This is a genomic window from Leptospira bouyouniensis (assembly GCF_004769525.1).
Taxonomy (GTDB): Bacteria; Spirochaetota; Leptospiria; order Leptospirales; family Leptospiraceae; genus Leptospira_A; species Leptospira_A bouyouniensis.
In genome coordinates, this window is sequence record NZ_RQFT01000003.1 from 402,037 (window position 1) to 459,707 (window position 57,671).

Below are 57,671 nucleotides of genomic sequence, written 5' to 3' on the forward strand. Positions count from 1 at the left end.
ATATTGACAAACCAGAAGATTTATTAATTTTATAAGCACTAATTTGTTCTTTATTATTAAATGCACTGGTACTACTTTGAAATTGATTAACCACTGCATAGGCAGTATCTCCATTGGATATTATATTACCATTTGATGCGATAAAATTGGTTGCCCCTGCATAAGTCGCATCATTAAAATTAGCTCGAACATCAATTAGCTGCCTTGCAAAGATCTGAATGGTTTGAGTTAATTGAATCGCTCCTTCTGCAATACTGGCAACAAGATTGGAAAAACCAACTTTTGCATCGAGTGTGTAAAGTTTGACAACAAGACTTGTTGGTGTATCCCGATCTAAGGTGCCAAGATCTCCGTTGGTAGGAACATTCCAATCTGCATTTAACCAAGGAAAATAAGTTACGATATTTCCATAACCATCTAGTCCTTCGAGAGCAAAATATTTTACATTTCCTTCTTTCATGGAAATGGTTTGTGGTTCATTTGTTTTTGAAAGTAAGGCTATTTTGTTTCCAAAGGAATCGGTTTCATATAAAGAAAGAGATTGTACGTTACCAGGTAGAATTGTAAATTCCTGTGTAACAGAATTGGAAACAGTGGATAACAACTTTAATTCTACCTTTCCTGAGCTAACATAGTCACTTTTAGTGGCTGTAAATAAAGTACCAGAACTTCCAGGTTTTTCAAACTTTCCAACGTTATTAATCACAGTTGTAACTTCTGGAACAATATACTGTCCTGTCAGATAAGAATTGGTTCCTTCGTTTCTGCATGATAGGATTATGTTTCTTTGAAATCCTACATTGATATTCTGTATACCGGTTAAATTTGTTCGAAGTGTGTTCGGCAAACAATTACGATTCACAGTATAACTTGTCACAATAGGAGAGTTTGATTTGAGAGACTTATTGTCCCAAGCTTCAATTTTTATATCCAAAGTCGTTCCCGCAAGTCTATCAGCATTGGTGTAGAATGTTGAAGGAATTAAATAAACATACCTACTCGAGGGTGATGTTGAAGTATTGTTTTCTGGTTGCATTGCAACTTCATTTGTATAGGTCGCAGAAGTAGACTTTTTATAAGATAGTTTCACTGCTATAATTGATCCATCTAAATCAATATCTCTTACATCGGCTCTAATATAAATTGGCGCATCTGCGTGAATTTGAGTCGGAACTGGACTTTGGAGTGTAATTAAAGGAGAATTATTACCAGCCGCAGAAGGTACAGCGAAAAGCGCATAACTAGTGAAATGTTCAACTTGTGCTACAAGTCTACCATTTGCATAATCGATAGATGTTGGTACGGCAACATAAGAATTGCTTACTTCGTCATAATAGAACATTTGCTGAGATCTTAGATTTAAATTTTGTTCAGATATTTTCGAAGAATCGTAATTAACGACTAAAGAAGCTGGTTTATCCATAGCAAATTGAGTTCCGGCCGGAGAAAATTTATACCCTTGACCATAGAACTTAAATTGACTATTTTCATCAGCCTTTCCTGTTTTTTCTATTGTAATTTCAGTATCTTTTTCTAAAGAGTTTGGGGGAATTACAAAACTTAATTCCTTTCCGAGTTGAAGAGTTCCACCTTCATCCGATTTAATCAATAAACTCACAGTTGTTCCTTCAGAGACTAACATCGATGAATTTTGTTCTTGGGAACCGATTAACAATCCTAAAATGGAAAGGTTAGATTTCTCATCGGACTGACTCGTTTTGGTTCCTAAACAAAACAGTAAGAACGACATTGTAAATAGTAGAATTCCCAATGAAAATCTACTTAGAATTTTATTTTCGACTAACTTAATTGACATTTGTTTCACCTCTTAATTGAAACGCCAAAATACTTAAACCAGAATTGGTAATTGCCATTTTCGTAATGTTTAATATGTAACTAACATTAATTGAAAATAAATATTCTAAGTATTATTGACTAATCGTACACAATCGGCTGCTAGGTGGTAAGTAGGCGATTAAAATTTTATAAATAAATTATGTAAATGAAATGAAAATGTAAACTTGTTATAATCTGTTCGTAATCATCAATTTTTTTATGTATCAAGGATTTGATTTCAAGAATCGGATAGAATTTATAAAATTAAAAATATCCAATCAAAAAAATTTATCAAAATATTTAATAAGATAAAATCAATACTTGTAATATGTTATTTGGTTAGGTTACGAAGCATTCCAGAGAATTTGAATTTGATAACTTCAGTTGGGTAAATATGGGAAATATTTCACCCTAAAGAGACTTTATAATGAACTAATCCTCAATTATTTCTTGTTTTTTTAACAAAAATCATGAACCATTTCCCAATGGAAAAATCGATACACCAAATTTGTCTCCTTACGAAGTTTAAGATCCGAAACAAAATTTTATTCTTTTTTACATGTTTGTTAATATCAAAATCTTCCATTGTACATGCTGACTCAAATATCAATTTAGATATCAATCAAATCGCTGAGAACACAGAGCGGATCTTGGTAAAAATTCCTTCGAGCCATACAAACTTAGAAAGTACAACTTTATCATATACCTATCCAATGTCTGATGGTACACCCGCACCTAAATTAGTTTTTATTGAATCAGGAGAGTATTTTCTCGCTTATAATGATGGGGAATCTAATGGTCGAATTATTAGTTTAGATTCAAATTTTAAATTCAAAAAAGAATTATTAAGTCTAAAAAATCTTCGAATGGAAGATATCCATGCTGATTCGAATGGTCTCACTGTATTGTTATCTGCTTTTGAACTAAAAAAAAGGGGAAACTATGAAACAAAAAATTTTCATACTGCCTTCATTAACCAATATAACATAAATGGAAAATTAAATTTTAGTACAAAAATTGTAGGAACAAAAGAATACATCAATGTTGGTGACCAAGGAATTGATACAACATTTGGTTCACTTTCATTAACCAAGACAGCTGACAATTATTATGCGACGTACTTATCGACATACCGTAAATGGGATGATGGTGTCACACATCAAAGTGAATATTTGGCTTTATTTGATGAAACTGGAAAACGGATGATGAAATCGGATGGGAAAACACCTGAAGGTTTTACTTGGAATGTGAGTCATAGTTTTCGGCCAAGATTTTTAAATGATGGAAAACAATTGGTGATGGTGACAGTGGGTGATGCCTACCCAAGGGGATTGGTGATTGATACCTATCCAAATCGAAAGCGAGAACTACCAATCGTTGTTCCGAAAGCTGGAGCAAACGAAACATATCAATATGTTCCACTTTCAACTGGAGATTTATATGCTAAAGACTCCACCACATGGATCACATTTGATACCAATTTGAATCGATCCTCATACGATATTGGTTTTATCATAAAGAATAAAGAAAATCTTTCCAAACCAATATTTATCACAAGTACTACCAAACAAAGAGAGAGGATTCCAAGGATTGTTCCATACGGGGAGGATCACTTGTTTCTTTTGTGGATGACAGATGAGGGGCCTGAAAAGGAAAAATGGTATCCTAAAATTTCCAACATGAAATTGGAAGGTTGTTTAGTTCAAAAAGATGGAACTATTGTTTCTAAACCTCAAAGTTTTGCTTTTGGGAAAGGAATGATGTTTCGATCAGCAGCAAGGTTTTTTATCTTACGCGATGGAAAATTTGGTTGGGTCAATGATGTAACTGGATTTTCAGATCAATTGGAAATTGTATTGGTATCACCATTTCAAAATAAACCTCAAGTTGTCTCATCAACTGAATCGCAAAAACCAGAAACGTCTGAAACGAATCTAAACCCAACACTTAGTAAACCTTTGATTGATGCCATTTACGAAGGAAAGGAAGCAGAGGGAATTTCTTTACTGAACCAAGGTGCTGATCCAAATACAGTCTATGAAGGTTGGTCAGCATTATTGTATGCAGCTTATTTTGGTCGTACGGAAATCGTGAGAGCATTATTATCTCACAATGTGAATGTTGATTTTTCTGTTGATGGTTGGAATGCTTTACAGTTAGCACAAGAAAGAGGTCATTCTCAAATTGTTACACTCCTCCAACCCAACACAAAAACGTTTTCAAGGACTTTCTCAAAATCACCAAATCCAAAAAGTCCATTGAAAACAATTGGAAGGAATCAAAATCATCGATCCATCGTTGAGACTTTCGATACCAACCAATCCTTACAAAATTTAGGAACACCAGTTCAATAACTTTTACTTTTCAAAATGCGGTGACAAATTTTAGCCACTGCATTTAAAATTTCAAATCAATCGATGATTCTATCAAGAATTCATTAGATGATCACAATCACCAAAATTAGATTACAATATAGATTACCATTTGAATCTATATTGTAAGTTGATCTAAATCATTTCCCGTCTGTATTCACAATAATCGGCAATCCATCTTTCCCATTGGGAACGAAAATCAATTTATTATTTGGATTTTCCATTGCTTTGAGTTGGATATATTTTGGCGTTAATGATTCTGATATCATCCTTTGCGCTTTTGCTTGGGCTTCTGCTTCAATTAACACAGCTTTTGCTTTTCCTTCTGCAGCGATTTGTTGGATCTCCGCATCTCGTTTTGCAATGTTAATCTCAAACTTCATTTGTTCTTGTTCTTGTTGTTTGGTTAATTTGCTTTCAATTGCTTTTAAAATTGAAGGACTATACTCTACGTCATCGACAATGACATCATCAATTTCGATGTGTTTGTATTTTAGTTTTTCTGCGAGTGACTTTTTAATTTGAGCTGAAACATTCGGAGTTTCTTTCGATATCGACACCATATTATATGCTGATAATATATTTCGAATTGCCGTTCTAAATTGGGGTTTGACTACCTTTTCATAATAATCTCTACCAATTTCCATCTCCAATTCATATATCTCATTTTGGATTGGTCGGATGATGATGTCAGCAGTGACGGTGATCGTCAAATCATCTCTTGTTAACACTTCTACCTTTTCTTGGAAACTACTCCATTGGACCGAATAGACATAAACACTATTCCATGGCATATAGGTTTGGACTCGAGATTCCAATGGTTTTTGGCTGAGACCAGTACTATAAGGTCTCCACATGAGCCCCACTTCACCAGGACTGATGATGGAAATACAAGAGACGAATACCATCCCAAGGAACAAAACGGGAACGAACTGAAAACTTGTTAGAAAAATGGATCGACGTTTCATAGTTAAACTATTAGACTAAAACAGATGTTCACTTTCTTATCTAGCCGATTTTTCATAAAATTGATCCCTTTTGTCATTATTTTTCTGATCTCTTTGATTGGATTTGGATGTATTGAGGATGAAACAGTCGTTAAAACTCCTCCAAGTTTGGAATTACGTCTCTTCCAAGCGGTCGAAAATGGCAATTTAGAAGAGGTCAAAATCCTTTTGGCACAAGGTGCCTCCATCAATGCAAAAGACTCACTAGGGAATTCCTCACTCATCAAAGCCGTCGATGAAGAAGAAATGGAGCTTACAAAATTCCTGATCCAAAAAGGGGCAAATGTAAACCTTCGTAATACTATGGGTGAGACTGCTCTTTATCGAGCTGTTTACCGTGGCAATTTGGATCTAGTCAAACTTTTAGTGAAGGCTGGTGCAGAAACAAAGGTGAAAACTGTCGGTGGTATCAGTATCTCTGAATTGGCTGAAGAACGTGGCGAAGAAGGAATTTTGAAGTATTTACAAAGTTTAAAATAATCATCGTAAAATCAGAATGAATCAATCGAATGAATCTTTGTTAATTGGATATTTTCATTTCTATTAGTTATCATAAAAAATAATTTTTGTTTTGATGAGTTTAAATAAGATAATATTCGATTTAATCATTCTGATTGTTTTATTTGATTCCATTTCGTTGGGAGCTCAAGAAAACATAAAAGACGATAGAAACGTTTATGTATTCGCAAGTAAAGGTTTAAATCTACGTGCACAACCCGACCAAAATGCAGAGATTCTTAGAACCATTCCCTATGCAAAAAAATTGAGAATCAAGGAAATAGATTCCAAGATAATTTCCATTGATCAAAAAATTGGCCAATGGACACATGTTAGCGATGAAGAAATGGATGGTTGGGTTTTTGGTGGTTACTTACTCGTTACTAATCCAAATGAATTGATTACGAAAGTTTACCAAGAAGTAAAAAGTATCAACCATAAAGTCTATCAATCTTCCTCTTTAAAATTCTCAGAAAAAAATATAACCATTAAATCAACATATGGAAACTATGCAATCGTTACCTATCCTGGTACAGGTTTGGAGCCTGGAATGTCATCAAAAATTGACAGTGTCTGGTTTTATAATGGAACAACTTGGAACTTATACATAAATGATACAAAATCTGGTTACGAAGAAAAAATTTCAGATAGTTATCAAAACAAAAGTATTTCTTTATTATTGATTAATGATGATTTGATACCAGATTTTATCATCAGCGAATATTGTTGCGGGTCGATTTCCAATTCTCAAATTTTTCTTTCAAATTTAAACCTTCATCAAAAATTTAAAAGTTTATCGGATCTATCCTTTTCGAAATTCACTTGGACACATTTATGTGGAAATAATCTGTACCTGTTTGTATCTTCAAAGGATGATAAAACTAAACAGTATCGATACGATTGTAAATCAAACCAATTGAAAATCAATGAATGATGATGCATTCGCTACAGAATTATCTGTCATTGGTTCATTTCCACTAACGTTTCAAATAGAATTTTTGTTCCTAATTCTAAGTTATCGATGGTCATGTTTTCATTTTTGCCATGCATCCCATCAATGTCTTCTGCCTTTAATACCGCCGGGATAAGACCATAGGCTTTGATCCCAATTTTTCTTAAGTATGAATTATCAGTTTTTCCTGGAGACAAAAACGGTGTTACTGTGCTATTGGGAAATTTATTTACAGAAACAGCGGCAAGAGTACTAAAAAATTTGGTTTGGATCGGTGATACATCTGTTGGATTGATATCCGTGAAAGTGATCTCTGCATTGTATTTGGATGCAATGGTTTTTACTTTTTTAGCAAATTCTTCAATGTCCACTCCCGGCAAAGTGCGGATGTCCAATCTTCCCATCGCTTCGCCAGCTATTACATTCTCTCCACCTTCTCCTTCGCTTGTTCGAAAACCCGTAATTGATTTGGTATTTGTTGTCATTGCCGTTAGGTGACGGTTACTCCTAATCGTTGGATGAAGAAGTGGTTTGATTAGCGGATTTCTAGCATTTTTTAAGAAAAAGGATTTTGGAAAGGAACTAATTGTACCCAATTGATAAAAAAATGCATCTGTCTCTTCTGTGATTCGTATGTCAGATTCCAATTCTCTAACTTCATTAAAAAACTGCATTAAAGCTAACGCCGGGTATTGGTTTGGTGGAGATGAACCATGTCCACTAGTACCAGTAATTTTCGCCCTTAACCAAATATTACCCTTTTCCGCATATTGGATGTTAAAGATTGTTGAACCAGGAATGACAATATCTCTTGTTGCGACTCCGCCTTCATTGATGGCATATTCGTAACCTTCAAAGATTTTTTTTTGTTGTGTGGTCATATACTTTCCACCTAACACAGATCCTGATTCTTCATCAGCTAACGCTAGGTACATGATTTTTCGAGTGCGTGGAATTCCAGATCGTTTGAGTTCTAAGAAGGCAACAAGCTCCATGACAGCCATGCCTTTCATATCAATCGCTCCTCTTCCCCAAATTCGGCCATCCTTAACGGTTCCCGATAGAGGGTTCAGTTTCCATTCTTTCGCATCAAATTCAACTGTGTCCAAATGGTTGGCAAGAATGATCCCAGGTTCTGGATTGGGTACAGTTGCTGGAAGTTCTGCGACTAAGTTGGGACGGTTTGGGTATTTGGGATCATATACGAATCGAGAGGAAATGCCTTCTTTGGAAAGGACTGTTTGTATGTACTTTGTGACTTGGATTTCGTTTCCACGCACTGACGGAATTTTCAGAATATCAGTTAGATACTTTACTGCTTCCGCACGTCGATTTTCCCAATTCACATTTGGATAGGATTGTTTTAATTCGGCATATTGAACCTTTTGGCCAAAGGAACATTGAAAGAAAAAAATAAAAAAGAGTCCTATCCAAATTCTATGTTTCATTTTAATTCACCCATTACTTTTGATGAAAAAGAGAATCATGAATTCTAAAACTTAAAAGTAAAAACTATTTAATTTTTTCGAAGAACAAGTCTTACAATACTAGCTGTTCCTTTATGGAACGGACTCTCATTTAGTTCAGTTTCGAGTGCTTCCTCTAATTCTACATTCATTTCTGCGAAGTCCATACGTAAGTCTTTGAGTTGGTACAACATGTCAGGGTCTTTTGGTCCACCAGATGTATACTTTAACTGTTCAGGAGAAAAAGCTTCCAGTAATAAAATCCCACCTGGTTTTAATGTCCGAACACAATTGCGGTGAACAGTTGTTCGTATGGATTTGTGAAAATGGCTATAAATGAGAGCCACCATATCCATTTGGTCAGGTGCATAAGGATAATTTAAAGCATCCGAGATTTCATAATGAAAGGTAACATTCTTTTCTTTTGCCAATTGCAATGCCTTTTGCCTTCCAGACTCTGATTGGTCAAAAGCGAACACGTCCCATCCTAGACTTGCCGCAAAAACTGCATTCCTCCCCTCACCTTCACAAGGAAAGAGGATCCTTCCTTTTTTTAAGTTTGGTAAGCGAGAACGTAAAAACTCATTAGGTTCTTTTCCATAAACATATTCCACATTCGCATAACGATCGTTCCAGAAATTTTTGTCGTACATAATTGCTCAACCATTTGGTAATTGAATTATTCTATACCAAAGAAAAAAGAATCATAACTGTTTTTTTAGTAGAATCGAATTAAATCAGATGCTTCTTCTCTAGGTGTATGAAAACGATTTAACTCCGATTGTGCTTTTGGATAACCAATGCTGATTCCCATTATCACTTTTTCTTCTTTCGGAAGGCCAAGTTCATTTCGTACCACCTCTGGAAAGGCACCGAGTGCTGCTTGTGGGCATGTCCCCAGACCTTCTTCTCTTGCTAACAGTAAAACCGATTGGAGAAAACATCCCAAATCGATCCCCACAAAAAAATTGAGATCAAATTTAGAAGTGATGAAAACAGCCGTTGGAGCGCCAAAAAAACTAAAATTACGAAGCATAAACTGGTCTCTTGCTTCTTTGTCTTTTCGATCGATCCCGGCAACTCCATAGATCTTCATTCCCAAATCAAACATCCGTTTTTTGGCATCACTTGGATAAGACTCAGGCCAATTGGTTTCTGGTGTTGGTTGTGAACCTGTGGCGGCGTTTGTAAGCGCACTAGCGAGTGAATTTCTTTTTTCACCGCTGACAATATGAACCTTCCAAGGTTGTGAATTTTTCCAACTGGGACTACGCAATGCTTTTTCAAAAATACGATTGAGTAGGTCTTCTGGTATGGGTGTGGTTTCATATTCTCGGATGCTATGGCGAGTGTCCATTGCTTCTGAAACAGATTTTGCGACTTCATGGATGGATATAGATTCTAGGTTCATTGTATACCTTTAAGAAAAGCATACATACCGGTCGGTATGTATTTGCAAGAACTTTTTTCCTCATTTTTCTTTCGCCTGGAATATTCTGAAAAAAAAATGGGACATACTGGTTGGTGTATTTCTTGCTTGGATTTCGTTTTTCCGCAATTTAGGATAAAAATGAAGAAGGAACCTACCAAACTGCGTCTGTTATCAGTAAGCCGTAACCTTTTTCTTAGACAAGGATACGCAGAAACGGGTTTGAACCAAATTGTGGGAGAAGCAAAAACCGTAAAAGCCAGTTTGTACCAACATTTTTCATCCAAAGAAGAATTAGGAAAAGAAGTCCTCAAAATTTACTCAGACGAAAATTTAAATCTACTTAAAACTTTGATGAAACGAAATCCAAAACCTTTGGACTTCATCAAAGCCTGGGTTCGGATTCTTATGAGGGAAGCTAGGCAATCACAATTGTTTGGCTGTGGGATGGCAAACTTCCGTGCCCAAATTAATCCTATGGAACACCAAATTCGTTCCGAGATTGAAAGGATTGCAAAAGAAACAATTGATTGTTTGACAGATTTTTTAGAAGAATCAATTCAAAATGGATATACCAAACCAACAGTAGACCCTCATTCACTCGCTAAACAACTGTTCATTGTATATGAAGGTGTTTTGCAAAGTTACCGTCTTTTGGATGATAAAAAATCTTTAGATGAATTGTATAAAATAGCAGAAAACCTAATTCCTATATCCGAATGAAATCAAATCTATTTGGGTTTTCGTTTTCAATTTTCCTAACTACATTTCTGATTTTCATTTTAGGATCTAATGTTATTTATGCTGAGGGAAACATTGAAGTTACGATCCAACTTGTAAAATCGAATTCAGGGAAACCCGTTCAAAATGCTGTAGTTATATCTAAATCTGGAAAAACCAGTGGGATCTCAAACGCAGAAGGGATCGCCAAACTAAAGTTTCCCGAAATTGGCTATTATGAAATCAAAGTTTCTACTGCCGACAAAACCGAATCGTTAGTTCGTGAAGTCCGCTTTAAAGGGCAAGTTATCCTAATCTCGATAGCAGAATCAACTGTCTCTGGAATTTTGGTAAGTGGGGAAAGGGACAAAACCCCTCTCTCTCGTTACGGTCTGGTCCAAGACGAAATCAAACGTTTGCCAGGTGTTTCTGGCGATTCACTGAAAGCATTACAAACCGTTCCAGGTGTTGTGATCGGTGCACCTGTTGGAATTTTACCTTCCGTTTTTACAAATATAGGAACTAATTTGATCACAGGAAATCCTTACTCCAATAGTGAAAGAGGAGATCTTTCATTACGTGGTGGTGGTACAAGGCAAAACCAATATTACTTTGATGGTTTCCCTTTACCTTATCCTTTCCATTTGGGAAATCAATCTTCTGTTCTAAATAATAATCTAATAAAATCTTTTGATGTGTATACAGGTGCATTTCCGGCTAAATATGGTTATGCGACTGGAGGAATCATCGCCATTGAAGGGACTGATCGAGTTGAAGAAAATAAAACCATAATCAATATAAATTTATTTTTATCTGATATTTATAACCAAACAAAAGTTTTGCCAGGACTTGCTATGATAAGTTCTGGTCGCAAAAATTATCCAAATGTGGTACTTTTACAAACTTACCCTCAAGGAATCCCAGAAGATGCCAAATATGCAGAATATCATGACTATCAATGGAAATTGATTTGGGACATCAACCAAGAACACCGAATCACAATCCAAACTTTTGGTACTAGAGACAGGCAAGCATATACAAAAGCCCAAGCAGATTTTGAACGCGGAGGTGAAGACCCACGACCACCGACTGGACTCGATCGAATGTTTCGGACAGATGCAGCTCGTTATATTTGGAAAGGAAAATCCTTTCGTAATACTTTGTCATATTCTCGGACATGGTTTGATGAATTTTTTGAACTTCGTTTTACTAACCCACTCACAGCTGAGAATATTTTTGGATTACAAAATCGAACTTCCGATTCTATCACGTATGTTCAAAATGCTTTTGAATGGGAATTGTGGGAAGAACACTTAAAATTTGAAGTTGGTGTACAAGGTAGATTTCGTGAGACAACCCTTAAAGGAGAAAATATCTCTTCGTATAATCGTTTGTTTTATAATATTTTTAATGATCTATTAAATTCTAATGCAGCATTTCGATCTGTCATCGATGGAGATCGCATTCGATACCGAGAAAAATCCGCATATTCAGAATTCCAATTTAAATATGGTGGAATTCGCCTAACACCAGGAGCGCGAATTGACCATTATTCAGGAAGTAATGAAAGTAATTTGGCACCAAGGATTACTGCTGGGTATGTATTTGAATCTACCAAAACAAGTATTATGGCAGGGCATGGAATCCACTATAATGCACCTGTTTCAGTGGAAGCTTTGTCAAAAAAATCGGGAAATCCTAATTTGTTTATGGAAAGAGCAGAGCATAACTCTCTGGGCGTAAGCCAAGATTTTGGAAATAATTGGCAGATCAAAATCGAAGGGTTCCATAATATCTTTCAAAATATCATTGTCCCTGATTCATATATCGTGGATCCATATGCTCTTAATAATGACACTCGCATATTTGTGAATGAAACAGCAAAAGTTCTAGCAAATCCTATTAAAGCTAAAAATTTAAACTACTCAAATGCCGGTTATGGATATTCTGAAGGTGTAGAAATCTTTCTAAAAAAAACAAAAGACCCAAGGGAACAAGCTGGATTATTTGGTTGGATTTCATATACAAATTCCATCACAAAGCGAATTAATAACCAATCTCGACTTTCAAGTGATGAATCAAGGAATCGAACCTTACAAAATAATACAAGAACTCTACTTGCCCAAACCAAACTTGGAACAAATTACTTAAACTATTATGATGATAACAACTTAGAAGTGATCTATAATAATGACAAAGAAGAGTTGTATGATTTAGACCGAACCCATATTCTCAATTTAGTTTTTGGATATAAATTCAATTCGGAATGGATGGTAGGGGGAAGATTTCGTTACTTTTCAGGTACACCTTACACTCCCATAACAGGCGCTACGCGAGCAAACGAAGCAGCAACTTTTGGTTTGAGTTTATATTTCCCAAATTATTCTGGAAATTATAATAGTGATCGGTTTTTGCCTTTCCACCAGTTTGATTTACGAATTGATCGAATAGAAAACTATTCTTGGGGGTATATCAATACATATATAGAATTTGTAAACTTTTATGGCAGAAGAAACCAAGCTGGTTTTGAATTTGATAATACAAAAAATTACCAAAGGAACTTAAATCCAAGTCCTACGTACGATACAGTTAACTCACCCTTTATCATATCACAAACTCCAAATGGAAAAATGGCAATCATCCCACTCATCAATATTGGAATGGAGGTAAGATTTTGAGACAAAAAATACTTTTGATCATTTGTCTTTTTATATTTACCAGATGTTTTGAGAGTGGTGAAGATTTACAAAAGAAAAAAGAAGAGGAACAAACATGGATCCTATCCACGTTGTACTGGCAAAGGAATTCGGGAAATTGTATCAAATTGGATTCCAATACAAATACTAGGACATGTAGTCGTAGGCCTTCTGGTGTATGTAATGTAAATCAACTCATAGTGACACAAGCAGAGGTGAATTTTAATTTGAATGAAACTCGAAATATTCAAAATCGAATTCCTGATTGCCAAGAATCAATTTTACAATCTGGTATTCTTTCACAAGGTGCAACTTCGAATTCAAATACGGATACAATCAAATCTAGGTATAGTTTTCAAGTGGTCGAAACTTGTGAAAATGTTGGCATCCAGCCAAATTCTGGAACAAGACTTGCTACTTTTTTCGAAATCCAATGGTTAGAATCTCCCAGGGGAAAAATTACAAAAGCGGCTAAATTGATTGCCGCAAATGGATTTTTACCACAATCCTCACGTGATAAGGCTAACAGTTGTTTGCAGTTAGAATTTCTAGAATGGGAAAAAGAATTGGCCCAAGAAAATAATTTAAACAAAATTCTTCTGGAAATCACACTTCCTTAATTTTGAAAATCCGCTTTCCTTTCTTTTCCACTCATACATTTTGACTTTAATCCCAAGGAAATTTTTAATTATGAGTTTGAATCGATATAGCCGTGTTTTAACCCAAGACGAATCTCTCCCTGCTTCCCAAGCAATGATTATAGGTTCTGGAGTTCCTTACGAAGATCTAAACAAACCCTTCGTAGGAATTGGAAGTACAGGTTTTGATGGGAATCCTTGTAATATGCATTTGACAACTCTTGCTGCATTACAGAAAAAAAGTGTCATCGATACAAAACAAATGGTTGGACTATTGTTTAATACCATTGGTGTGAGTGATGGGATCACCAATGGAAATGATGGGATGAGGTATTCACTACCATCCCGAGAGATCATCGCGGACTCGATTGAAACAATTTCAGGCGCTCATTTTTATGACGGAATTATTTTCACCGCTGGTTGTGATAAAAATATGCCAGGTGCTATCATGGCAATGGCAAGGCTTAACCGTCCATCGATCATGGTGTACGGCGGAACGATCAATGGAGGTCACTTCAAAGGAGAAAAGTTAAATATAGTTTCTGCCTTTGAAGCCTATGGTAAAAAAATTAACGGTAAAATTTCAGAAGAAGATTTTAAAGAAGTCATCAAAAATTCCTGCCCTGGTCCTGGAGCTTGCGGTGGTATGTACACAGCCAATACAATGGCAACCGCAATAGAAGTTATGGGAATGAGTTTACCATTTAGTTCCTCATCACCTGCAAGGAGTGAAGAGAAAAAGAAAGAATGCCAGGAGATTGGAAAGTACATGTACAATCTTCTAGAAAAAGATATCAAACCATCTGATATCATCACTCCCAAATCCATTTTGAATGCACTCCGTGTGATTACGATTCTCGGAGGTTCTACAAACGCAGCTCTTCATATGATTGCCATTGCAAGGACAATGGGAATTCATTTAGACCTCGACCAAATTCAAAAAGTAACTGATACAACACCGCTGCTTGCGGATATGAAACCAAGCGGAAAGTATTTAATGGAAGATCTTTATGCTATTGGTGGGACACCTGCCATCATGAAATTTATGTTACGTGAAGGAATGTTAGATGGTTCTTGTATGACTGTAACAGGAAAAACGATTGCGGAAAATTTGGAATCTCTCCCAGACCTTCCCAAGGATCAAGACTTACTTCGACCAGTAAGTAACCCAATCAAAAAGGAAGGCCATATACAAGTGTTATATGGAAACATTGCCAAAAAAGGAGCAGTTGCCAAAATTACTGGGCATGAAGGCGAAATGTTTGAAGGCAAAGCTATCTGTTTTGATTCAGAGGTAGAAGCAAACGAAGGGATTCGTGATGGAAAAGTGAAACCAGGTCACGTTGTTGTGATTCGTTACGTGGGACCAAAAGGTGGACCAGGGATGCCAGAGATGTTAAAGCCAACATCGGCAATCATAGGTGCAGGGCTAGGTGACAATGTTGCACTCATCACAGACGGAAGGTTTTCTGGGGGAAGTCATGGTTTCGTTGTAGGTCACATCACACCTGAAGCGATGGAAGGGGGAGAAATTGCCCTTGTCGAAGATGGAGATGTGATTTCTATCAATGCAAAAACAAATACACTCGATCTCAAAGTGAGTTCAGAGGAAATCGAGAAACGCCGTGCAAAATGGAAAAAACCACCCTACCGCATCACAAGTGGTTACCTATGGAAGTATATCCAAATGGTAAAAGATGCCAGTACAGGATGTTTGACGGATCGGTAAACAACCGATCCCTAACTCAGTCATCCGAAAAAGTTACTTAGATTTTGCTGGATATTCCTCTTTCCCATTTGCATGTTTGGCGAATCGACCTTTGCCTACATGGACGGGATCATAAGAATCCCAAGGCCAACCACCAAATTGGGTCCTTCGGTAATCATCAAATGCTTGTTGGATTTCCTCTTGTTTGTTCATAACAAATGGTCCGTATTGTACCACTGGTTCAGCAATAGGTTTACCTTCTAAAATCAAAATTCTCCCAACTTCCGAACCATTGCGAATCTCAACAGCTTCATCCGATTTTAAATTGTACATATGTTTTCCGGGAACTTGGGTTCCATCCACGACGAGACCTTCACCTCGGAAGTAATACAAATTTCGATTGTATCCTTCGGACGTAGCGGGAATCACAAATTGGACATCCGCATCTAAATCTAAGATATAAATTCCGACTTCGTTTGACGGATCTCCTGCCCAGGAATTTGGAGGAGGGTCTAAAGCTTTGTCACCAAACAAAGATCCTGCGACTGTTTTAATTTTCACTTTTTTCCCGTTTGAATCTGATACCAATTTTACAGGAATATCTTCATTCCAAAACATTTTAAAATGCGGATCAACAAACTTATGTTTAGCGGGTAGGTTCATCCAAATCTGAAACAGTTCTAATGTGTTCTCACTTGATTCGTTGATAAGTGGAAACATTTCGGAATGTTGGATTCCAGCTCCAGCAGTCATCCATTGTACATCCCCGTCACCATAACGACCTGCTGCTCCTTGAGAGTCCGCATGGTCAACCAATCCTCGCTGAACAATAGTTACGGTTTCAAATCCTCTGTGGGGGTGGCCAGGAAATCCTGGGATGGTTTCTCCGTGATACATCCTCCATCCGTCTTTTCCGGCAAAGTCTTGCCCAATTTGTCTACCTTGAAGGGAATCGTTTGGTCCAAACTTTCCATTTCCTTTTGGATAAAAATCTTCGTGGTGGACACAAAATAAAAAAGGATCGGAGGTAGGCCATTGGAAGTCTAGTTTTTGTGCATATAATATTGATTTGTGTTTCATTGTTGTCCTATCTCCAAAGGATTCTCCTTCTACAATTAAGACAAGGAAACTAGGTTAAAAGTTTTTCACAAGAGATACATTCACTCCAAAAGATCCAAATTCTTTCGAACTTTGGGAAGAATTGATATCTGGAACTGAGCTAAGCTCGACAGGTGTTTTCCCTTGCCCTAAATTAAATCCTGTTACCTCCGATACACTGAAGGATGATATTTGGTAAAATCCACCGTATTTAATTCCCAAGGTATCAAACACTTTCCATACAAGACCTAACTCCAAAGATACAGTTGCACCCCCAAGTCCTCGCATCAATCCTTCTTTGGATTGGAAAGCAGTGAGATCTGTTTTGGTTACAGGAGGACTAAAAACTACTTGGTTACTTGCATTTAAAGTTCCAGTAGAAGAGGTTTCAATTCCATAGTTCAAAAGTTTTAATTGTCCGGCAAAGATCGTCAGGTCCCCGATCATATAAAAATTGAGCCAATCCGTTATGGAGGTTGCGAATCCATAGTTCATTCCATAATTTTTTGTTTTAAACTCTACAGTTCCAGTTGAAAGAGCATAACCCTCTGTTAGGTTTTGATCACCGGTTCGTAAAAATGGAAACTTAATTTGAAAGGATTGGAACGGACCTTTGGAGGAAAGTTCTGAATAATTAAAACTCAATTCTGTTGATGTGGAATCAGTTAGATAATTGATAGGTCCCAAACCAATTTTAAAACCAACTTCGTTTGTACCAGACCGGATTCGATCATTTAAATACAAACCATTCGTACTAAAGCTTGTTCTAGTATCATTGTATTGCTCGCCCTTTGCATAAACAAAACCTACAAAAAAATCTTCTGTAAACTGGTGTGAATATTTGATACGGGGAGAAATTGTTGATGTTGGTCTCGATTCTGCACTTTCGGTAATGATCCCTGGCGGATTTAGATTATTGGTCGTGTTACCGCTGTTTACAAAACTTGAAGCAACCCTTGCTGAATTTAGAATACTGGAGACAGATTGAGGTCCCCCTTCGGATGGTGTTTGCACAAATGTACCTGCAAGTTCCAATACTGCCAATCGAGAACCAAAGAATGATTTTTTTGAAGATGGAGATTGTTGTGTAATTGTTCCTTGGTTAGTTTGGTCTACTTGTTGAGCAAACAATGGAATACAAACAAATAAAGTAAGGAAAATGTGTTTTAGTAAATAGCTTCGCATACTTGCAAAAATCCAAAAAATGGTTTTGCTATCGATTAAAAAAAATAAGCAGCGAGAGAAATGGAAAAAAAATGATAATTCTTGTGAATGAAACTTCCTTTATATTGTGATATGTCCTAATTCAAAATAAAAAGTTGTTCCAAGCTGTACTTGGCTCTCGACCCAAATTTTTCCACCGTGTTGTTCTACAAAATCTTTAATTAGGATGAGACCAAGACCTGTACCAGTTTCTTGTGCAGTGCCTGGAGTCGAATACTTTTGATCCAAACGAAACAAAGTATTCATTCGTTCCTTGGACATACCGATCCCTTCATCTTTTACATAAAATCGGTAGAAGATAGGATTTGAATGATCGATTGGATCCTGTTTTATAAATCCTATTTCAATCTTTTGGTTATGATTGCTATATTTAATAGCATTTGATAAAAGGTTACGAAAAATAGTTTCCACCATAAAAACATCAGCAACTAGTTCAAACGTTTCTGGGATCAGATTTAGCACATTGATATGTTTTTTCTGAATGGATAATGATAAGAGATCGATTGTTTTTTGAATTATATCATATAAATTGAATGCAACTGGTTTGAACTTGGTATTACCGTTTTGTGTATTTGCCCAATGGAGTAAATTTTCCATCAATGAATATATTTTTTCAGACGATTCACTGATGATTTGTAAATTGACATCTCTTTCTTCTATTGATAGGTCCGAGATTTTTTCACTTAATAGTTTTGTGAATTCCCTATGAGCTCCCAAAGGCCCTCGTAAATCATGCGCGATGATGGAAAAGAATTTATCCTTTGTCGCATTTAATTCTTCAAGTCGTAAGGCAGCTTGTTTTAATTTTTCTTCATTTGATTTTTGTTCAGTGATATCTCTTACTATTGCACAGTTATATTTTTTACCATCATATTCAACTAAGTTCACTGTCACTTCTATTGGGAAAGGAGTACCATCTTTTCTTTTGTTAATTGTTTCTATAGTGAAAGTTTTTTTTTCTAAAATATCTTTCCAATGTGTATCCCAAATCTCTTTTGTGAACAACGGATCTACTTCGAGCACAGTCATTGATAGAAGTTCTTCTTTTGAATATCCATAATTGATACATGCTGCATTATTTACAAAGACATACTTTCCATTTTCATCTATCCATAGGATAGTATCAGAAATTGAATCGATCGAAAACTGAGTAAATTGTAATAGATGGTTAATCTTTGTTTGTTGATCATCAAACAAATTTTGATTTTGTTTTAGAATATGGTTTTCCTTTTCAAGCCTCTGGATTTCTGCAATTAAGGTTTCGTATGATTCAGGCGAAGTCGGCATAAGGAATAACATATTTTCGTAATTAAAGAAAAAATTGCCAAGAATTAAGTGATTGAAGAAAGAGAAATCCATTGATTGGAATTTGACTTGACCAATACAGAATTTTCGATTTTACTAAACACCTTCTCATTATGGCTTGTTTGTTTTGTCAAAAAGGTTTCAATACTTTTTCTCGATTGGAACCCATCCATGATTTAAATCAAACTCCTGAGTTTACAATCCATGATATTGTTGGAGAATCTCGGAATCCCTACCGAGAAATTTATGAGTGTTCGGATTGCCATCATTTCTGGTGGATCCGAGTCAAAGGGACAGGTGATCCTAGGTCCACTTATCCTGAGTACTATGAACAAACCGCAGAGTTATTCGACGACCAACGTTCAGAATTGATTCAGAACCCAACCGTTGCCCAATTATTGCAACATTCGGAATCAAAATTTCCTTACACATTTTTTCCCGAAATTCTAGAAACAATCTCCAAAAGGGAACCAGAGACTCTCAAAAGAATTTTTTTAGATCGAGTTCCGAATTTACCAAGTTCAGCCAAACAATGGTTACGCAAGTGGTTTCAAAAACAATTTCCAAAGGATTACGATGAGGAGAAGGAAAGAGGTTTCCCGAGCCATGCAAGTTTAGTGATACCTTTAGCTAACAATGAATTGGTATTGGTCACTGAATGGGTTGCGATAAACCAATGTGTCGTATTATCGGAAATAGATGATTTGTATACTTTGACTGCTATAAAATTACCAGAAAATAAGGTCCTTTGGAAACAAACAGTGAATCGACCTTTTTTAGAAGGAATCTCGATTCCATATTTATTTTACCAATCCGGTTATCTTTGTTATTTCCAAGGATTTCAAAATGGTTCAGAGTATTTTTCTCAACTCAATCGACCAAACGAATTACTTGTGTTTGATCTACAAGGAAATCTATTACTCTCGATACCACTTTCCTTTCGTTGTTATGAAATTCTTTCGACAGAGGAGCGTGACGTTTCTGAAAATCGGGTTATTCAAAATTTTCAATTTTCAATTCTATCGGATACCTTATATTTACCCCATACAAATGAAGTCCATGTTTATGATTTAATTACAAAAAAAATCTTACAAAAAATTAAAACACCAAATGGTGAAATTTTTTCAGGTAAAGTTTTCCAAACAGAATCAGGTGTTATTTTGTTTCATACACTTAAAGGTGTGTTTGCTGTGAATGAAAATTGGGAAATTGTATTCCAATACCAATCAAAATATCATCCTGTCATGATTGACTCCAATTTGAATTTTTATTATTATTATTCCATTATCGAAAGTATCCAAACAGGTGAACAAAAACGATTTTACCAAGAGAAGGATTCCGATATAAAATTGTTATTTGAATTGGCATCACCTCCAGTAATGTTCCCTGAAGGAATTTTGATTCCTTTTGTTTGGGATAAATCGTTTCTCTTAAACCAGAACTTAGAGTTGATCAAGGAATTAGATATCACTTCATCAGACACACTTGGTCCACATTCATTCGGAACAAACAAAGTTCCAATCCTTGTGTCCGATGAGAACATTACCATTACCAATGATTTTGATTCCATCGCGATGATCGATTTTTTAGGAAATCAATTATGTATTCTGCCGATCCAATCGGAGGTTCTTAATGTTTTTAGTTTTGATGGAAAACACACTGTCGTGATCCTAACTTGTTTTGATGAATATAGTGAAGAGAACCAAGTGGAATTCATTTTTTTGGATCATAAAGGGAAAATCTTGCTTAAAAAAATCTTACCTGGTCCAGAAGGATTGAGTGTGAGTTTTGATGGGATTCTTATATTTGCTCAAAAAAACCAGATTTATTCCTTAGATTTGTTTGTCGAAAGTGATCTATATCTAAAAAATTTATGAAAAATTGTAAATTCATATTCATTCTATGTTTGGTAACATTGTTTAGGATCGAATTATACTCAGAAAGTACAATCGTCAATCTCAATCAATTAAATGATAAACCAATCCAATTAGTACCTTCTATATATGTTTTGGAAGATCCAACAAATGCATTGGATTATTTGAGTATCAAATCGAATGAAAAAAATCTGCGATTTCAAAAGGTAACGAATGCCAAAGAAGCCTTTAATTTTTCTTATTCAAAATCAACTTATTGGCTTAAAGTAAATTTTACTAATCCTAACGAACTTCCGATGGATACGGCACTTGTAATCTCTTACCCGAGATTAAAAACATTGGATTTGTTTTTAGAAACTCATGATCAAGTAAAAAATATTCCTTCAGGATATTCAATTCCTTCCAACAATCGCCCATACCAATCTCGATTTTTTGTATTCCCTATCCAATTTTCTGCGAAATCGTATGCTACTGTCTATTTAAAAGTAAACTCCCCAAATGCAATTAATCTACCGATTCAAATTTGGAAACAAAAATTCTATGATCGGCATGAAATCGACGATCATGTGATACAAGCTCTTTATTTTGGAATCACATTAGCAATGATAACCTTTAATTTGTTTTTGTATTTTATACTTAGGGATATTAGTTATTTTTTATATGTCTTAGTTGTTTTAAGTTCTGCACTTGCTATTGCAACTCACAATGGAATAGCATCGGAATACCTTTGGAATTACTCTCCATGGTTGGATCAATATTCTATAAATATATTCATCTCTGTAGTATTGATTTTGTTTTTGATCTTTATGCGAAATCTCTTACAGACTAAAAATGTTCTTCCAAAATTAGATCCTTGGAATTGGTTTTTTATCGTAGTACAAATCATACTACCCATTGCTTATATTTTTTCTTTTGATACTTTTATCAAGTGGTTAGTATTAAGCCATACGGTTACTTCGCTTTGGATTTTATTACTTGGGGTCCTTTGTTCACTCAAAAAACAAAGGATTGCTTATTTTTTTCTTCTCGCCTTTTCTTTTTTATTTTTAGCCTTAATTATATCTACTTTGAGAGCACTTGGTTATATTCCAACAAATGTATTTACAATTGAAGGGCCACAATATGGTTCAGCTGCTGAGATGGTATTACTTGCATTTGCCCTTGCTGATCGATACAATAAGATTATCAAAGAGAAAGAAATTGCTGAAAACAAAGTGAAAATTAATTTAGAGAAATCTAATTTTGAATTAGAGGAAAAAGTTAAAGAAAGAACATTTAAACTAAACCAAACATTAAGTGTTCTACGAAGAGACTTGGATGTCGCAAAAAAAATCCAAGAAAATTCTATCTCCATCGATCCTAATTTAAGAAAAAATTTATATTTCGATTATCGATACTTACCCGTCTCTGAAGTTGGTGGAGATTTTTTTGATATCACACATTTAAAAGATTCAAGTTACAGAATTCTTGTCGCTGATGCAACTGGACACGGAGTTCATGCTGCAATGATAACGATGGCAATCAAAGGATTGTATGATCCTATAAAGGAATTTGAACTCCCACCTAATAAAGTGATCGAAATTTTTAATGAAGAATTTATGGATAATTTTGTATCATTGAATAGTTTGTTAACAGCTATCATTATCGATATTCATTTTGAAAATCATACAATAGAATTTGCGTCGGCAGGCCATCCAGCTGCTGTATTGATACAAAAAGAGAGAACGACTCTTTTACCAAAAACAGGTAGAATGATTGGTTTGAAAAAACAAACTCAATATGAAAATAAAAGACTCAATTTTGGGACTGGTGATCGTTTGTTTGTCTTTACCGATGGTGTTTATGAAGTCGTTAATCAAAAAGAGGAAGAATTTGGTGAAGAACAATTGCATCATCATCTTTTGGAGACGAGGGAGTTGCCCCTCTTTGACGTACTTGATCGCCTGCTAAAAACGCTACAAAATTTTCAAAAAACCGAAGAACGCCAGGACGATTTAACGATTCTGGGATTCGATTTGTGACTAAAATTCTATTTTTGATATAAAATACTTTGATATTAAATTATTTTATATCAAAGTAGGTGACCGGCCTGTCTATTTGATAAGAGGTTTTTCTTTAAGAATTAAAATGAATCCATTGTATCAAAAAACAAAATTAGGCAATTTAGAACTCAAAAATCGAGTCGTCATGGCTCCAATGACAAGGTCAAGATCCATCAATAATATTCCAGGAGATATTGTAGCAACTTATTATGAACAAAGAGCTGAGGCAGGACTTATCATCACAGAAGGTACTTCACCATCTCCGAATGGTTTAGGTTATGCGAGAATTCCAGGAATTTTTTCTTCAGAACAAACCAATGCTTGGAAAAAAGTTACTGAAAAAGTACACAACAAAGGTAGTAGAATATTTGTTCAATTAATGCATACTGGTCGAATTGGGCATGAAAAGAATTTACCTAAATCGGCAAAAGTTTTAGGACCTTCTGCTATTATGGCAAAAGGAACAATGTGGACTGACAGTGATGGAATGTTAGACCATCCAACTCCGAAAGAAATGTCTAAAGAGGAGTTACAATCCACCATCGCAGAATTTGTAACTGCTTCAAAAAATGCCATTGATGCAGGATTTGATGGAGTTGAATTACACGCAGCAAACGGATATTTGTTGGAACAATTTTTACATCCATCATCCAACCAAAGGACTGATGAATATGGCGGTTCAATCGAGAATCGTTTGCGATTTGTTTTAGAAGTTGCAGTCGCTGTAAGTAATGCAATCGGAAAAGAAAAAACAGGAATCCGTTTGTCTCCATATGGCGCATTTAACGATTTATTCCCATTTCCTGAAACACATGACGAATATTCATTGTTAGCTGAAAAATTAAATGAAATTGGAATACTATATGTGCATTTAGTTGATCACTCGTCAATGGGTGCCCCGGTTGTGGAACCAAAAACAGTCAAAGCAATTCGAGAGAATTTTAAGGGAGCTCTCATACTAAGTGGTGGTTATGATTCGATTCGGGCAAATAAAGACATCGAGGCAGGTAACGCAGATTTGGTGGCATTCGGGAAACCATTTTTAGCAAATCCTGATCTCGTAACAAGATTTCAAAAAAATATACCACTTGTAAATTTTGATGAAACTACTTTATATACCCCAGGCGAAAAAGGATACACTGATTATCCATTTTCATCCTAACTAAAATTATGCGAGCGCCCAAAAATCTTTGGGCGCCTCCCAATTTATCTATAACATTGATTGATTTATAAAGGGAACGGGCTCTTTCGGGGTCCGCTTTCGCTCCCGTCCTGCGGAGTTGCTCCACACCTCCTTGGACCTAGCCCTCCAGATCCCTGGCGCAAGAGAGATATCATTTGGATGATTGGTTGGTAGAAACATTCGAGAAGACGAAAATACGAACTAATTTGAAAGAAAAATTTTGAGATTCACAAAGCAGTTTCGTTTTTGCGTGGAATATGATAAGGAGAAAACATTGGGTGGCGGGTCTAGTTCCCCACCCTGAATCGGGTGGGGATTCGCATATCCATTTAGTATCACGCACCTCCCAGAAATACTTGGATTCTTTTCCCTAAATCCTTGACAAAAAAAGCGAATCTAGCTCATTTAACCAAAAGGTTAATTAACTAAATGGTTAAATTTCAACATTCGGAAGAAACATTAGATTCTACATTCCAAGCACTAGCGGATCCTACGCGAAGGAAGATCTTGATGCAATTGGTTTCTGGTGAAGCGACTGTTATGGAATTAGCTGAACCATTTCAGATGAGTTTACCTGGTATTTCAAAACACATCAAAGTATTAGAAAAGGCAGGATTGATTGAACGTGGTAAATCTGCTCAATACCGTCCTTGCCGCATAAAAGTAGAAGCATTGGAAGAAGCAAACCAATGGTTACAACAGTATAAACAATTATGGGAAGAAAGATTAGATCGACTTGATCAGTATTTGATGGAGTTACAACAATCGAAAGGAAAGAAAAAGAATGTTTAAACAAGACATGACCGTTTCGTTAGAAGAAAAAATTGTTAGAATGGAAAGAATTTTCCAAGCACCACTAAAACTTGTTTGGGAGGTTTGGACAAATCCTTTACACATTGAAAAATGGTGGGGACCCAAAGGATTCACTAATCCGACCGTAGAATTTGATTTTAAAGTCGGTGGATCGTATCGTATTGTTATGCGATCACCTGATGGAGTAGATTATCCAGTAGTTGGAAAATTTTTAGAAATTACACCTTATGAAAGTTTTGTTATGACCGATTTAGTTGATGAACATCCAGATGAGTGGGTCAAAGAAGTTCAAAAAATGGCAGGGGTCACTGGTGATCGGTCCATGCTAAATTCAAAATTAAGAGTATTGTTCGAAGAAACGAACGGTAAAACAAAAGTGATTTTGCTAACTGAATTTATGAACAACCAAATTCGTGATGGTTTTGCAAATTCTGGCATGAAGGAAGGTTGGTCACAAAGTTTCGAAAAGTTAGAATCTGAAGCTTTGCCGAAAACAAATGAACTAATTATCGAAAAAAAATTATCACATCCGATCGACTTAGTTTTCTCTGCTTTTGCTGATCAATTAAATATAAATAGTTGGTGGGGTCCAAATGGTTTTACTACGACGACAGAATCCAGAGATTTTAGAGTTGGTGGAAAATGGATTTATACCATGAAAGGACCAGATGGTAAAATCTATCCAAATTTGGTAGAATATAAAGTCATAAAAGATTTCGAATATATTGAATATCTTCATGGTTCTGGAGATTCAACAAAAGATGATAATTTTTTAGTAAAGATTTGGTTTACATCAATAAACAAAAATCAAACAATCATAAAAATGAATATGATATTTCCTAATGCAGAAATTAGAGATACAGTTGTTTCATTTGGAGCTATTGAAGGTGCTCACCAAACAATCAGTAGGTTAAATCAATATTTGAATTAATAATTCAAATTTAGTAGGAAAAATTATGACACGAAAAAGTTTATGGAATGATTTAAAAAAAGCCCTAGCTGGATCTGAAGAAGATTATACTGAAGTTAGTATGCAAAAGGCAGTTTTTCTCCTCTCAGTTCCAATGATTTTGGAGTTAGTTTTAGAATCAGTTTTTGCAGTTGTAGATATCTATTTTGTTGGTAAAATTGGTCCTTCCGCAGTTGCCACAGTTGGACTTACTGAAACATATCTCTTTCTACTTTATGCAGTAGCAATGGGTTTATCATTTTCTGTAACAGCCATTGTCGCTCGAAGGATTGGTGAAAAAGAAAAAGATAAGGCTGGAGTAGCGGCGATTCAATCCATCTGGATAGCTATCATCTCTTCTATTCCCTTCTCAATCGCAGGTATCTTTTATTCACAAGAGCTCTTGGCACTTATGGGTGCAGACGAATGGGTACTTAGTGAAGGTTATCACTATATGCAATGGATGTTAGGTGGTAATTTAATCATTGTCTTGTTATTTCTAATTAATGCCGTTTTCCGTGGAGCAGGTGATGCAGCAATCTCAATGCGTGTACTTTGGATTGCTAATGGTTTCAATATCATTTTGGATCCTATTTTTATATTTGGATGGGGTCCAATACCAGCCTTTGGAATCACAGGTGCTGCAATTGCGACTAACATTGGAAGAGGAATCGGTGTATTATTTCAACTTTGGTTATTATTCAAAGGTGGAAAACACATTAAAATAGTAACCAGTCATTTAAAAATTGAATGGGATACAATTTCGGGCATTCTAAAAACATCACTTGGTGGAATTGGACAGATGATTGTTGGTATGACATCATGGATTTTTATCATGAGAATCTTATCAGAGTTTGGAAGCCAGACTGTTGCCGGAGCAACCATTGCACTTAGGACGATGATGTTTACATTGATGCCATCTTGGGGAATGTCAAACGCAGTCGCAACATTAGTAGGTCAAAATTTAGGGGCAGGAAAACCGGATCGAGCAGAACAATCTGTATGGTTTACCGGGTTCTGTAATATGGGTTATCTAATTCTTGTATCTATCATTTATTTTTTTTATAGCGAGAATATAATTTCAATTTTTAGTACAGACCCTTCAGTGATCATGATTGGATCGGAATGGTTAAGAATTGTTTCTTATTCTTATTTTATCTACGCATGGTGGATGGCAGCTAGCCAAGCTTTTAATGGAGCAGGTGATACGATGACTCCAACCAAAATCAATGTAATCTTTTTTTGGATCATTCAGATCCCTTTGGCGTATACACTCGGGAAATATTTTAATTTCGGTTATAGTGGTGTGTTTTGGGCAATGATGTTGTCTGAAACTTCTGTTGGTGTATATACTTTATGGTTATTCACCAAAGGGAAATGGAAAGAAACAAAAGTCTAATGAAATTTCGGTGAACGTATATGAATCAAAAATTGCCTGCAAATATCGATGAATATATCAATTCTTTTCCAAAGGATGTACAATTGATTCTTTCTAATATCAGAAAGGTCATTCGAAAAGTGGCACCAAATGCGACTGAAGCAATGAGGTATGCAATTCCAACATTCATAGAGAACGGAAATCTTGTTCATTTTGCTGCATTTAAAAAACATATTGGTTTTTATGCTCTTCCTTCTGGGAATCTCGCTTTCCAGAAGGAAATTTCAAAATATAAAAATGGGAAAGGATCGATTCAATTCCCTCTGGATGAACCTATACCATATACCTTAATCAAAAAAATAGTCCAATTTAGACTAAAAGAAAACTTAGGGAAAATAAAGAAAAAAGTTCAAAAAAAAAAGGCTATAAAATTAAAACATCCAATCACAAAGAAGTAATCAATTCAGATTCGTTTTTATTTCGGTATTATTATTTCCTATTTTAGTTTCTCAAAATCATAAAATCTTATTTGAATTTACAAAATTTAGATTTTGTTTTCTAAGTTAACCCTTTAGTGTTCATAACGAGGTACATAAGTGGAGTTTGAGAATCGAAGTATTTTGTATTTATGGAACAGTCGTGTTATGTTTGCAACGAACAATATGCAGACAGATTTTCATTCACATTATGCAGCCACATTAGCAATTTCATTAGATAACAATATTACAATCGAAACTGAATTAGGAAAGGAAGAATATCGTGTTGCTTTAGTTGGACCAAATACTTATCATAGAACCGTTTCACCGGGTGTACAGATGATTGCATTATTGATTGATCCAGAAACATACGAATTTGGATCTATCTCTAAATCTATTTCTTCAGGCGAAGTAAAACGATTAGACATTCGAAAATTTTTACATCTAATCGAATCTTTAAAGTTATTGTATTATGGTGAGTTAAATAATTTAGAAGCAACACAACTTCAGCTTAAATTACTTAGGACTGTTTATCCTTTTGAAGAACTAAATATTTCAATCGACCCAAGAATACAAAAAATCGCTAAAAAAATTCGATTAGAAATTCCGAACAAAATTTTAATGAAAGAGCTTGGAAAAGATTTTTCAATTTCAGAAGACAGATTGATTCGATTGTTCAAAGAGAATCTTGGGATTCCACTCCGAAGGTATTTATTGTGGGTTCGCATTTTACGTGCTGTGAAAGAAATAAAAGAAGGAAACAATTTAACAGACGCTGCACATGCTGCCGGTTTTTCTGATTCAGCACATTTTTCGAGAACATTTAAGGAGAATTTCGGATTTATACCTTCACAATTTTTTGGTCATCTCAAAACCGCAGAAGTTAGATTTTGCGATTCGTTTGGTAACGAAGAATAAATTTAATAAATACCGGAATCATTCAAGCAAAGAAATCCAATGTTTGTTATTCTCTTTTCCTAATAAGGAAAAATAACAAATGCCCTTACTCCATGAAAAAGGATTCTTATCAAAAATATCCTCAAAACTTTCGAAGTTAAAATCAGAATCGATTCATATTCCTTCTCTCGAGGAAAAAAACGGTTTTTTAAAAGCACAAAAATTAGCATACGACTGTGTCACAACCATTGAAAAAGAAATGTTACCTGGTTGGACTGAAAAACAAACCACAAAACGTATGGATGAATATTTACGAGATCATGGAGTCAAAGTATTTTTACATAGACCGTTTGCTTGGTTTGGTGAACACGCAAGATTTGATGGATATAAACGATTCACACAATTTCATCCTAGTAACAAACGATTGTTAGAAGAAGAACCTTTTATCTTAGATGTGTCACCTGTTGTCGATGGGTATATTGGTGATATAGGTTATTCAACTTGTTTAGTTAAAAATCAAGAATTAGATTCTGGTATGAAATATCTTTTGAAACTTCGAGAGGAAATTCCAAAATATTTTTCATCTTCGATGTCTCCTTCAGAAATCTGGTGGAAAATCGATTCAGATGCTAAAAATTCAGGTTTCGATAATATACATTCTTTGTATCCATTTGCTGTTCTTGGCCATAGGGTTTATAAGGTAAACCTACCCAATATTTCTTTTCCATTATTACCTGTTAGTTTCGCAAGTTGGTTTAGTTTACAAGCTTCATATGAATTTTTATCTCATAAGGTTTTGCCCGAACTACTCACTCCTGATCACGAAGGTGAAAAAGTTGGTTTATGGGCAATTGAACCACATTTAGGTAAAGGCAAAACCGGATTTAAATTTGAAGAGATATTGGTCGTAGAAAAAGACAAATCCTACTGGTTAGATGATGAAGTACCACATGTTAAAAAATACCAATCTTTAAAGGAAACTATATGAAATATTTATTATGTACCAATTCAATTCTTTTGTTCTACTTTCTTTCATTTTTTGGATGTAATACAAACAACATTAAAATTGGGAAACCTTATCAACTGGGAAACGTTCCTATCTCAATCAAAAATGTAACAAAACCAGATCCGTTCATTGAACACTTAAATATTAGTTTTCCAGAGTTACCTGGGCATGATGATCTTATCTTTGATCAAAAAAATCAAGTTGCCTATGCCTCAGGAATGGATGGATGGATTTGGAAATTGGATTTCAAAACAAAATCTGCTGAAGCCTGGGTAAAACCTCCTGTGAATCCAGCAGGATTACAATTTTCAAACAATAAACAAGAATCTATCCTGACTTGTGCCTCACGGTTAGGTGGAATGGATTATGCAGATAAGAGTGGTGTTGGACTATATGAGATCAATATCAAAACAAAAACTGTACATCCTTTGATACTAAACTTACCAAAAATAGAAAAAGATGAATTTGAAATTGTTTATCAAGAATCAAAACGACCAATTTTTTCTCTAAATAAATTAAACGAATCAATTTCTAGAGCATTTTCATTATGTAACGATCTGGCTGTATCTAAAGATGGGAACAGAATTTACATATCAGAACCCTTTGAACGGCCTAACGCAGCCATGGGAAGTGGGGCAGTACCAGAAGCTATTGGATTATATCCACATGGTAAATTATGGATGTATGATCGAAAACATAATACAATTTCACTGATCATGAATGGATTTACCTTTGTCGATGGGATAGTCATTGCGTCTCATTCCAGTACGAAAGAGGAGTCTGTCATCATAACAGAAACAACAAAATTTAGAATCATCAAAGCAAATATAAGTGGCAAAAAAGAAGGAACTTTTGAAGTTCTGTTTGAAAATCTTCCTGGATTAGCTGATGGATTAGAACGAGATGCCAAAGGAAGGATCTGGGTTGGAATCATAAAACCTCGATCTGGTCTAATTAATTTTATTCACAACAATCCTTGGATAAAATCATTTTTGTTATCACTTCCACAAAAACTTTTACCGATTGCGAAAAAAACAGGAATACTCGTTTTGGACCCTTCAGGAAGCAATGCTTTGTACTACACATTACATGATGGATCAAAAATTAAGGATATCTCCGTTGCTGTCCCACATGAAGACATTATTTACCTCCCTTCGTTTGACAACTCTTCACATGGATTGTATTCCATTTCGATCAATAAATTTGAATTAGGCGAATCGAAATGAAAGTTTTAATAAAGTTTCTTATTCTAACTCGAATTAAAATTTTCTCATATTTTTTGATTATTCTATGTATCAATTTTTTAAATTGTAAAACACCAGAAGATTATTTTAAAAATCAAATCAAAGAGCCAATAGATCTTACTTATAATTCAAGTATTATTTCAATCAAATCAGAAGGAGATCCAATCAAACAAAATGTAACGATTAGTGGAAATCAATTACCAGCCCAAGATGAAATTTTACTACAGGAAGATTTAAATAGAGCATTTGTTGCATCTATCGATGGTTGGATTTGGAAAGTTGATTTAGTAACTAATATAGCAGAACCATATGTGAAAACTCCTCTTCTTCCAGGCGGGATGGTCTTCCACCCCAAGGACCAAGATATTATTTATATGTGTTTGTCTCGGGGCAAAGATCATTTAGATACGGTAAAAGATATCCCAGGAATTTATGAATTAAAAATATCCACAAAAAAAATTCGTAAAATTGGAACGCGAGTCCCATTAGCAAACAAATCAATTGAACCCAAGAAAGGACAAATAGGAACATTTTATCCATGGAACCAAGAGAAAAAATTTCGATTCTCTGATTTAAATGAAATCAATAGTCGGAATATTGAAAAAGCCGATGACATTGCCATTAGTAGAGATGGAGAACGAATTTATTTTACAGAGCCTTATGATCATCCAAATTCAATTTTAGGTGTAAGTTCTCAATCGAAACATGAAGTACTTACACTTGGTAGAAATGGCCATTTATGGAAATATGATTTAAAAGATAATACGGCAAGTTTGATCGCTCATCAATACACTTACCTCGATGGAATTTTGTTGGAATATTCTGATCAGAAATCCGAGTCATCCATTTTATTGAATGAACTTTCTATGTCTAGACTCATTCGACTTCACCTAACAGGAAATAAAATGGGAGAGGATGAGATTGTGATTGATGGCCTTCCAGGATTTCCTGATGGAATGGATCGCGATCCACATGGTAGAATTTGGATTGCCCTCCCCGTTGAAAGATCAAAATTAATTAATTGGCTACATAAACATCCATTTTGGAAACACCTTGTATTATACATTCCTGAAACATTATTACCTGTTTCTAAAAAGACAGGTATCCTTTCACTGTCGCCTAACGGAAATAAGCCTAATTATTTTGCAATACATGATGGAAGTTTATTTTCCCATATAATAGTTGTCGTTCCTGGAAAGAAAAAATTGTATCTGGCCGTTTATCAAGAGGGATTTAAAGGATTTGTTAGTATGCCGTACCCTAACAATATTTAAATGATAATATTGGGCGCCTCGCAAATGGATTGTATATATTTCTAACTTTATAAAGGCGATCCCGCTCTTCGTTCCAATCTTTCCCGTCGGGAAAGGATTTCCACTTCGATCGGTGGCGCTAAGATTTCATTCTCAGGGTACCTTTCATTACATATATGAATCAAATATGAACTTTTTGGATGAATTTTTTTTCGAATAACAAATTGGCTTTTTTATTTTGAGAAGTTGTGGTAAGTGGAAATCATTGGGTGGCGGGTCTAGTTCCCCTCCCTAAATCGGGCGGGGATACCTATACTCAATTGTGTACTCCCCCATACAAGTTTCATGGTTAGATCCTGTCCTCACAACGCTTCGAGGCACGGCGTCGCTAAGGCGAAAGCCATCGTGGCTTTCTTACTGTAACATTCGTTCCCTATGGGTCACTCATGTTCCAGCTCGCACCACTGTTCGAGTCACTCGGTTTGCTTAGAATGATTGGATTGTTGAAAGACTGTCATGCGGGCGAAGGGACTCGCCCTCTCCGCTGTTCGGACATCCTGTCCTCACAACGCTTCGAGGCACGGCGTCGCTCGATGAAAGCCATCGTGGCTTTCTTACTGTAACATTCGTTCCCTATGGGTCACTCATGTTCCAGCTCGCACCACTGTTCGAGTCACTCGGTTTGCTTAGAATGATTGGATTGTTGAAAGACTGTCATGCGGGCGAAGGGACTCGAACCCTCGCCAGAAGCTTGGAAGGCTGCTGTGCTACCGTTACACCACACCCGCGACGTATATACATAGTTTTGGTTGAGGGTTAAGGGTCAATGATTTTTGGTTCCAGAATGTGAGGGTGGAGGAAAATGAGTCTATGGCCCTCCCACAAGCACTCGAAAATTACCGAAAACAATATCGAAAAATTAAAATTTTCCAAGACATTTCATCCGTTCTCCATTGGGACTCGGAAGTGATGATGCCTGTCGAGGGTCGTGAATATAGGTCCAGCCAAATCGCCGCAGTTGCGGAACTCACCCATGAATGGATGACGGACAAATCATTTTTGGAACAAATCCAAAGTGCAAAACTATCTGTCAAAGACCTCCCTGAATCAGAAAGGCCAATGTGGAATCGTGAATTGGAAATTTTAATGGAGGAGAAAGAAAAAGCTGATAAGTTACCTTCAGAGTTTGTCGCCGATTTTGCAAAGTTAACAAATTTAGCTCATGCTGAATGGGCAGAAGCAAAAAAGGAAAAAAACTTCAAATTGTTTTCAAAACGATTAGAAGAACTTGTAAATTTATCAAAAAAACAAGCGGATTATTTTGGTTATACGACTGAACCGTATGATGCATTGTTAGATTCATATGAAAAAGGTGCCAAAGCAAATCAAATTCAATCCTTGTTTTCGGATCTAAAAAATTCGCTAATACCAATTGTAAGTAAAGCTCCTCATTTTGAAAGTCCCTTCAAAAATCCCATTTCTATCGCAAAACAAACCAAATTCTGCAATCGTCTTCCGGCAATCCTTGGACTTACAACAAAAGAATCTCGATTAGATATTAGCAATCATCCATTTTCGACAAGTTTAGGAAAAGGTGATAAAAGAATCACAACTCGTTATTCAGAATCAGATCCATTATCGTCCATCTTTGGTGTGTTACATGAAACCGGACATTCATTATATGAATCAGGTCTGTCAAAAATGCCTGACTGGCCAAATCCATTGACGGAATACTTAAGTTTGGGAATACATGAATCACAGAGCCGACTATGGGAAAACCAAGTTGGCCGCTCCTTACCATTTTGGGAATTCATGTATCCAATTTTATTGAATGATTTCGAAATGTCTGAAAAAGAACTCCCTTTTCAACAATTATACCAATACATCAATAGTACAGAAAAATCAAAAATTAGAGTAGAAGCTGACCAAGTAACATATAACCTTCATATCATTTTACGATTTGAAATTGAAAGAGATTTGATTAATGGTAAAATCCAAGTAAATGAATTACCTGAAATTTGGAATTCAAAAATGAAAGAAAGTTTCGGTATGACCATTGAAAATGATGCAGAAGGAGTTTTGCAAGACATTCATTGGTCGATGGGAGCATTTGGTTACTTTCCAACATATACATTAGGAAATATTTTTAGTGCTCAATTTTACAAAAAATTCACAGAAGAATATCCAAATTCGCATAACAAGTTTTCTGCGAATGGTGATTTTTCAGATTTATTAAATTGGTTAAGGAAAAACATCCACTCCAAAGGGAAAATTTTAAAAATAGAAAATTTGGTGCAGGAAGCAACTGGAGAATCTGCCAATGCAAAATATCTCATTTCATATTTAGAAGAAAAGGTAAAAGAAGTTTCAATTTCTAATTAATTGAAACGATAAAGGAAACAAAATGTCAGGATCAGAACAAGTATTAGAAAAACTAAGCCAACTTTCATATTTCGATAATTTAGCACTGTACTATTTGTGTAATGAAACACCACCTCAAACGTTAGCTTTGGCTTTTTTACAAATGGATGAAAAAATCGCAGGATCTATGTTAGGTGTATTGGATTTACAACGAAGAAAGTATGTCCATGAATTAATGGCTTTACAAAAAGATTCTTCGGAAGAGTCAAAAAAAGCCGCCGCAGAAGGATTACTACTGATTGCTGACGGACTCATTTCTCGAAATTTGATAAGCAAACAAGGTCAGTATTTTTTCGGAACCAAAAAATAATACATTCCCAAACTTAAGAAAATCCAACCCAATAAAAAACTCACTCCTCCAAAAGGAGTGATTGCTCCTAGGATTTTAATCCCTGTTATGGCAAGCGTATACAAGCTAAATGAAAAAACAAAAATCCCAGCTAAAAACAGCCAGGCAGAGATTTTAAAATACTTTTGGCTTTTTGTGGAAGCTTCATTCATTTCTGCCATTAACATAATCATAAATGTTAATATGGCAACGATAGTATGGTAAAAATGATAACGATTCCCTGTTTCAAAGGTTACCATAAGTTCAGGTGAGATGATTTTTTTTAATCCATGCGCTCCAAATGCGCCTATAGCAACTGCTAAAAATCCAGAGAAACAAATTAGTAAGATCAGTACTAAGTTGGATTGCTTCTTGACAAGTTTCATATTGAATACTTCCTATTGCCTATGACATCAGATCCATCCGGAAAGAATACTAAATTTGTACGAGTTTGGCGACAACTCAGCGTAGACGATGTGAAAAAACAATTACTTTATATTGATGATCTTTACGGAACCTGTGGGAATTGTAAAAAACTCGGACTCAATTATCTAAAGGACAAAAAATGCCCAGATTGTGGAATCACATTTAAATACTTAGCAACAAAGTTAAGTAAGGTGGGAGATATAGCTAAAATTCTTAGTAGAATTGAAAAAGAAGGATTAGATCTAACTTTGATAGAAAGAGAAGATTTTGAAAGATCCAGTGCCTCTGATGCAGCTCGAGATCTTTTTAAATCATAAAACAACTTTAAACCTCAGAATTTAAAAGACCAACCAAATTGTGCTGTTTTGTTATGTGCCGCAGTGTCTTCCCATGCATCAAATGCACGGACAGCACGTGTGACAGCCAATGCAGCAAAAATACCAACCGCATTAGGTGAATCCCAAACATTACCTGGCCCTTTTACATTTAACATGTTGTCATAAATATTCTTTTTTGGCAAATTTTCTTGGGCATATAAATATGCTCCACCTACCAAAACCAAATCACATAAAAAATAGATACTCATACTTACAAAAGTATCTCGGTTTGTGAATAAAGGCGAATTCCAAGAATTGTATCCTACTGAAGCCATAGGTGTGATTAAGTTCAAACCTTGAGAGACAATATGGTATTTTTCTGATAAGGGAACAGCTGATTCATGTGGAGGTTTTTGTAGAAGCTCTTGTTCCATAATTTGTTTCCACATTTTTTCTTGTCCCCTTCTTGGAGACTCAATTCGAATAATTGAATCAGGAGATGTTTTTCCAACTTTCCCAACATAAATATTAAAATCATAAGGATTACTCCAACGATTTTTGTAACGATAAACAAACCCTTGTGTTTTTTCGTCAGCGTAAAAATCCGGATCCAGTTTGTTCAAAAGAGCTAGTAATCGAATGTTCACATCTTCTGGGCCACCCAAGATTTCCACTGTTTCTCCAGCATAAATAGAAATAGGAAGAAACAAAACAAAGACAAAAAAAAGTATAATTCTCGTTATGCGAATTTTAAATCCATTAATTAAAAATTTCATGATTGGACCACTGGTAATTGAAGATATGCGTTGATTAAACCTAAGGAATTGTATGTAGCATGACAAGCCATGGCAATCCAGAGGTTCCCTGTTTTGATATATAAATAACCGAAAAACATCCCAACACCACAAATGATAAAAGGTATGGCGACGGAAGTTCCTTCCCCATAATGTAACCAACCAAACAATAAGGATACGATCAATAATCCTTCTTGCGTTAATCCTTTGTCGATAAAGGCTTTCAGTAAAAATCCTCTAAAAAAGATTTCCTCTAAAATTCCAGTGATGATCCCTACCACATAAATTCCCCATGCGAGTAAATAACCATTTCCGTGGATGGATTCGTATAATTTTTTTGCAAAAACACCTGACTCTAGAGGAACCGATAATTTTTCAAGGATCACACCGAAAACCACAACTACAAAAAAACAAATGAAACCATTGGTGATTCCACGCAGTAATATCGGTATCGATAATTCGTCTTGTAAGTTGGTAACAGGGATTTGTAAAACTTTCTTATATAATAAATACCCAAGTCCCACATAACATAAAAACCATGGAATCGAATGTCCTAAGAGATAGTGTGGTTTTTCAGAAAATACAATTTCGTAAAATTGGCTGAGTAAAAGATTTGGGTTTTCTAAAATTTCTTTTTGGAATTGGTCTTTGATTGGAGTGACGATTTTTTGATATTCCGCCAATAGACCTGAAAAATCGAGCTTACCCTCTGAATATTCTTCATACAGAGGTAAAATCTGCTCTTCAGGGATTCTGTGGTTTAAAACCGAATGGTTTACAAACGCTAAAAAGAAAACGGAATAAAAAAAAGAACAAACATAAACGAGACCCAAAGAATAGGCTGTGAGCCGAAAGATCTCAAATAATCGATTCTGCATCTGCCTTACAGTTCCTCAATTTCGGCAAGAATCGTCATCGTTTTTTTGAGAAAAGGTCGATAATCATTTTAGAAGATTATGTCTAAAAGCGTCGTTTTTCTCAAATGGGCTGTGATTTGGGTCTGCTTTGGTGCCGTTTCCCACTTGTTTGCAGGTCCACTGACTTTGGCTAATTTGGAATATTCCAATCCATCGTTAAAAAATCTTCGATCTGAAATCAAAGAAAACTTACGAATCTCCAAATCGGGTACCAAAAAAGAAATCTTAATCCCACTAAAATACTATGAATATAAAGTTCAAAAGGAAGATAATTTTTTTAAAATAATGGCTCGTACCGGTATGGATTTAGAAACTCTTTCATCAGTAAACGAGTTGAGTTCTCCGCATGATTTATCGAGTGGCATGGTATTAGAAATACCAAATATGCGAGGAACATTCCATCCAGAAGAAACCAATGGCGATGAAAAAACAAAACTCTCACTTGCAGAAAAATACCAAATCGATGCGAACAAATTACAATATGATTCTGAACGGGGAAAATGGTTTTTGCCTGGAATTTCTATGGGCAAATCAGAAAAATCATTTTTTTATGGATTCGGGTTTCAGCTTCCACTAACAACCGCTATCATCTCATCAAACTTTGGAAAACGTTTGGATCCTTTTACAAAAAAAGAAACATTCCATGGTGGTTTAGATATGGCCGCCAAACAAGGATCAGATGTTTTTTCTTCAATGGAAGGAGAAGTAAGTTTTGTTGGATCACAAGGTGGATATGGTAATTTAGTTATTATCAAACATAATTTGGGATATGAAACAAGGTATGGGCATTTATTAAACTTTTCTGTGAAATTAGGACAAAAAGTAAAAAAAGGCGAAAAAATTGGAGAAGTTGGTCAAACAGGTAGAGCGACCGGTCCACATTTGCATTTTGAAATTAGAAGAAATTCAAAAAGACAAAGACCTATTTTTCATTCACATTAAAAAAAGATTTTACGACCCAACTTGATTGTGTTACTTCTTGGAATCAATGGACTTTGAAATTCCCCAAGAAGTAGAAACACTTCGAAAAAACATCCAATCTTTTATCGCAGAAGAAATCATTCCTCTGGAAAAACATTATGATTATGAAAAAGGTCGAATGCCAGAAGGTATCAACCAACAAGCGCGTGCTAAAGTAAAGGCTGCTGGTTTTTGGACACCACACCTTCCGAAAGCAGAAGGTGGATTGGGATTAGATTTAATAGGAACATGTATTATTTTTAGTGAACTTGGTCGTTCTCCGATAGCACCTTATATATTCAATTGTGATGCTCCAGATGAAGGAAATATGCACTTACTCTCGTTAGCTGCATCTGAAAAACAAAAAGAGTTGATATTACATCCACTGATCAAAGGAGAACTTCGAACTGGTTTTGCAATGACAGAACCATCTCCTGGCGCTGGTTCAGATCCCACATCCTTACAAACCAATGCAGAAAAACAAGGTGATAAATACATTTTAAATGGACGTAAGTGGTACTGCACTGGAGCCAACGGAGCCAAATATTTAATCGTGATGGCAAAAGTGAATGGAAGTTTCCGTAAAACCACCATGTTCCTTGTACCAACTGATGCCAAAGGTTACACGATGGTTCGGGAGATTGAACTTATGGGATCTCATGGTCCTGGTGGGCATTGTGAACTAAATTTTGAAAATGTAGAAGTTCCTGAAGATATGGTTCTGGGAAGAGTCGGAGAAGGATTTAGATTATCTCAAGAAAGGTTAGGTCCAGCTCGTCTTACACATTGTATGCGATGGACGGGTATGGCAAGGCGCGCACTTTCAATTGCTAGAAGTTATGCGAAGGAAAGAGAAGTGTTTAGCGCAAGGATTGCCGACCACCAAGGAATTCAATGGATGTTTGCGGAGCGTGCAACAGAAATCGAAATGGCTTTTTTATTAACACTCAAAGCAGCTTGGCTCTTAAAAACAGGGAAAGATGCAAGGCAAGAAACTTCGATGGCAAAATGGAAAGTGAGTGAGTCTTTATGTAATACCATTGATATGGCGATCCAAATCTGTGGTGGAAAAGGATATTCACGAGACCTACCACTCGAATTGTTTTACCGAGATGCAAGAGCTGCAAGAATTGCTGATGGTCCATCTGAAGTGCATAAAATGGTCATTGGTCGTAACTATGTTTCCGAAAAATGGGATTTTTAAGCTTAAATGGATCTTAAGGAACTACAAGAGAAAGTAGAAGTTCACCTATCTTCGGTTTGGCAGTCTCCAGTGAAAGTCAAAGAGATCTTTCATTTGAGTGGGGGAGCATGCCAAGATAATTATGCTTTAGAACTTTTATTAAATTCATCGAAACAATCGGTTGTCCTTCGAACTGACAAAGGTGGAAGTTTACTTTCTTCTTTGTCTAAACGAGATGAATATAAAGTCGCTGAACTTGTTTTCAAAGCAGGTGTCAAAACACCAACACCTGTTTATTTAGAAGAAAATTCATCCATCATCGGTGCTCCTTTTTTTTTAATGGAAAAAATTGCAGGAAAAGCAACTGGACGTTACATCACAAAAGATAAGGAACTCGATTCTTATCGCAAAACTAAAATGGTTTCGGATTTAGCAACTAATTTGGCAAAACTCCATACTGTCGTTCCTGAATCTCTCAATGACGAAGAGTTAAAACAAAAACTTAAGTTAGTAACAATTCAAAATTATATGACTCTGGCAATTGCTGATTTACGCCAATCATTAGATGAACTACCAGAAGCACATCCAGCTATAGAATTGTGTTTAAATTGGATGGAATCACATGCACCAAACATTGATAAAATTGTTTTGGTACATGGTGACTTTCGCACAGGCAACTTTATGATGAATTCAGAAGGTCTACAAGGGATTTTAGATTTTGAATTTGCTCACTGGGGTGATCGTCATGAAGACATTGCTTGGTTGTGTATGCGTGATTGGAGATTCGGCCGCTTAAATAAAGAAGTTGGTGGATTTGGGGACAGAAAAGATTTTTATAAAGAATATGAATCCACTTCAGGCATCTCAATCGATCCATTTAAAGTAACGTACTGGGAAATTATGGGAAATCTTCGTTGGGCCATTGGAAGTGCGCAACAAGCCGAAAGGCATTTGTCAGGCAAAGATAAAGGAATTGAACTCGCTTCCATTGGAAGAAGAACAGCAGAGATGGAATGGGAAGCAATGCGTCTCATTGAGGAAATTGAAAATGCAATATAGACCAGAAACAAAAGAATTACTTTCCGCCATCCAAGATTTTATGATGAAGGAATTGCTTCCTAAATTGGAAGATGATGATTTATTATCCTATAAAACACTAGTTTCATGGAATATGTTAGGAGTAATCGCAAGAGAATTCGAAAATTCAGAATATACAAACTCTTGGAATGAAATCTTAGAATCTAATCTTTCTGTTTCAGAGATAGAAAAACAATATCCTTTAGATTCTTTTCGTAGACTAACGAAAAAAGAAAAATACCAAGTATTATTTGAATGGAATCGAAATTTAGCAGAAATGATTCGTAATCAATCAATACATTCTAAATTGAAAAATCAAAAAACTGTTTTGGATACAAAACCAAAAGGTAAAGTATGGAATATCGTTAAATCTCAATTGAAAGAGAACCTTTCTGTTTCAAATCCGAGGTTTCAAACATAAATGTCTTATTTGTATTTAGTTAGGCATGGGCAAGCAGACCGACTTGGAAAAAACTACGACCAATTAACAGAGATTGGATGGAAACAAGCTAAGTTACTAGGTGAATATTTTAAAAACCAACGTATTGAATTTGATTCAGTTTTTACTGGTACTTTAAACCGACAAAAACAAACTGCAGAAGGGATCATTAAAAGTTTTACATCGGATTTATTTTGTATTCCTGAACCATTACAAAATTCGGCATGGGATGAATTTGATTCTAGGATGTGGCTTGGCATCGCTGCCAAAATTCGAAATTCAAATCAACATTTTGCAAATCTTTATGAATCATATAAAAATGCTTGGGAAGAAGGAAAAGAGGAAACAAGACAATATTTCCAAGAACTAATACAACTCGTGTTAGCGGATTGGGTGAATGGAGTTTGGGATCCGGTGGAACCGTATACTTTTGAAGAATATGTAGAAAAAGTTTCATTTGGTCCAAAAGAAATTCCAAACGATGTGAAAAGTACTTTGGTTGTTTCGTCGAGTACTCCGATTGCCATTATGATGGGACTCTCATGTAAAATGGATCGAAAAGAATATCCCATTTTTATGAAATCGATTTTGAACTCTTCTCTCAGTGTATTTCATCGTGATTCAAACGGTTGGGAACCAGTAAGTTGGAATGGTACTCCTCACTTACAAGATCCAAATTTAATTACTATTGTTTGAATCTGTTTTGTAGAACCACTTCACTGGGCAAAGGAAGAAAGTAACTTAACTCGGCTTTTTGCTTTCTGCCCCCAACCAGATCTTGGAAAATTTTTATGTAGATGGTCCATAGCAGCCAATTCTTCTTCATTCGTTTTGCTAAACCGAACTTTAATTTTTGGTTCTTCTTGGAATTTAAAATCTACAGTGACATGAAAACTTCCCATAAATACGACTGTGCCAGGTTGTAAATCTACTCTTGATTTACGAATGTCTTCTAAGTCAAAGTCGATATCAATTTTATTCGGTTGTTTAGTGCTACTAAAGGCAAAATCAGAAGCACCACGATTAAGTAAATGAATGGCATCATAAATTTCGTATTGGCCTTCTTTTAAATTTTGAAAGTAATAATAATGTTCTGAACTTTCACTGTATTCTATTGATTTATCCCCTTTTCGTAAGGAAACTTTTTGGAATCTGGGGTCAATAAGTTCGTCAAGAATCATTTCATCTTTAACTATTGTCATGTGAACTATGATCAAACTACTTTGCGAATTTTTAGGACCAAAACTTGAACACTCAGGGAATAAATAGGTTACAAGAAACAGGATTAAAAGTTTCCGAAAGATTCCTGAGGTCATAGACTCCCATTTGGATATTTTTTTTGTATTTGATTGCATTGCTGATTCAGATACTTGATTCGGTTGGATTGGATTTTCCGAATTCGTGCTCATATTTCACAAAGTCCTTAACCCATTGGGTATTGAATTTTTTTGGATACAGCATTGATCTCAGTTAAAATTTCATCAGAAAGGATCACATCTGTAGCTTTTAATGATTCTTCTAATTGTTCCACAGTATTTGCCCCAATGATGGTGGACGCGACAAAATCATGTTGTTTACTCCAAGCAACGGACATGACAGTGGAACTCATGCCATACTTTGTTGCAATCTCCATAAGTTCTTTTGTGGAAGCTAATGTTTGTTCATTCAAAAACCGATTTGACATTCTTTTTTGTCGTTCCCCTTCAGCCATATAACGTACAAACCTTGCACCTTCCGGTTTGGTAGTACCATTGTATTTTCCAGTCAATACTCCTCCCGCAAGTGGAGAATATGGTAGTAAAGAGACTCCTTCTTTTCGACATACTTGCGCTAACTCGTCTTCAAATCGTCGATTGAGAATCGAAAAATTATTTTGAATGGAATCGTATCGAATTAAATTGTATTTATCTGAAGTCCAAAGACTTTTCATAAGTCCAAAGGAGGTTTCATTGGAACATCCGGCATAACGGATTTTTCCTTCTTCTTTTAATTCGGTGAGTGCTTCCATAGTTTCATTATAGGAAACATCATGGTCAGGCCAATGAGTTTGGTACAAATCAATTGTTTCGACACCTAATCTTTGTAAGGAGCCTTCAATTGCCCTTCGAATATGGTATTTGTCAAGAGCGGTTTTCCCTTCGCGAAGTGGTGGACTAAACCATCCATGGCCGGGACCTGCAACTTTCGTTGCTATGATGATTCCATCTCTTGGTTTTGTTTTGATCCATTTGCCAAAAATTTCTTCTGTTCGATGCACCCAAGATTTTTGAGGAGGGACAGGATAAATTTCTGCTGTATCATAAAAATCAATTCCAGCATCATAAGCACGATCTAAAATTTTGAAAGCTTCATCTTCATTGCATGAAGATCCAAATGTCATAGTTCCCATACAAATTTCGGAAACTACCATTCCTGTTTTGCCAAGTCTTCGTTTTTTCATGTTATTTTTTGATTAAAAAAGTTTTAAATTGGTTTTTGGGATCACTCCACTCAATGACATGATCTTTCACTTTTGCTTTCGTGGGACCTCTTTGCATGGCTCGGTATAAATCTTCGATAAAAAGTTTATCACCTTCGACAACTGCTTCTACTTCCCCGTTTGGTAAGTTTTGAGTGTATCCTTTGAGTCTCATTTCTTGGGCTTTTTGTAAGATATAATACCGAAAACCCACACCTTGTACGGTTCCCCGTATTAAAATTCTTGCTCTTGCTTCTTCTGATTTTCCCAAAGATTATCTCCTTCTTTTACCCTACTTGGTTTTTATATTCTGTGCAATGTAATTTTGAATTGCTGCTTTAAAAATAGGAACAAACTTTTCATAAACGGGTCGTTTGAAATCAACTACCGCTTGTATAGTATCCTCAATTTCCATATGTTGGATGGTCAAAAACTCTTGCTCATGGTGAACCAAATCACAATCATCTAATCCTCCGTCCCAAAAAAACAATATCCATCTTTGCAATTGACCACGAAACTTTTGTAAATGGGAATTGAGTCCCAAAGAATTAGGAAAGTCATAAGGAATCCAATCTGGATACTCAGTCACATAAGTTGCCTTTTTGATCCCCAGTTCTTCGTATAATTCACGTTTAGCGGCTTCTAAATAATCCTCTTCTTCATCGATCCCCCCTTGTGGGAATTGCCAGGAGCCGGGGAATTGAATTCGTTCTCCAACGATGACTTTTCCTAAAGAGTTAAATACTACCATTCCTACATTTTTGCGGTAGGGTTTGTTTGTCATAATCGTTAGAATGCCTCTCTCATCCATTTTCGCAAGAAATTCCTTAATTTTTTGTTTCTTGGGAAATCCGAGGTTTCAATCTTGGGTTTAGGAGATAGTATGAAGATCATTTTGGTTCGTCACGGTGAGGCAGAAAACTCCACCCCTACCATTTCCGATACACAAAGGGAACTCACTGACAAAGGAAAGAGCGATATTCATAAAATCGGAAAGTTCATTAAAAATTCCTCTTTATCAGTCAAACAAGTTTATTATAGTCCATATACAAGAACCAAACACACAGCAGAGATTCTTTCCGAAGAATTGAAATACAAGGGAGAGATGGTTGCTTCAGATGACTTGGCTGCGGGAAGAGGTTGTACCGATATTATTTCCTGTTTGGTCAATTTCACAAATTCCGATACTGTTTTGTTAGTTGGTCATAATCCTGATATCACTTATTTTGCAGCCAAACTACTTGGGAATTCCAGCGTTGCAGAAAATTTAGTATTCCAACCTGGTTCTACTATTGCCATCAACGTTGCACGAGAAAAATTTGACCACGGCCAAATCATTTGGGCCATTTCACCTGATAATCTTGGAATATAATTTGAATTTAAGTTCAAAAACAGTAAGACTTGACCAACATTGTGACACCAGGTTTTTGGATTTCATAACACGGGGTGTAGCGCAGCGGTAGCGCACTTGTCTGGGGGGCAAGGGGTCGCCGGTTCAAATCCGGTCACTCCGATTGTTTGGCATTTTTTAAAAAACCCAGCAGGTTTGAGCACAAACCTGCCGGTAGAAAATTCAGGATGGTGAGATGAAAAAATAAAACTTAAGAAGGTTTATTGTCTTTGCCTTCTTTCACTTGGTCGAGATACTTCACAACATTATCTTTGAGTTCCTCAAAACGCACGATCCCCCAAGCAACACCCATTTTCACTTTTAGGGCTTTATCACTTGTGTCGCTTTCGCCTTGTTCTTTCAGCTTTTGAAAGTTCGTTTCAAATTGGCTTTTTTTCTCGTTTAAGTCCACAACGAGTTTCTCCCAAACCTCTTTCGAAGTTTTGACAGCACCAATTCCAGCGTTCACGATATCTTGTAGTTTGTTTTCCACGTTGCTCATCGGAGGGAACTCCTTCTTAGTTCCATTATTTTGCAGTGCACAATAATGTCTAGAAAGAAATTGATAGTGGAAACTGAATTCTTACGGTAAAATGTGCAGATGCGTATCCCTCAATTTTGGACAATTTTATCCATTTTCACCCTTTTTACCTCCTTTGTGGCTTGTGGAGGCCAAATCCAAGAAAAACCCATCGCCGGTTGTGAACGAATTTCAGGAACTCCTGGCCCGGAAGACTTCGACCTCATCCGAGACGCATCGATTGTTGTTGTTTCTTCCCATGAAAGGCGGAATGGATTAAAAGACATCGGAGCATTGTATGAAATCTCCTTTGCCAATCCAAACCAAAAGTTAGAAGCCAAAAAAATCGAAACTAATTATCCAGATAATTTCCGACCACATGGAATCAGTTATGCGAAAGTAAACGGAGTGGATACATTAGCTGCGATTTCTCACACTCTCGTCGATGAAAATCCACACACACTCGAAATTTTCGAAAGATCCAAACCTGGAAAATGGACTCATATAAAAACTTTAAGTGATCCATCCCTCACAAGTCCCAATGATATCTTTATGAATGAGTTAGGCGAAATATTTACTTCAAATGACAATGGGACAAGTAATTCCTTTCGAAAGTATTGGGATATGATCATTCGGAGTGGGAGAGCAGATGTATCTTATTATGATGGAAAAACATTCCAAACCTTGGGTGTTCCGGTCATGCTTGGAAATGGAATTTACATTCGCAAAAATGGAAAACAAGAACTCTTGTATCGATCTGTGTTTTCCGAAAAAGCAATTCGTGTTTATGAAGTGAATCGATTGGATGGTAAACTCCAATTGAAATATTTAGAATCGATTCAAATTGGCGCAGGTCCTGATAATATTTTGGAAGATGATACTGGAATGTTATGGCTTGCAGCCCATGATTCAACTTACAAATTCATTCGTCATGTGATGAATCGAACCAATTTAGCACCAACTCGTGTATTCAAAATCAATCCCAATACGAAAGAAGTAACGGAAGTATATGCAAATGAAGGTGCGGAAATTTCAGCAGGAAGCACAGGTTTGGTCTATAAAGATAAACTACTTATCTCCCAAGTTTTCGAAAACTATTTATTGGTTTGTCCAAAGCCTTGATATAGCAATATAACAAACGCAATACGATAATAATGCAGATGTTGTCGTATTGCGGTGAAAAAGATTCACCAACTTACCCCAATGGAAATTCTATGGCTTTAATAAAAGAGACTGTCATTCAATCTTTTTCTTCCCCAAAAGAATGGAATACGTGGCTTTCAGACAATTTTGATTCAAATCATGATGGTGTTTGGCTTCGCATATACAAGAAAAACTCCGGGGTCAAAACAATCACTTATGATGAAGCCTTAGAGGAAGCACTTTGTTTTGGTTGGATCGATAGCCTGAAAAAAACGTACGATGAATCTTCATGGATTCAAAAATTCACTCCCCGCAGGTCAAAAAGCATTTGGTCGAAGCGGAATCGAGAGAAGGTTGAAAAACTAATCAAAGAAAAACGTTTGAAACCAAGTGGACTCAAGGAAGTAGAGGCTGCTAAAAAAGATGGGAGGTGGGAGAAGGCCTATGATTCACAAAGTAATATGGAAATTCCGAAGGATTTTTTAGTTCAATTAAAAAAGAACAAAAAAGCCCATGAATTTTTTAAATCTCTCAATAAATCAAACCATTATGCAATCGCTTGGCGATTACAAACTGCGAAAAAACCAGAAACAAGAGAAAAACGAATGAACCAACTATTGGAAATGATGGAAAACAAACAGAAATTACATTGAAATGATTTGGATTCATTGCAAATACACATCATAAAAGTTATGTAAAGAATCTTAATACTTAATACAATATGAAAAAAACCTATTCCCTTTTCATTCTCATGATTTTGTTTCCTTACGTATTCCTATGCTCGGATCAAAAACTCTCTCAAAAAACAAAAATTGCTGATCATCAAGAATGTGTTGTATTGATTCATGGGTTCCTCCGGTCTTCCAATCACTTAAAGAATTTGAGTAATTTTCTGATTGAGAAGGGTTATTATGTTGTGTCTATTGATTATGAATCAACATCGATGTCCATTCCGGAAATTGCTGATTCCAATCTCTCAAATCTAGAAGACTTTTGCAAAAATCAAAAAATTCATTTTGTAACCCATTCTCTTGGCGGAATTATACTTAGATCATATTTAAAAAGGAATCAAATCAAACATCTAGGAAAAATTGTCATGTTATCACCACCTAACAAGGGCAGTGAAGTGTCTGATTTCCTTTCTAAATTTAAATTTATTAATTTAATTCTTGGACCTGTCTTGTCACAACTGAAAACAGATCAAGATAGTTATGTGAATTCATTAGGACTACCAAATTTTCAATTTGGAGTTATCATGGGAAACTTAACGATAGATCCAATTTCCTCCTATTTGATTCCTGGAGATGATGATGGTAAAGTTTCTATTGAAAACTCAAAATTAGAGAATATGAATGATTTTCTTTTAGTGGAAAGAACTCACAATTTTATCGTGGATGCACCAGAAGTCAAAGAAGCAATTTTAAATTATTTCAAATTTGGCAAATTTAAAAATGAATGAATGTTTCACCTAACTTCATTTAAGTATTCAGACTTGTAGCCAATGACCTACCCACAAACGCACAAGCGATGGCGTCCCAAGAGTCGTCATGGCCTTTTAAGTCTTTAAAACCTAATATCATTTGGATCGCCGCCCGAACTTCTTTTTTGGTGGCATTTCCTTTGGCGGAAATTCCTTTTTTGATTTGAGTGGCTGTGAGTGACACCATCGGAATTTGGTTTTCACCTAAGGTGAGTAAAATTACACCGCGGGATTCGGAAACCTTCATTCCAGTGGTTGTGTTTTGTACGAAAAAGAGTTCTTCGACTGCCGCACATTCCGGTTGGAATTCGGAGAGAATCGATTGGAGTTCGGATCGAATTTGTAATAAATTGTCGGGAGAAGGGGTCTTTGGAGCCACTTCAATCGTGCCATAAGACAAAAGTTCTGGGTTTCGGCGCATTCCTTCGGGAAAGGATAAAATGGCATACCCAACTCGGTGGGACCCTGGATCAATTCCGATGATTTTCAATCATTTATTTCCTAATTCGAATCTTAAGGACATTTTTGGCAAACCCAACCCAAAACCTAGTCTAAAAATGAAAATGACAGGGTACTTTCCTTCCGTATAGTGGAAGAAAACCACCCGCAGGAACGTTAAACACATGACCGCAACGGCAGTGAAACTCGAAAAATCCCAGGCGGAGAAGGCATTGAACGCCCAAGCCGCCCTCCTCAATGAAGTTACGAAACGACTCGCACAGAAAAATTCCGACAACGGTAAAGTTTCCATTAGCAAAATGGACAAAACGCAACATGTGTTTTACCAACTTGCTTGGATGACAGCACAACAACGTGTAGCTGAAAACTTCATCGTATATGCTTGGGATGCTTCCAAAGGAACTGGTGAATTGGAACAGAAAATGGCACTCACATTTGTTGCTGAAACTGTTTCCAACATTCGTTCCGAACTTGCAGCGCGACCTGCTGAATACGAACTTACCTATCAGGAATTATTCTCCAAATTGTTTTCCGACGAAATCAATGGTTTTGTGGAAGCAGCTTCCAAAATGGAAAACTATGAAGCGATCGTAGACAAGATCGTTGACCTTGGACACTTCGGTGCATACGGACTTTCTGAAGACCACGAAAATTTCCGTGGAATTTTCAAAGATTTCGCTGAGAACGTAGTGGTTCCACATGCAGAACATGTCCATAGACATGATGACCTCATTCCACAAGAAATCATCAATGGATTAAAAGACATGGGTTGTTTCGGTCTATGTATTCCGGAACAATTTGGAGGAATCCAACCAGATGATCGTCCAGACAACATTTCGATGTTAGTTGTGACGGAAGAACTCTCTCGAGGTTCACTCGGAGCTGCAGGTTCCCTGATCACACGCCCTGAAATTATGTCCAAAGCTCTCCTCAAAGGGGGAACGGAAGAACAAAAAAATAAATGGTTACCACTCCTTGCATCTGGTGAAAAATTCGCAGGGATTATGGTGACAGAACCTAATTATGGTTCCGACGTAGCGGGAGTTTCTGTCACTGCAAAAGAAGTGGAAGGTGGATTTGTCATCAATGGTGTGAAAACTTGGTGTACATTTGCAGGGTATGCAAACCTACTTCTCATCCTTTGCCGCACAGAAGCAGATCCTAGTTTGAAACATAGAGGTCTTTCCATCCTACTTGCTGAAAAACCATCTTTTGATGGCCACGAATTCAGTTACAAACAAGAAGGTGGTGGGTCCATCCAAGGAAAAGCAATCGGAACGATTGGTTACCGTGGAATGCACTCCTACGAAGTATCTTTTGAAGACTATTTTGTTCCAAAAGAAAACCTTCTCGGTGGTGATGCTGGCCGTGGAAAGGGTTTTTACTTCCAAATGGAAGGATTTGCTGGGGGAAGGATCCAAACAGCTGCTCGTGCCAATGGTGTGATGCAAGCGGCTCTTGAAGCAGCACTTCGTTATTCACAAGAACGTAAAGTATTCGCAAAACCAATTTACGATTATACGTTAACAAAGTTCAAAATCGCAAAGATGGCAATGATTGTCCAAGCAACTCGCCAATACACAAACTATGTAGCAACACTACTCGATGAACACAAAGGCCAAATGGAAGCAACACTTGTTAAATTGTATGCATCCAAAATTGCTGAGTGGGTGACTCGGGAAGCAATGCAAATTCATGGTGGTATGGGTTATGCTGAAGAGTATCCAGTATCACGTTACTTTGTTGATGCTCGTGTATTCTCTATCTTTGAAGGCGCGGAAGAAGTAATGGCACTTCGCGTAGTTGCGAAAGACCTTCTTGACCAAGCACTTGCTTCGTAAAACTCGATAGTTTTTTGTCGAAGGAGTTTCCTTTTTCGACAAAGAAGCAAATAAAAATTTGTCAGTATGTCATGAAGCAGATGACAAATTTCACTAACAAGCCCGAGAAATCGGGCTTTTTTTGTACCTAAATCTAGAATCGATTTGGATAAAGTTCTTTCCACCAAAAAAGCAATAGTCTAATCTAATGTCTGAGATCTTATCTCTGTTATATGAAGTTACAATTTGTATATTATTCTTTGATCTTAGTAATCTTGAACTTTTCTTGCAAAACTCCAATGCCAGAACTCAGTTCGGAAGCAAAACTTTCCAAAAACAAAACTATTTCCATTCGATGGACAACAACCGATCCAATCCTTGCCAAAGTATTTCCTGAAGTATTTCCGGTTCCACCTGCAGTTTTAATTGAAGACCAAGAAAATATTGCGGATCTATCTTCGGTTCCTTTGCCACCTCCAGACCCAAACCAATCTCCAAAAATCTCAAAACCTACTCCTTTGAATCCGAACGAACTTCCGAGATGGGATCGTGGGTTTGAGTTGACCAACATAGATAACTTAACACTTGTTATAAGAAATGAAAGCCAAAGGCCATTCAAAAGTATTGGAATCAGTTTATTAGCACTGACGATGGTATATTACGGGACAATGGAAACAGAGGCAGAACTTGTTTGGACATCTGGGGAAACAAATTTACATCGTATCTCTTTTTTATCTACATATGAAACGATTTGGGCACCAATGCCATTTTATATTGGCACTGGATCGAGTCTTGTGGCTCCAATCTTCAATGTGAATCGGTATCCATCTAATTTACAGAAGTTTTGTATCCAAGAAAAACCTTCCAAACTTCGTGAGTCTTTAGAACAGTCCCAAAATGAAAATTGTAAAGAATATGAAACATTTTTAAAACGATTGTTTTTACAAAATTATGAAACCATTCATTTGCAACTCACACAATGGGAAAAAAGAAATCAGGATTGGTTTCAACCATAATTAATCCCGAGAATTTGGATCATGCACATATCAAAATCATTTCAGAATTCTATCAAAAAAATCTCACGTAACAAATGTAATATAAAATATGTGTATTGAGTTATCACATGAACCAAAATTTATTACTGAATAATTTCGAATAAATTCCAATGCCAAAAAAATCCTTTGTTCCATTCCCAATGAATTCTAAAATTCTTCCTGCATTCATTCTACTACTTTGCATTATGTTTTCTCCTACGAAAAGCCTTCGTTCAGTTACCATTCCAAAAGAAAATTGGAGTGTTGTATTATATGGAGGGATTTTTACAACAACTGATTTGATTCCTATTGTTTTTCGTCAAAAAACAGATTATAAAGAATCATATATTGGAACAGTAGGAGTCACTCGGCCACTTGACTATCGAATTCGATGGTTTGATTTTTTATGGGAAGCTAATGTTACAAAACATTTTGGAGAAATGAAACATTGGGAAACAAATGCATTTTATATCGTAAAAATTAATCGTATCTTTGATTCTCCTGTCAGTTTATCACTTGGTGAAGGTATGTCTTTGGCTTCGGAGAATCCTAGATTGGAAAACAAAGCGAAAGGTTATTATTTAGAAAGTGGTTTGCAAAAGGATGCGATTGAATCCAGAGCTCTTTTGAATTATATGATGGTAGAAGTGAGTACATATCTTCCATTTGAACGCAAAACAGAAATTTTTTTACGTGTTCACCATCGGTCGGGAATCTTTGGATTGTATTGCCCACCTGATCCCAATTGTGGTTCCAATTTTATTTCTTATGGTTTAAGGACTGCCTTTTAAAACTTATAGATTATATCCTACGAATTCAAAGTTGACAATTGAATTCATAGGATACATTTTCTTACCGATTTTTAAATCTATTTATCTGCGTTGGTAGTGACTGGTTCTTTAATCCAGTCATACTTCGCATCTTTGTGTTTTCCTTGTTCAACTAAGGATTTTAAATTTAATAATGTTTCGTATGGTGTATCTGTCAGTACCAAGTTAATCACTGATTGAGGGACAGATCCGCCAGGTTCAAAATGTGCTTGGTATTCGATTTTGGTTTTACCGTTCGCAAGAGGAATGAGTTTCCAATACCCTTCAAATTCTGGCATACGAGTCACTCCAGAAGGTGAACCCTTCGCACTAGAATCCAAACGTTTCATCTTCATCGTTGTTGTGAGTGTTTTTTGATTTTGTTCAAAACTTCGGTCCATAATCACATCACGATCGTTCACTGGCCAAGGCGCACCATTTCGTAAATAAACCGAAGATTTTTTTTCGTTACCAGAAAGGACTGTGAGTTCTTTGCATTGATGGTATAAGTTTTTACACGCTTGGGGATCAACGAGTAATGCGATGACTTGAGAGATACTTGCATCAACTTCAGTTTTGCCTAAAAATTCTTCAATGTTGGAACCAGGAACAGGTCTTGTCAAAACTTGAATTCCCTTTTTCCGTTTGGATTCTGACCACTCTGGGGTTTGGGCGAAGAGTGGAATGATATTTGTAAGTAAAAAACATCCTACGATGAATTTTAAGACTGTATGTTTTTGGATCATGGTTACCTGCCTATTTGCGAATGAATGAGTGGTCTTACAGTTTCTGCAAAGAATAATGAGGTTGACGAAGCTGGTAACAAACTCAATCCATTTTTTCTTCCGCTATTATTAACTGCAAGGATTGCCATATAGTTCCGATTTTTATCGAGCCAAGGATAAAACCCATTGATCCCAATACTATGAGAAATCAAGTCCTTGTCACATTCTGAAGGAACATCCGTAACGGTACAGAACCTCCAGTTTCCGAGTCCATATTGCCAACGGTACCCAAATGCAGAAAATTGTGAGTATCCAATTTTTGCTCCATTGTATTGGTCGGCTAGTATTTCAGAAACAGATGTAGTGGAGAGAAAGTTAGCTATATTTCCACCAGATGCATTTTTAGCAGTCCCATTGGTCAAAAGAGCATTCAACATCCTTGCATAATGCTCTGGAGAAATGGAAAGTCCATAAGCTCCCGATAAACTTCCATCGGTATCGGTTCCCCCTCTAGAATTTCCTCGCCAAATTGCCTGGCTTGCATCCCAACCCAGTGGAGTTAAAATGAGTTGAGTGAACAATGTATCCCAAGTTTGACCACATGCAACTTCCAACATTCGTTGTGCAACTGCCATGTGATTAGAATTGTATTGGTAAAGTGCACCAGGAGTACCAGTAGATTGGTCACGAATTTCATTCACACAATTGTTCTTTTGTGTTGCAGTTGCGCCAACTGGAAGGGTAGAGATACAACTTGCTTGCCCAGCTCCATTACTCCCACCAGCATTCAGACCAGATGTAAAAGATAATAACTGACGTAAGGTGACATTTGCATAAGTTCCAGTCCAACCCAAAACTTGTGCCGTGGTTCGTGAAAGTGATATCGCACCACCAACTGCACCATTATTACAAGTATTGGTGGTAATGGTTCCACATTGTGCAAACGTTCCACTATTTGTATTACAATCAATAACTCTCATGGCAGTGATTGCAGTTACCCATTTGGATCCTGAAGCAATAGGTTTATACGTACTATAGTCAAGTATAGACTGTCTTGCATAAATCCGAGAGCCATTTTGGTCAAATACTTGGAAACTTGCCCCTTCATCTGTGGATTTTGCATATTGGTCAAAACAAGAATCCAAACTAAAACAAGAGCCAAAAATACCTGCGATCAAGGTAGCTTGTGTGTCCTTATCGGTTTGAACTGTTTTTTCACATTGAAACAGTAATAGGGTTAAACTTGTAAAAACGAATAATTTGAGTGATTTATTTTTCATATCAATTTCCTTTTTAAAATCGAATGGGTTCGATTGTGATGATTTTTCCCGTTTTATCCAAATCACAGGAAGCGAATTCTGGTAGAAGTAGAGCATCTCTTGCTACTCCCCCAACAGTTGTTAGACTATCATAAATACTTCCTAAAACCAAAGCACCTTTCGTCCTTATATCGGATTCACATTGAAGAACTGATGATTCCATAAATGATTCGTTATCATCGATTTCTGATAAAAAACCATACATAATCTTTGCCAAATATCCATTGACTAGGAGTAGAGGGGAAATGGGACCTTGCCCTCCTTTCATCCCTGATTGTGCCAGCCAAAACGAAGTTGCTGTAGCTTCGGCTTCCAAAATAGCATCTGAAATTCTTTCTTTAGCTTCAGAACCTTTGACTGCGCCGTAAGTCGGAATTCCAATGCCTTCTGTCAGCATACAATTTGTAAGTAACACAAAGAAAAGAATGGAAAGAATGAATTGTTTCATAAAAAACTGAACCTCATAACCAAATGAAAAAATGGGATCAAACAAATCTTACGTATCTGCCTCGAATTCCTGAACCTGAATTGATGAATGACAGTCATCAGGTCGAATCTTATGCGAATGCCAATTTTGACTCGGCACATTCCTTGATCATAAAACAATTTCAAAGCAGACTTCCTCTTAATTTTTCGCCACGTTCGGTGTTAGATTTAGGATGTGGACCTGGAGATATGTCATCTCGTTTGCTCCCATTTTTTCCTAAGGCTAACTTTACCTACTTAGATGGTTCCAAATTAATGTTAAAATTTTGTCAGAAGCGTCTTTTTGCGTTAATTGGTGAAAAAAGAAACAATAAAATCATTTTTAAAAACGAACTCGTCCAGGAGTTTGTTCCCGAATCCAGTTTTGAACTCGTGTTCTCAAATTCACTTTTACATCGCATCCATAATCCATTTGAGTTTTGGTCTGCGATCCAGAGGTCCATAGATGATGATAGTTTTATATTTGTTTGTGATTTATTACGACCAAACACTTTAACAGAATTGTATCACCTTGTTGATCGTTATGCGAAAGACGAACCTGAAGTACTAAAGACGGATTTTTTGAATAGTTTACTCGCGGCCTTTCGATTTGAAGAAGTTTCAGATATGATTGCAACAATACGTTTGAGTCATAAACTTAATTTGGAAATTATATCTGATAGACATTGGATTTGTTATACAAAACCAAAATAATGGTTCTACAATGAAATTATTTGAATCGATTCAAATAACCAATCAGAAATTTTTCCAGGAATCACTTTTTGGCAATAACCACAAGCAGACGAATCTACCTCTGGTAAAGGAGCACCACAATTCTCACAAGAAATTTCCGAAAAGCCCAGTGATTTGGGACGTTCCGATGGTAATACTAGTGTTATGCGAGAACGCCGATGTTCAGGTAACAATCCTTTTTTCCTCGCAACACTCCATCTAATTTCACAACTCATCCTTTGTGGTTTAGATTCCTTTTCAAAATTAACTAAATGACAAGAACCTACAACTGGCGAAAACATCGGTTCGTTACCAGGTTTCCCTAATTTAAGGTAGGATTGGTCTGACGACTCTCTGAATAAAATTTGGCTATTGGGGATTGATTGGTAGTGAATGTACTTCCAAAATACAGTTGAAGCTCTGTCTTCTAGTAGTTGTTTTGTGACTTCATTTGGTAAAGATTTCAAATTTGAAACATTAGTTGTATCCCATTCAACAGTTTGTGTGATTTCTGTTAGGACCCAATCTGCTTGCCCTGAATTAAATATCACACCACAATATTCACAACGATTTGTTGGATGAGCAAACTTTGGAGAAGCACCACAACTTGGACATAAATGATGTATCAAATCAACGTTTGGTTTTGTTTGTGTCTCAATTTTTCGTGTATACGAATGAATTTCTTCGTAAGTTACGTATGGTTCTTTCTCTAAAGTATTTTGAATTTCCAATTCAGAAGTGTGTTTAAGAAAGGTTTTATCTTTGGTTTTACATTTTAATTTTAAGTGAAGTGTTACATATTCTGCTTCGATTGTGAAATTGATAATTTGTATCGTTAAAACTTTGAAACCTTTCATTCGATTGACTTCACCATCTATCACTTTCATCAAGTTAAGTTGAATTGAAAACCTTTGGAAAACAGCAGCGGATATAAAATTTCGAGATGGTTCCATATCTCCTTTATCCCAGGATGTTACGGTTTTTTCAGTGATGGTTATGACCTTTTCTTTGAATTGATTGAAATCAAATGTTGGGTCAAATTCTTGTATTTGAGAAATGATTGATTGGTGAAGCTTTTTTTGGAATCTTCCCTTCTGATTTTTGTTAAAAAAGAAAAATCCGAAAATCAAAAGGCAAATAGATAAAATTCCGAGAGCTGTCAGATGCCCTAAGTGGTTACCAGAACCTGGAGAATGCAGGAATGCATTGAATACAGCATAAAAGATAAGAATTGGATTATATATAATCTTTTTGTCTTTTTCTTTTATTTTTAAGAATAATAAATAGTTAGAAGGAATGGGATGGTCCCACTGCAAAGAAAATCCATTTACTTCCCAATTTGGTTGCACTGGTATGATGATAGAATTTTGATCAAGAGTATCTGAACAATATTCGCATTGTCTCGCGATAATTTCTATATTAGTCAATGTGGGATCTATTTGTGATTCGCATAACACATTTAAAGAAAATTTTTCTAATACAAGTTGGTCATTTTTTTCCAAACTTGTAATCCGAACCCAACGTTCGATCCCTTGGTCCCATAGGTTTGTGGTTTCACCGATCGTTTTAAATGCAAACGTAAATAATTTTTTGTCATTTGGTTCGTCTTGACTCTCCGATAATGTAACGGAAAATAAATGCCAGAAATAAGTAGATAGTCCTTCAAATGCATAGGATATCTGGAAGGCAGGTGTCCAAAATTGGTTCCAAATGGATTCGCCAAATTCTCGAAAACGATTTAGACCCAGTTGTAATTGTAAGGAATCGATATTAGAATTATTTTTTGAAATTTGAATCTTCGATCGGTAATCATGAATTCCATTGTCATGGATTGTAACTGTTTCCTCAAGTGTGTATCGTTTCTGTGAATCCTCCAATTCTCTTTGAAGTGTATTAGAATTGCTTAAATTTCCAAAATTTGCCACATCAATGATGACCAATGAATTATTTTCAGAATTGGATGGTTGCTTGTAATGAAATTGGAGATCGTTTTTTGAAATTTGTAAATTCTTCCGTTCATAATCTGAAGTTGAGGAATTAAATATTTCTTCTTGGATTCTGAATTGTTGGGAAAATGTTTCTTCTTCCCATTTTAAATCCAAAACAAATGGGTTAGAAGAAAAACTTGTTTTTGAAAAACGCCAATAGATTAGTGATACATTTCCGATGGGTAAATATGCCTGTTTAATTCTATATTTGAGGCTGATTTCCATTTCTGGATTTGATTGATTGTTCGGCCAAAAAATTGTTATTATACCTGCGTTATGCGAAGAATAAAGTTGTTCTGGTAAAACTACTAATTCTTCGATTTCCGCTTCATTTTGGATTAAAAAAGTCGGCCTTCTGATACCTATTTTGGATTGGTCTTTTTTGATGCGAAACGTTTCATTT

Annotated in this window: 55 protein-coding genes and 2 tRNA genes (2 of these 57 only partly in view); 35 read left to right on the forward strand and 22 right to left on the reverse strand. The window is 36.1% G+C overall.

The annotated features are described in order from the left end of the window. Nucleotides 1-1,750, reverse strand: the 5' portion of a protein-coding gene (locus EHQ43_RS03510; protein ID WP_167481747.1) for a hypothetical protein. It extends 926 nt beyond the left edge of the window; 1,750 of the gene's 2,676 nt are visible here — the first part of the coding sequence; the start codon lies at nt 1,748-1,750; its stop codon lies off the left edge, out of view. Between the two features lie 556 nt (nt 1,751-2,306). Between EHQ43_RS03510 and EHQ43_RS03515 the strand changes: the two genes are divergently transcribed. Next, nucleotides 2,307-4,190, forward strand: a complete 1,884-nt coding sequence (locus tag EHQ43_RS03515) for an ankyrin repeat domain-containing protein (RefSeq protein ID WP_135770151.1) — start codon at nt 2,307-2,309, stop codon at nt 4,188-4,190. A 158-nt stretch (nt 4,191-4,348) separates the two neighbouring features. Here EHQ43_RS03515 and EHQ43_RS03520 read toward each other — a convergent pair whose 3' ends face one another. Continuing rightward, nucleotides 4,349-5,176, reverse strand: a complete 828-nt coding sequence (locus tag EHQ43_RS03520; protein ID WP_208730879.1) for a prohibitin family protein — start codon at nt 5,174-5,176, stop codon at nt 4,349-4,351. Nucleotides 5,177-5,200: 24 nt separating this feature from the next. Between EHQ43_RS03520 and EHQ43_RS03525 the strand changes: the two genes are divergently transcribed. After that, nucleotides 5,201-5,695, forward strand: coding sequence for an ankyrin repeat domain-containing protein (locus EHQ43_RS03525; RefSeq protein ID WP_208730882.1), 495 nt, complete (start codon nt 5,201-5,203; stop codon nt 5,693-5,695). A gap of 94 nt (nt 5,696-5,789) precedes the next feature. Beyond that, complete coding sequence (locus EHQ43_RS03530) at nt 5,790-6,647, forward strand: SH3 domain-containing protein (RefSeq protein ID WP_135770152.1); 858 nt, start codon at nt 5,790-5,792, stop codon at nt 6,645-6,647. A gap of 26 nt (nt 6,648-6,673) precedes the next feature. Here the strand turns inward: EHQ43_RS03530 and EHQ43_RS03535 are convergent, their stop codons facing one another. The 3 genes from EHQ43_RS03535 to EHQ43_RS03545 form a co-directional block, all read right to left on the reverse strand. Further along, nucleotides 6,674-8,113: a M20/M25/M40 family metallo-hydrolase gene (locus tag EHQ43_RS03535; RefSeq protein ID WP_135753521.1), complete on the reverse strand. Its 1,440-nt coding sequence runs from the start codon at nt 8,111-8,113 to the stop codon at nt 6,674-6,676. A gap of 68 nt (nt 8,114-8,181) precedes the next feature. After that, on the reverse strand, nt 8,182-8,784 hold the full coding sequence (locus EHQ43_RS03540) for a class I SAM-dependent methyltransferase (RefSeq protein ID WP_135770153.1): 603 nt from the start codon (nt 8,782-8,784) through the stop codon (nt 8,182-8,184). A gap of 65 nt (nt 8,785-8,849) precedes the next feature. Next, entirely contained in the window at nt 8,850-9,542 is a 693-nt protein-coding gene (locus EHQ43_RS03545; protein ID WP_135740105.1) for a nitroreductase, read from the reverse strand. 159 nt (nt 9,543-9,701) lie between these two features. Between EHQ43_RS03545 and EHQ43_RS03550 the strand changes: the two genes are divergently transcribed. From EHQ43_RS03550 to ilvD, 4 genes are all read left to right on the forward strand, one after another. Further along, the gene (locus tag EHQ43_RS03550; RefSeq protein WP_135740104.1) at nt 9,702-10,283 is read left to right on the forward strand and encodes a TetR/AcrR family transcriptional regulator; all 582 of its coding nucleotides are present in this window, start codon (nt 9,702-9,704) and stop codon (nt 10,281-10,283) included. Then, nucleotides 10,280-12,958, forward strand: a complete 2,679-nt coding sequence (locus tag EHQ43_RS03555; RefSeq protein ID WP_135770154.1) for a TonB-dependent receptor plug domain-containing protein — start codon at nt 10,280-10,282, stop codon at nt 12,956-12,958. Before EHQ43_RS03550 ends, EHQ43_RS03555 begins: the two co-directional genes overlap by 4 nt. After that, nucleotides 12,955-13,596 (forward strand): hypothetical protein, encoded by a 642-nt coding sequence (locus EHQ43_RS03560; RefSeq protein ID WP_135770155.1) that lies wholly within the window; start codon nt 12,955-12,957, stop codon nt 13,594-13,596. The genes EHQ43_RS03555 and EHQ43_RS03560 overlap by 4 nt, the downstream gene beginning before the upstream one ends. A gap of 70 nt (nt 13,597-13,666) precedes the next feature. Continuing rightward, nucleotides 13,667-15,343, forward strand: coding sequence for a dihydroxy-acid dehydratase (gene ilvD, locus EHQ43_RS03565; RefSeq protein WP_135770156.1), 1,677 nt, complete (start codon nt 13,667-13,669; stop codon nt 15,341-15,343). 33 nt (nt 15,344-15,376) lie between these two features. Here ilvD and EHQ43_RS03570 read toward each other — a convergent pair whose 3' ends face one another. The 3 genes from EHQ43_RS03570 to EHQ43_RS03580 all read right to left on the reverse strand — a co-directional run bounded on the left by EHQ43_RS03570 (nt 15,377) and on the right by EHQ43_RS03580 (nt 18,931). Continuing rightward, on the reverse strand, nt 15,377-16,402 hold the full coding sequence (locus tag EHQ43_RS03570) for a pirin family protein (protein ID WP_135770157.1): 1,026 nt from the start codon (nt 16,400-16,402) through the stop codon (nt 15,377-15,379). Nucleotides 16,403-16,456: 54 nt separating this feature from the next. Continuing rightward, a complete protein-coding gene (locus tag EHQ43_RS03575; RefSeq protein WP_135770158.1) occupies nt 16,457-17,605 on the reverse strand; it encodes a hypothetical protein in 1,149 nt (382 codons plus the stop codon). A 99-nt stretch (nt 17,606-17,704) separates the two neighbouring features. Continuing rightward, the gene (locus tag EHQ43_RS03580; RefSeq protein WP_244242626.1) at nt 17,705-18,931 is read right to left on the reverse strand and encodes a PAS domain-containing sensor histidine kinase; all 1,227 of its coding nucleotides are present in this window, start codon (nt 18,929-18,931) and stop codon (nt 17,705-17,707) included. A 131-nt stretch (nt 18,932-19,062) separates the two neighbouring features. On the opposite strand from EHQ43_RS03580, the gene EHQ43_RS03585 reads away from it, so the two are divergent. From EHQ43_RS03585 to EHQ43_RS03635, 11 genes are all read left to right on the forward strand, one after another. Then, nucleotides 19,063-20,826, forward strand: a complete 1,764-nt coding sequence (locus EHQ43_RS03585; RefSeq protein WP_135770160.1) for a hypothetical protein — start codon at nt 19,063-19,065, stop codon at nt 20,824-20,826. Next, the gene (locus EHQ43_RS03590; RefSeq protein ID WP_135770161.1) at nt 20,823-22,844 is read left to right on the forward strand and encodes a 7TM diverse intracellular signaling domain-containing protein; all 2,022 of its coding nucleotides are present in this window, start codon (nt 20,823-20,825) and stop codon (nt 22,842-22,844) included. The genes EHQ43_RS03585 and EHQ43_RS03590 overlap by 4 nt, the downstream gene beginning before the upstream one ends. 106 nt (nt 22,845-22,950) lie before the next feature. Beyond that, nucleotides 22,951-24,027, forward strand: a complete 1,077-nt coding sequence (locus EHQ43_RS03595; protein WP_135740096.1) for an alkene reductase — start codon at nt 22,951-22,953, stop codon at nt 24,025-24,027. A gap of 450 nt (nt 24,028-24,477) precedes the next feature. Beyond that, nucleotides 24,478-24,840 carry an ArsR/SmtB family transcription factor gene (locus EHQ43_RS03600; RefSeq protein WP_135740095.1) on the forward strand — a complete coding sequence of 121 codons (363 nt, stop codon included), beginning with the start codon at nt 24,478-24,480 and terminating at the stop codon, nt 24,838-24,840. Then, nucleotides 24,833-25,792, forward strand: a complete 960-nt coding sequence (locus EHQ43_RS03605) for an SRPBCC family protein (RefSeq protein WP_135770162.1) — start codon at nt 24,833-24,835, stop codon at nt 25,790-25,792. Before EHQ43_RS03600 ends, EHQ43_RS03605 begins: the two co-directional genes overlap by 8 nt. Nucleotides 25,793-25,817: 25 nt before the next feature. Beyond that, a complete protein-coding gene (locus tag EHQ43_RS03610; protein ID WP_135740093.1) occupies nt 25,818-27,209 on the forward strand; it encodes an MATE family efflux transporter in 1,392 nt (463 codons plus the stop codon). Nucleotides 27,210-27,229: 20 nt separating this feature from the next. After that, nucleotides 27,230-27,646 carry an iron chaperone gene (locus EHQ43_RS03615; protein ID WP_135740092.1) on the forward strand — a complete coding sequence of 139 codons (417 nt, stop codon included), beginning with the start codon at nt 27,230-27,232 and terminating at the stop codon, nt 27,644-27,646. Nucleotides 27,647-27,832: 186 nt separating this feature from the next. Next, nucleotides 27,833-28,582 (forward strand): helix-turn-helix transcriptional regulator, encoded by a 750-nt coding sequence (locus tag EHQ43_RS03620; RefSeq protein WP_135740091.1) that lies wholly within the window; start codon nt 27,833-27,835, stop codon nt 28,580-28,582. 79 nt (nt 28,583-28,661) lie between these two features. Then, entirely contained in the window at nt 28,662-29,549 is an 888-nt protein-coding gene (locus EHQ43_RS03625) for a M24 family metallopeptidase (RefSeq protein WP_135740090.1), read from the forward strand. After that, on the forward strand, nt 29,546-30,793 hold the full coding sequence (locus EHQ43_RS03630; protein WP_135770163.1) for an SMP-30/gluconolactonase/LRE family protein: 1,248 nt from the start codon (nt 29,546-29,548) through the stop codon (nt 30,791-30,793). The genes EHQ43_RS03625 and EHQ43_RS03630 overlap by 4 nt, the downstream gene beginning before the upstream one ends. Next, nucleotides 30,790-32,085, forward strand: a complete 1,296-nt coding sequence (locus EHQ43_RS03635; protein WP_135770164.1) for an SMP-30/gluconolactonase/LRE family protein — start codon at nt 30,790-30,792, stop codon at nt 32,083-32,085. The genes EHQ43_RS03630 and EHQ43_RS03635 overlap by 4 nt, the downstream gene beginning before the upstream one ends. Before the next feature lie 696 nt (nt 32,086-32,781). Here the strand turns inward: EHQ43_RS03635 and EHQ43_RS03640 are convergent. Continuing rightward, nucleotides 32,782-32,852 (reverse strand) — tRNA-Gly (locus tag EHQ43_RS03640). A gap of 82 nt (nt 32,853-32,934) precedes the next feature. Between EHQ43_RS03640 and EHQ43_RS03645 the strand changes: the two genes are divergently transcribed. Together EHQ43_RS03645 and EHQ43_RS03650 are read left to right on the forward strand one after the other, a co-directional pair. Beyond that, nucleotides 32,935-34,446 (forward strand): carboxypeptidase M32, encoded by a 1,512-nt coding sequence (locus EHQ43_RS03645; protein WP_135770165.1) that lies wholly within the window; start codon nt 32,935-32,937, stop codon nt 34,444-34,446. Between the two features lie 22 nt (nt 34,447-34,468). Continuing rightward, the gene (locus EHQ43_RS03650; RefSeq protein WP_135740086.1) at nt 34,469-34,795 is read left to right on the forward strand and encodes a hypothetical protein; all 327 of its coding nucleotides are present in this window, start codon (nt 34,469-34,471) and stop codon (nt 34,793-34,795) included. Here EHQ43_RS03650 and EHQ43_RS03655 read toward each other — a convergent pair. After that, a complete protein-coding gene (locus tag EHQ43_RS03655) occupies nt 34,768-35,199 on the reverse strand; it encodes a DUF423 domain-containing protein (RefSeq protein WP_135770166.1) in 432 nt (143 codons plus the stop codon). The two genes, EHQ43_RS03650 and EHQ43_RS03655, sit on opposite strands and share 28 nt — an antisense overlap. 21 nt (nt 35,200-35,220) lie before the next feature. Between EHQ43_RS03655 and EHQ43_RS03660 the strand changes: the two genes are divergently transcribed. Beyond that, nucleotides 35,221-35,556, forward strand: coding sequence for a hypothetical protein (locus tag EHQ43_RS03660; protein ID WP_135740084.1), 336 nt, complete (start codon nt 35,221-35,223; stop codon nt 35,554-35,556). A 14-nt stretch (nt 35,557-35,570) separates the two neighbouring features. Here EHQ43_RS03660 and EHQ43_RS03665 read toward each other — a convergent pair whose 3' ends face one another. Together EHQ43_RS03665 and EHQ43_RS03670 are read right to left on the reverse strand one after the other, a co-directional pair. After that, nucleotides 35,571-36,332 (reverse strand): hypothetical protein, encoded by a 762-nt coding sequence (locus EHQ43_RS03665; RefSeq protein ID WP_135740083.1) that lies wholly within the window; start codon nt 36,330-36,332, stop codon nt 35,571-35,573. Continuing rightward, nucleotides 36,329-37,228, reverse strand: coding sequence for a CPBP family intramembrane glutamic endopeptidase (locus EHQ43_RS03670; protein ID WP_135740082.1), 900 nt, complete (start codon nt 37,226-37,228; stop codon nt 36,329-36,331). Before EHQ43_RS03670 ends, EHQ43_RS03665 begins: the two co-directional genes overlap by 4 nt. Nucleotides 37,229-37,306: 78 nt before the next feature. Here EHQ43_RS03670 and EHQ43_RS03675 point away from each other — a divergent pair, with 78 nt between their 5' ends. The 5 genes from EHQ43_RS03675 to EHQ43_RS03695 are packed head-to-tail and all read left to right on the forward strand — an operon-like array spanning nt 37,307 to nt 41,622. After that, the gene (locus EHQ43_RS03675; protein WP_135740081.1) at nt 37,307-38,209 is read left to right on the forward strand and encodes a LysM peptidoglycan-binding domain-containing M23 family metallopeptidase; all 903 of its coding nucleotides are present in this window, start codon (nt 37,307-37,309) and stop codon (nt 38,207-38,209) included. A 46-nt stretch (nt 38,210-38,255) separates the two neighbouring features. Then, a complete protein-coding gene (locus EHQ43_RS03680; RefSeq protein ID WP_135753480.1) occupies nt 38,256-39,431 on the forward strand; it encodes an acyl-CoA dehydrogenase family protein in 1,176 nt (391 codons plus the stop codon). A 6-nt stretch (nt 39,432-39,437) separates the two neighbouring features. After that, a complete protein-coding gene (locus EHQ43_RS03685) occupies nt 39,438-40,469 on the forward strand; it encodes a phosphotransferase family protein (RefSeq protein ID WP_135740079.1) in 1,032 nt (343 codons plus the stop codon). Then, on the forward strand, nt 40,459-40,908 hold the full coding sequence (locus EHQ43_RS03690; protein ID WP_135740078.1) for a hypothetical protein: 450 nt from the start codon (nt 40,459-40,461) through the stop codon (nt 40,906-40,908). Before EHQ43_RS03685 ends, EHQ43_RS03690 begins: the two co-directional genes overlap by 11 nt. Next, on the forward strand, nt 40,909-41,622 hold the full coding sequence (locus tag EHQ43_RS03695; protein WP_135740077.1) for a histidine phosphatase family protein: 714 nt from the start codon (nt 40,909-40,911) through the stop codon (nt 41,620-41,622). It abuts the gene before it with no gap. Nucleotides 41,623-41,642: 20 nt separating this feature from the next. Here EHQ43_RS03695 and EHQ43_RS03700 read toward each other — a convergent pair whose 3' ends face one another. The 4 genes from EHQ43_RS03700 to EHQ43_RS03715 all read right to left on the reverse strand — a co-directional run bounded on the left by EHQ43_RS03700 (nt 41,643) and on the right by EHQ43_RS03715 (nt 44,195). Beyond that, nucleotides 41,643-42,281, reverse strand: coding sequence for a hypothetical protein (locus EHQ43_RS03700; RefSeq protein WP_345702365.1), 639 nt, complete (start codon nt 42,279-42,281; stop codon nt 41,643-41,645). Between the two features lie 68 nt (nt 42,282-42,349). After that, the gene (locus EHQ43_RS03705; protein WP_135770168.1) at nt 42,350-43,366 is read right to left on the reverse strand and encodes an aldo/keto reductase; all 1,017 of its coding nucleotides are present in this window, start codon (nt 43,364-43,366) and stop codon (nt 42,350-42,352) included. A gap of 1 nt (nt 43,367) precedes the next feature. Continuing rightward, complete coding sequence (locus EHQ43_RS03710) at nt 43,368-43,655, reverse strand: acylphosphatase (RefSeq protein ID WP_100725711.1); 288 nt, start codon at nt 43,653-43,655, stop codon at nt 43,368-43,370. A 21-nt stretch (nt 43,656-43,676) separates the two neighbouring features. Beyond that, the gene (locus EHQ43_RS03715; RefSeq protein WP_135740074.1) at nt 43,677-44,195 is read right to left on the reverse strand and encodes an RNA pyrophosphohydrolase; all 519 of its coding nucleotides are present in this window, start codon (nt 44,193-44,195) and stop codon (nt 43,677-43,679) included. A 72-nt stretch (nt 44,196-44,267) separates the two neighbouring features. On the opposite strand from EHQ43_RS03715, the gene sixA reads away from it, so the two are divergent. Continuing rightward, entirely contained in the window at nt 44,268-44,756 is a 489-nt protein-coding gene (sixA, locus tag EHQ43_RS03720) for a phosphohistidine phosphatase SixA (RefSeq protein ID WP_135770169.1), read from the forward strand. A 70-nt stretch (nt 44,757-44,826) separates the two neighbouring features. Then, nucleotides 44,827-44,898, forward strand: a tRNA-Pro gene (locus EHQ43_RS03725). Between the two features lie 87 nt (nt 44,899-44,985). Here the strand turns inward: EHQ43_RS03725 and EHQ43_RS03730 are convergent. Then, nucleotides 44,986-45,276, reverse strand: coding sequence for an LIMLP_16025 family protein (locus EHQ43_RS03730; RefSeq protein WP_012390245.1), 291 nt, complete (start codon nt 45,274-45,276; stop codon nt 44,986-44,988). Nucleotides 45,277-45,375: 99 nt separating this feature from the next. On the opposite strand from EHQ43_RS03730, the gene EHQ43_RS03735 reads away from it, so the two are divergent. The 3 genes from EHQ43_RS03735 (at nt 45,376) to EHQ43_RS03745 (ending at nt 47,896) form a co-directional block, all read left to right on the forward strand. After that, nucleotides 45,376-46,416 carry an arylesterase gene (locus EHQ43_RS03735; protein WP_135770170.1) on the forward strand — a complete coding sequence of 347 codons (1,041 nt, stop codon included), beginning with the start codon at nt 45,376-45,378 and terminating at the stop codon, nt 46,414-46,416. A gap of 92 nt (nt 46,417-46,508) precedes the next feature. Then, nucleotides 46,509-47,090 (forward strand): YdeI/OmpD-associated family protein, encoded by a 582-nt coding sequence (locus EHQ43_RS03740; protein ID WP_135770171.1) that lies wholly within the window; start codon nt 46,509-46,511, stop codon nt 47,088-47,090. 68 nt (nt 47,091-47,158) lie between these two features. Next, nucleotides 47,159-47,896 carry an esterase/lipase family protein gene (locus EHQ43_RS03745; RefSeq protein WP_135770172.1) on the forward strand — a complete coding sequence of 246 codons (738 nt, stop codon included), beginning with the start codon at nt 47,159-47,161 and terminating at the stop codon, nt 47,894-47,896. Between the two features lie 19 nt (nt 47,897-47,915). On the opposite strand, the gene EHQ43_RS03750 is transcribed toward EHQ43_RS03745, so the two are convergent. Next, complete coding sequence (locus EHQ43_RS03750; protein ID WP_135740069.1) at nt 47,916-48,407, reverse strand: crossover junction endodeoxyribonuclease RuvC; 492 nt, start codon at nt 48,405-48,407, stop codon at nt 47,916-47,918. Between the two features lie 133 nt (nt 48,408-48,540). On the opposite strand from EHQ43_RS03750, the gene EHQ43_RS03755 reads away from it, so the two are divergent. The 3 genes from EHQ43_RS03755 (at nt 48,541) to EHQ43_RS03765 (ending at nt 52,021) form a co-directional block, all read left to right on the forward strand. Further along, on the forward strand, nt 48,541-50,217 hold the full coding sequence (locus EHQ43_RS03755) for an acyl-CoA dehydrogenase family protein (RefSeq protein WP_135740068.1): 1,677 nt from the start codon (nt 48,541-48,543) through the stop codon (nt 50,215-50,217). Nucleotides 50,218-50,495: 278 nt separating this feature from the next. Next, entirely contained in the window at nt 50,496-51,212 is a 717-nt protein-coding gene (locus EHQ43_RS03760) for a hypothetical protein (protein WP_244242628.1), read from the forward strand. A gap of 179 nt (nt 51,213-51,391) precedes the next feature. Next, nucleotides 51,392-52,021 carry a hypothetical protein gene (locus tag EHQ43_RS03765; RefSeq protein ID WP_135770391.1) on the forward strand — a complete coding sequence of 210 codons (630 nt, stop codon included), beginning with the start codon at nt 51,392-51,394 and terminating at the stop codon, nt 52,019-52,021. A 77-nt stretch (nt 52,022-52,098) separates the two neighbouring features. Here the strand turns inward: EHQ43_RS03765 and EHQ43_RS03770 are convergent, their stop codons facing one another. Genes EHQ43_RS03770 through EHQ43_RS03780 form a run of 3 tightly spaced genes read right to left on the reverse strand, consistent with a single transcriptional unit; the run spans nt 52,099 to nt 54,531 of the window. After that, nucleotides 52,099-52,785, reverse strand: coding sequence for an START domain-containing protein (locus EHQ43_RS03770; protein ID WP_135770174.1), 687 nt, complete (start codon nt 52,783-52,785; stop codon nt 52,099-52,101). A 2-nt stretch (nt 52,786-52,787) separates the two neighbouring features. Beyond that, nucleotides 52,788-54,044, reverse strand: coding sequence for a serine hydrolase domain-containing protein (locus EHQ43_RS03775; RefSeq protein WP_135740065.1), 1,257 nt, complete (start codon nt 54,042-54,044; stop codon nt 52,788-52,790). Between the two features lie 13 nt (nt 54,045-54,057). Continuing rightward, nucleotides 54,058-54,531: a TIGR04452 family lipoprotein gene (locus EHQ43_RS03780; protein ID WP_135740064.1), complete on the reverse strand. Its 474-nt coding sequence runs from the start codon at nt 54,529-54,531 to the stop codon at nt 54,058-54,060. A gap of 83 nt (nt 54,532-54,614) precedes the next feature. Between EHQ43_RS03780 and EHQ43_RS03785 the strand changes: the two genes are divergently transcribed. Next, the gene (locus EHQ43_RS03785; RefSeq protein WP_244242665.1) at nt 54,615-55,262 is read left to right on the forward strand and encodes a class I SAM-dependent methyltransferase; all 648 of its coding nucleotides are present in this window, start codon (nt 54,615-54,617) and stop codon (nt 55,260-55,262) included. A 5-nt stretch (nt 55,263-55,267) separates the two neighbouring features. Here the strand turns inward: EHQ43_RS03785 and EHQ43_RS03790 are convergent, their stop codons facing one another. Then, nucleotides 55,268-57,671, reverse strand: the 3' portion of a protein-coding gene (locus EHQ43_RS03790; RefSeq protein ID WP_135770176.1) for a Tim44 domain-containing protein. 287 nt of this gene lie beyond the right edge of the window; the window shows 2,404 of its 2,691 coding nt (coding positions 288-2,691); its start codon lies beyond the right edge, outside the window; its stop codon occupies nt 55,268-55,270.

Coding starts and splice junctions, on each gene's coding strand:
- EHQ43_RS03675 (WP_135740081.1), top strand. CDS start 37,307: ATGTCTAAAAGCGTCGTTTTTCTCAAATGGGCTGTGATTTGGGTCTGC.
- EHQ43_RS03705 (WP_135770168.1), bottom strand. CDS start 43,366: ATGAAAAAACGAAGACTTGGCAAAACAGGAATGGTAGTTTCCGAAATT.
- EHQ43_RS03550 (WP_135740104.1), top strand. CDS start 9,702: ATGAAGAAGGAACCTACCAAACTGCGTCTGTTATCAGTAAGCCGTAAC.
- ilvD (WP_135770156.1), top strand. CDS start 13,667: ATGAGTTTGAATCGATATAGCCGTGTTTTAACCCAAGACGAATCTCTC.
- EHQ43_RS03515 (WP_135770151.1), top strand. CDS start 2,307: ATGAACCATTTCCCAATGGAAAAATCGATACACCAAATTTGTCTCCTT.
- EHQ43_RS03745 (WP_135770172.1), top strand. CDS start 47,159: ATGAAAAAAACCTATTCCCTTTTCATTCTCATGATTTTGTTTCCTTAC.
- EHQ43_RS03520 (WP_208730879.1), bottom strand. CDS start 5,176: ATGAAACGTCGATCCATTTTTCTAACAAGTTTTCAGTTCGTTCCCGTT.
- EHQ43_RS03580 (WP_244242626.1), bottom strand. CDS start 18,931: ATGCCGACTTCGCCTGAATCATACGAAACCTTAATTGCAGAAATCCAG.
- EHQ43_RS03600 (WP_135740095.1), top strand. CDS start 24,478: ATGGTTAAATTTCAACATTCGGAAGAAACATTAGATTCTACATTCCAA.
- EHQ43_RS03625 (WP_135740090.1), top strand. CDS start 28,662: ATGCCCTTACTCCATGAAAAAGGATTCTTATCAAAAATATCCTCAAAA.
- EHQ43_RS03540 (WP_135770153.1), bottom strand. CDS start 8,784: ATGTACGACAAAAATTTCTGGAACGATCGTTATGCGAATGTGGAATAT.
- EHQ43_RS03615 (WP_135740092.1), top strand. CDS start 27,230: ATGAATCAAAAATTGCCTGCAAATATCGATGAATATATCAATTCTTTT.
- EHQ43_RS03605 (WP_135770162.1), top strand. CDS start 24,833: ATGTTTAAACAAGACATGACCGTTTCGTTAGAAGAAAAAATTGTTAGA.
- EHQ43_RS03525 (WP_208730882.1), top strand. CDS start 5,201: ATGTTCACTTTCTTATCTAGCCGATTTTTCATAAAATTGATCCCTTTT.
- EHQ43_RS03590 (WP_135770161.1), top strand. CDS start 20,823: ATGAAAAATTGTAAATTCATATTCATTCTATGTTTGGTAACATTGTTT.
- EHQ43_RS03690 (WP_135740078.1), top strand. CDS start 40,459: ATGCAATATAGACCAGAAACAAAAGAATTACTTTCCGCCATCCAAGAT.
- EHQ43_RS03735 (WP_135770170.1), top strand. CDS start 45,376: ATGCGTATCCCTCAATTTTGGACAATTTTATCCATTTTCACCCTTTTT.
- EHQ43_RS03650 (WP_135740086.1), top strand. CDS start 34,469: ATGTCAGGATCAGAACAAGTATTAGAAAAACTAAGCCAACTTTCATAT.
- EHQ43_RS03555 (WP_135770154.1), top strand. CDS start 10,280: ATGAAATCAAATCTATTTGGGTTTTCGTTTTCAATTTTCCTAACTACA.
- EHQ43_RS03740 (WP_135770171.1), top strand. CDS start 46,509: ATGGCTTTAATAAAAGAGACTGTCATTCAATCTTTTTCTTCCCCAAAA.
- EHQ43_RS03660 (WP_135740084.1), top strand. CDS start 35,221: ATGACATCAGATCCATCCGGAAAGAATACTAAATTTGTACGAGTTTGG.
- EHQ43_RS03585 (WP_135770160.1), top strand. CDS start 19,063: ATGGCTTGTTTGTTTTGTCAAAAAGGTTTCAATACTTTTTCTCGATTG.
- EHQ43_RS03530 (WP_135770152.1), top strand. CDS start 5,790: ATGAGTTTAAATAAGATAATATTCGATTTAATCATTCTGATTGTTTTA.
- EHQ43_RS03575 (WP_135770158.1), bottom strand. CDS start 17,605: ATGCGAAGCTATTTACTAAAACACATTTTCCTTACTTTATTTGTTTGT.
- EHQ43_RS03645 (WP_135770165.1), top strand. CDS start 32,935: ATGGCCCTCCCACAAGCACTCGAAAATTACCGAAAACAATATCGAAAA.
- EHQ43_RS03685 (WP_135740079.1), top strand. CDS start 39,438: ATGGATCTTAAGGAACTACAAGAGAAAGTAGAAGTTCACCTATCTTCG.
- EHQ43_RS03620 (WP_135740091.1), top strand. CDS start 27,833: ATGTTTGCAACGAACAATATGCAGACAGATTTTCATTCACATTATGCA.
- EHQ43_RS03630 (WP_135770163.1), top strand. CDS start 29,546: ATGAAATATTTATTATGTACCAATTCAATTCTTTTGTTCTACTTTCTT.
- EHQ43_RS03610 (WP_135740093.1), top strand. CDS start 25,818: ATGACACGAAAAAGTTTATGGAATGATTTAAAAAAAGCCCTAGCTGGA.
- EHQ43_RS03570 (WP_135770157.1), bottom strand. CDS start 16,402: ATGAAACACAAATCAATATTATATGCACAAAAACTAGACTTCCAATGG.
- EHQ43_RS03700 (WP_345702365.1), bottom strand. CDS start 42,281: ATGCAATCAAATACAAAAAAAATATCCAAATGGGAGTCTATGACCTCA.
- EHQ43_RS03665 (WP_135740083.1), bottom strand. CDS start 36,332: ATGAAATTTTTAATTAATGGATTTAAAATTCGCATAACGAGAATTATA.
- EHQ43_RS03635 (WP_135770164.1), top strand. CDS start 30,790: ATGAAAGTTTTAATAAAGTTTCTTATTCTAACTCGAATTAAAATTTTC.
- EHQ43_RS03670 (WP_135740082.1), bottom strand. CDS start 37,228: ATGCAGAATCGATTATTTGAGATCTTTCGGCTCACAGCCTATTCTTTG.
- EHQ43_RS03715 (WP_135740074.1), bottom strand. CDS start 44,195: ATGGATGAGAGAGGCATTCTAACGATTATGACAAACAAACCCTACCGC.
- EHQ43_RS03680 (WP_135753480.1), top strand. CDS start 38,256: ATGGACTTTGAAATTCCCCAAGAAGTAGAAACACTTCGAAAAAACATC.
- EHQ43_RS03755 (WP_135740068.1), top strand. CDS start 48,541: ATGACCGCAACGGCAGTGAAACTCGAAAAATCCCAGGCGGAGAAGGCA.
- EHQ43_RS03730 (WP_012390245.1), bottom strand. CDS start 45,276: ATGAGCAACGTGGAAAACAAACTACAAGATATCGTGAACGCTGGAATT.
- EHQ43_RS03770 (WP_135770174.1), bottom strand. CDS start 52,785: ATGATCCAAAAACATACAGTCTTAAAATTCATCGTAGGATGTTTTTTA.
- sixA (WP_135770169.1), top strand. CDS start 44,268: ATGAAGATCATTTTGGTTCGTCACGGTGAGGCAGAAAACTCCACCCCT.
- EHQ43_RS03765 (WP_135770391.1), top strand. CDS start 51,392: ATGAATTCTAAAATTCTTCCTGCATTCATTCTACTACTTTGCATTATG.
- EHQ43_RS03545 (WP_135740105.1), bottom strand. CDS start 9,542: ATGAACCTAGAATCTATATCCATCCATGAAGTCGCAAAATCTGTTTCA.
- EHQ43_RS03595 (WP_135740096.1), top strand. CDS start 22,951: ATGAATCCATTGTATCAAAAAACAAAATTAGGCAATTTAGAACTCAAA.
- EHQ43_RS03775 (WP_135740065.1), bottom strand. CDS start 54,044: ATGAAAAATAAATCACTCAAATTATTCGTTTTTACAAGTTTAACCCTA.
- EHQ43_RS03695 (WP_135740077.1), top strand. CDS start 40,909: ATGTCTTATTTGTATTTAGTTAGGCATGGGCAAGCAGACCGACTTGGA.
- EHQ43_RS03535 (WP_135753521.1), bottom strand. CDS start 8,113: ATGAAACATAGAATTTGGATAGGACTCTTTTTTATTTTTTTCTTTCAA.
- EHQ43_RS03785 (WP_244242665.1), top strand. CDS start 54,615: ATGAATGACAGTCATCAGGTCGAATCTTATGCGAATGCCAATTTTGAC.
- EHQ43_RS03655 (WP_135770166.1), bottom strand. CDS start 35,199: ATGAAACTTGTCAAGAAGCAATCCAACTTAGTACTGATCTTACTAATT.
- EHQ43_RS03760 (WP_244242628.1), top strand. CDS start 50,496: ATGCCAGAACTCAGTTCGGAAGCAAAACTTTCCAAAAACAAAACTATT.
- EHQ43_RS03780 (WP_135740064.1), bottom strand. CDS start 54,531: ATGAAACAATTCATTCTTTCCATTCTTTTCTTTGTGTTACTTACAAAT.